Origin of the sequence: Roseivivax isoporae LMG 25204, assembly GCF_000521865.1 — a bacterium.
In the GTDB taxonomy this organism is placed as follows: Bacteria; Pseudomonadota; Alphaproteobacteria; order Rhodobacterales; family Rhodobacteraceae; genus Roseivivax; species Roseivivax isoporae.
Genome location: NZ_JAME01000017.1, coordinates 57,672 through 102,691 on the forward strand (window position 1 = coordinate 57,672; position 45,020 = coordinate 102,691).

52 protein-coding genes and 1 pseudogene (1 of these 53 only partly in view) are annotated in these 45,020 nt (G+C 70.4%); 32 read left to right on the forward strand and 21 right to left on the reverse strand.

Annotation, left to right across the window (positions count from 1 at the left end):
- Nucleotides 1–574 carry the 5' portion of an ABC transporter permease gene (locus RISW2_RS12140; RefSeq protein WP_043771420.1) on the reverse strand. It extends 404 nt beyond the left edge of the window, so the window shows 574 of its 978 coding nt (coding positions 1–574); it begins with the start codon at nucleotides 572–574; its stop codon lies off the left edge, out of view.
- A gap of 87 nt (nucleotides 575–661) precedes the next feature.
- Nucleotides 662–2,230: an ABC transporter substrate-binding protein gene (locus RISW2_RS12145; protein ID WP_043771422.1), complete on the reverse strand. Its 1,569-nt coding sequence runs from the start codon at nucleotides 2,228–2,230 to the stop codon at nucleotides 662–664.
- A gap of 156 nt (nucleotides 2,231–2,386) precedes the next feature.
- On the opposite strand from RISW2_RS12145, the gene RISW2_RS12150 reads away from it, so the two are divergent.
- Genes RISW2_RS12150 through RISW2_RS12175 form a run of 6 tightly spaced genes read left to right on the forward strand, consistent with a single transcriptional unit; the run spans nucleotide 2,387 to nucleotide 7,655 of the window.
- Nucleotides 2,387–3,388, forward strand: a complete 1,002-nt coding sequence (locus RISW2_RS12150; protein ID WP_043771430.1) for a GntR family transcriptional regulator — start codon at nucleotides 2,387–2,389, stop codon at nucleotides 3,386–3,388.
- Nucleotides 3,385–4,086: a creatininase family protein gene (locus RISW2_RS12155; RefSeq protein ID WP_043771432.1), complete on the forward strand. Its 702-nt coding sequence runs from the start codon at nucleotides 3,385–3,387 to the stop codon at nucleotides 4,084–4,086. The genes RISW2_RS12150 and RISW2_RS12155 overlap by 4 nt, the downstream gene beginning before the upstream one ends.
- On the forward strand, nucleotides 4,083–5,096 hold the full coding sequence (locus tag RISW2_RS12160; RefSeq protein ID WP_043771435.1) for a ketopantoate reductase family protein: 1,014 nt from the start codon (nucleotides 4,083–4,085) through the stop codon (nucleotides 5,094–5,096). The genes RISW2_RS12155 and RISW2_RS12160 overlap by 4 nt, the downstream gene beginning before the upstream one ends.
- A complete protein-coding gene (locus RISW2_RS12165; RefSeq protein ID WP_043771436.1) occupies nucleotides 5,087–5,836 on the forward strand; it encodes an SDR family NAD(P)-dependent oxidoreductase in 750 nt (249 codons plus the stop codon). Before RISW2_RS12160 ends, RISW2_RS12165 begins: the two co-directional genes overlap by 10 nt.
- Nucleotides 5,833–6,732: a polysaccharide deacetylase family protein gene (locus RISW2_RS12170; protein WP_043771437.1), complete on the forward strand. Its 900-nt coding sequence runs from the start codon at nucleotides 5,833–5,835 to the stop codon at nucleotides 6,730–6,732. Before RISW2_RS12165 ends, RISW2_RS12170 begins: the two co-directional genes overlap by 4 nt.
- Nucleotides 6,729–7,655, forward strand: a complete 927-nt coding sequence (locus RISW2_RS12175) for an isoaspartyl peptidase/L-asparaginase family protein (RefSeq protein WP_043771440.1) — start codon at nucleotides 6,729–6,731, stop codon at nucleotides 7,653–7,655. Before RISW2_RS12170 ends, RISW2_RS12175 begins: the two co-directional genes overlap by 4 nt.
- Before the next feature lie 21 nt (nucleotides 7,656–7,676).
- On the opposite strand, the gene RISW2_RS12180 is transcribed toward RISW2_RS12175, so the two are convergent.
- Nucleotides 7,677–8,021, reverse strand: coding sequence for a hypothetical protein (locus tag RISW2_RS12180; protein WP_051491985.1), 345 nt, complete (start codon nucleotides 8,019–8,021; stop codon nucleotides 7,677–7,679).
- Nucleotides 8,022–8,060: 39 nt separating this feature from the next.
- Nucleotides 8,061–9,077 (reverse strand): DUF2333 family protein, encoded by a 1,017-nt coding sequence (locus RISW2_RS12185; RefSeq protein ID WP_244437557.1) that lies wholly within the window; start codon nucleotides 9,075–9,077, stop codon nucleotides 8,061–8,063.
- Nucleotides 9,078–9,237: 160 nt separating this feature from the next.
- On the opposite strand from RISW2_RS12185, the gene RISW2_RS12190 reads away from it, so the two are divergent.
- Nucleotides 9,238–9,747 (forward strand): sigma-70 family RNA polymerase sigma factor, encoded by a 510-nt coding sequence (locus RISW2_RS12190; RefSeq protein WP_043771443.1) that lies wholly within the window; start codon nucleotides 9,238–9,240, stop codon nucleotides 9,745–9,747.
- Nucleotides 9,748–9,757: 10 nt separating this feature from the next.
- Entirely contained in the window at nucleotides 9,758–10,549 is a 792-nt protein-coding gene (locus tag RISW2_RS12195; protein ID WP_043771445.1) for an anti-sigma factor family protein, read from the forward strand.
- 6 nt (nucleotides 10,550–10,555) lie between these two features.
- Here RISW2_RS12195 and RISW2_RS12200 read toward each other — a convergent pair whose 3' ends face one another.
- The 3 genes from RISW2_RS12200 to RISW2_RS12210 are packed head-to-tail and all read right to left on the reverse strand — an operon-like array spanning nucleotide 10,556 to nucleotide 11,776.
- Nucleotides 10,556–10,801 (reverse strand): hypothetical protein, encoded by a 246-nt coding sequence (locus tag RISW2_RS12200; RefSeq protein WP_156943836.1) that lies wholly within the window; start codon nucleotides 10,799–10,801, stop codon nucleotides 10,556–10,558.
- Between the two features lie 51 nt (nucleotides 10,802–10,852).
- Nucleotides 10,853–11,485, reverse strand: a complete 633-nt coding sequence (bchJ, locus tag RISW2_RS12205) for a bacteriochlorophyll 4-vinyl reductase (protein ID WP_051491987.1) — start codon at nucleotides 11,483–11,485, stop codon at nucleotides 10,853–10,855.
- Between the two features lie 3 nt (nucleotides 11,486–11,488).
- Nucleotides 11,489–11,776 (reverse strand): hypothetical protein, encoded by a 288-nt coding sequence (locus tag RISW2_RS12210; RefSeq protein ID WP_043771449.1) that lies wholly within the window; start codon nucleotides 11,774–11,776, stop codon nucleotides 11,489–11,491.
- A 217-nt stretch (nucleotides 11,777–11,993) separates the two neighbouring features.
- Here RISW2_RS12210 and RISW2_RS12215 point away from each other — a divergent pair, with 217 nt between their 5' ends.
- The 9 genes from RISW2_RS12215 to RISW2_RS12255 all read left to right on the forward strand — a co-directional run bounded on the left by RISW2_RS12215 (nucleotide 11,994) and on the right by RISW2_RS12255 (nucleotide 19,502).
- Nucleotides 11,994–12,371, forward strand: a complete 378-nt coding sequence (locus RISW2_RS12215; protein WP_043771452.1) for a hypothetical protein — start codon at nucleotides 11,994–11,996, stop codon at nucleotides 12,369–12,371.
- A gap of 275 nt (nucleotides 12,372–12,646) precedes the next feature.
- Nucleotides 12,647–13,213, forward strand: a complete 567-nt coding sequence (locus RISW2_RS25050; RefSeq protein ID WP_051491988.1) for a Na+/H+ antiporter subunit E — start codon at nucleotides 12,647–12,649, stop codon at nucleotides 13,211–13,213.
- Complete coding sequence (locus RISW2_RS12225) at nucleotides 13,210–13,452, forward strand: MrpF/PhaF family protein (protein ID WP_043771454.1); 243 nt, start codon at nucleotides 13,210–13,212, stop codon at nucleotides 13,450–13,452. The genes RISW2_RS25050 and RISW2_RS12225 overlap by 4 nt, the downstream gene beginning before the upstream one ends.
- 2 nt (nucleotides 13,453–13,454) lie before the next feature.
- Complete coding sequence (locus RISW2_RS12230) at nucleotides 13,455–13,745, forward strand: cation:proton antiporter (protein WP_043771456.1); 291 nt, start codon at nucleotides 13,455–13,457, stop codon at nucleotides 13,743–13,745.
- Nucleotides 13,745–14,641 carry a hydrogen gas-evolving membrane-bound hydrogenase subunit E gene (gene mbhE / locus RISW2_RS12235; RefSeq protein WP_051491989.1) on the forward strand — a complete coding sequence of 299 codons (897 nt, stop codon included), beginning with the start codon at nucleotides 13,745–13,747 and terminating at the stop codon, nucleotides 14,639–14,641. Before RISW2_RS12230 ends, mbhE begins: the two co-directional genes overlap by 1 nt.
- Nucleotides 14,638–14,916, forward strand: a complete 279-nt coding sequence (locus RISW2_RS12240; protein WP_043771458.1) for an NADH-quinone oxidoreductase subunit K — start codon at nucleotides 14,638–14,640, stop codon at nucleotides 14,914–14,916. The genes mbhE and RISW2_RS12240 overlap by 4 nt, the downstream gene beginning before the upstream one ends.
- Nucleotides 14,909–16,342 carry a complex I subunit 5 family protein gene (locus RISW2_RS12245; RefSeq protein WP_043771460.1) on the forward strand — a complete coding sequence of 478 codons (1,434 nt, stop codon included), beginning with the start codon at nucleotides 14,909–14,911 and terminating at the stop codon, nucleotides 16,340–16,342. Before RISW2_RS12240 ends, RISW2_RS12245 begins: the two co-directional genes overlap by 8 nt.
- Entirely contained in the window at nucleotides 16,339–17,811 is a 1,473-nt protein-coding gene (locus RISW2_RS12250; RefSeq protein ID WP_043771467.1) for a complex I subunit 5 family protein, read from the forward strand. The genes RISW2_RS12245 and RISW2_RS12250 overlap by 4 nt, the downstream gene beginning before the upstream one ends.
- Nucleotides 17,808–19,502: a proton-conducting transporter transmembrane domain-containing protein gene (locus RISW2_RS12255; protein WP_051491990.1), complete on the forward strand. Its 1,695-nt coding sequence runs from the start codon at nucleotides 17,808–17,810 to the stop codon at nucleotides 19,500–19,502. The genes RISW2_RS12250 and RISW2_RS12255 overlap by 4 nt, the downstream gene beginning before the upstream one ends.
- Before the next feature lie 4 nt (nucleotides 19,503–19,506).
- On the opposite strand, the gene RISW2_RS12260 is transcribed toward RISW2_RS12255, so the two are convergent.
- Complete coding sequence (locus RISW2_RS12260) at nucleotides 19,507–20,736, reverse strand: carbohydrate porin (protein WP_084615375.1); 1,230 nt, start codon at nucleotides 20,734–20,736, stop codon at nucleotides 19,507–19,509.
- 232 nt (nucleotides 20,737–20,968) lie between these two features.
- On the opposite strand from RISW2_RS12260, the gene RISW2_RS12265 reads away from it, so the two are divergent.
- The 6 genes from RISW2_RS12265 (at nucleotide 20,969) to ggt (ending at nucleotide 26,211) form a co-directional block, all read left to right on the forward strand.
- The gene (locus RISW2_RS12265; RefSeq protein WP_043771473.1) at nucleotides 20,969–21,397 is read left to right on the forward strand and encodes a PACE efflux transporter; all 429 of its coding nucleotides are present in this window, start codon (nucleotides 20,969–20,971) and stop codon (nucleotides 21,395–21,397) included.
- A gap of 197 nt (nucleotides 21,398–21,594) precedes the next feature.
- Nucleotides 21,595–22,380 carry a lysine/arginine/ornithine ABC transporter substrate-binding protein gene (locus RISW2_RS12270; protein ID WP_043771476.1) on the forward strand — a complete coding sequence of 262 codons (786 nt, stop codon included), beginning with the start codon at nucleotides 21,595–21,597 and terminating at the stop codon, nucleotides 22,378–22,380.
- A 68-nt stretch (nucleotides 22,381–22,448) separates the two neighbouring features.
- Entirely contained in the window at nucleotides 22,449–23,144 is a 696-nt protein-coding gene (locus RISW2_RS12275; RefSeq protein ID WP_043771478.1) for an ABC transporter permease, read from the forward strand.
- On the forward strand, nucleotides 23,144–23,866 hold the full coding sequence (locus tag RISW2_RS12280; RefSeq protein ID WP_043771481.1) for an ABC transporter permease: 723 nt from the start codon (nucleotides 23,144–23,146) through the stop codon (nucleotides 23,864–23,866). Before RISW2_RS12275 ends, RISW2_RS12280 begins: the two co-directional genes overlap by 1 nt.
- Entirely contained in the window at nucleotides 23,863–24,603 is a 741-nt protein-coding gene (locus tag RISW2_RS12285; RefSeq protein ID WP_051491991.1) for a GntR family transcriptional regulator, read from the forward strand. Before RISW2_RS12280 ends, RISW2_RS12285 begins: the two co-directional genes overlap by 4 nt.
- Before the next feature lie 21 nt (nucleotides 24,604–24,624).
- Complete coding sequence (ggt, locus tag RISW2_RS12290) at nucleotides 24,625–26,211, forward strand: gamma-glutamyltransferase (protein ID WP_043771490.1); 1,587 nt, start codon at nucleotides 24,625–24,627, stop codon at nucleotides 26,209–26,211.
- Nucleotides 26,212–26,269: 58 nt separating this feature from the next.
- Here the strand turns inward: ggt and RISW2_RS12295 are convergent, their stop codons facing one another.
- From RISW2_RS12295 to iolG, 5 genes are read right to left on the reverse strand one after another with little or no spacing between them, the layout of a single operon-like run.
- Complete coding sequence (locus RISW2_RS12295; protein ID WP_043771491.1) at nucleotides 26,270–27,475, reverse strand: sugar ABC transporter permease; 1,206 nt, start codon at nucleotides 27,473–27,475, stop codon at nucleotides 26,270–26,272.
- Nucleotides 27,476–27,491: 16 nt separating this feature from the next.
- Nucleotides 27,492–28,268 (reverse strand): ATP-binding cassette domain-containing protein, encoded by a 777-nt coding sequence (locus RISW2_RS12300; protein ID WP_043771493.1) that lies wholly within the window; start codon nucleotides 28,266–28,268, stop codon nucleotides 27,492–27,494.
- A gap of 54 nt (nucleotides 28,269–28,322) precedes the next feature.
- Complete coding sequence (locus tag RISW2_RS12305; protein WP_043771496.1) at nucleotides 28,323–29,396, reverse strand: substrate-binding domain-containing protein; 1,074 nt, start codon at nucleotides 29,394–29,396, stop codon at nucleotides 28,323–28,325.
- Nucleotides 29,397–29,425: 29 nt separating this feature from the next.
- Nucleotides 29,426–30,301: an SDR family oxidoreductase gene (locus tag RISW2_RS12310; protein WP_084615376.1), complete on the reverse strand. Its 876-nt coding sequence runs from the start codon at nucleotides 30,299–30,301 to the stop codon at nucleotides 29,426–29,428.
- Between the two features lies 1 nt (nucleotide 30,302).
- Nucleotides 30,303–31,313 (reverse strand): inositol 2-dehydrogenase, encoded by a 1,011-nt coding sequence (gene iolG / locus RISW2_RS12315; RefSeq protein WP_043771497.1) that lies wholly within the window; start codon nucleotides 31,311–31,313, stop codon nucleotides 30,303–30,305.
- A 188-nt stretch (nucleotides 31,314–31,501) separates the two neighbouring features.
- Here iolG and RISW2_RS12320 point away from each other — a divergent pair, with 188 nt between their 5' ends.
- The gene (locus tag RISW2_RS12320) at nucleotides 31,502–33,241 is read left to right on the forward strand and encodes an extracellular solute-binding protein (RefSeq protein WP_051491992.1); all 1,740 of its coding nucleotides are present in this window, start codon (nucleotides 31,502–31,504) and stop codon (nucleotides 33,239–33,241) included.
- 12 nt (nucleotides 33,242–33,253) lie between these two features.
- On the opposite strand, the gene RISW2_RS12325 is transcribed toward RISW2_RS12320, so the two are convergent.
- Nucleotides 33,254–34,144, reverse strand: coding sequence for a LysR family transcriptional regulator (locus RISW2_RS12325; RefSeq protein WP_043771502.1), 891 nt, complete (start codon nucleotides 34,142–34,144; stop codon nucleotides 33,254–33,256).
- A gap of 530 nt (nucleotides 34,145–34,674) precedes the next feature.
- Here RISW2_RS12325 and RISW2_RS12330 point away from each other — a divergent pair.
- Nucleotides 34,675–34,857 (forward strand): phosphatase PAP2 family protein, encoded by a 183-nt coding sequence (locus RISW2_RS12330; RefSeq protein ID WP_043771504.1) that lies wholly within the window; start codon nucleotides 34,675–34,677, stop codon nucleotides 34,855–34,857.
- 299 nt (nucleotides 34,858–35,156) lie between these two features.
- On the forward strand, nucleotides 35,157–36,164 hold the full coding sequence (locus RISW2_RS12335; RefSeq protein WP_043771506.1) for an AraC family transcriptional regulator: 1,008 nt from the start codon (nucleotides 35,157–35,159) through the stop codon (nucleotides 36,162–36,164).
- 19 nt (nucleotides 36,165–36,183) lie between these two features.
- Here the strand turns inward: RISW2_RS12335 and RISW2_RS12340 are convergent, their stop codons facing one another.
- Entirely contained in the window at nucleotides 36,184–36,690 is a 507-nt protein-coding gene (locus RISW2_RS12340) for a hypothetical protein (protein ID WP_156943839.1), read from the reverse strand.
- A 207-nt stretch (nucleotides 36,691–36,897) separates the two neighbouring features.
- Between RISW2_RS12340 and RISW2_RS23535 the strand changes: the two genes are divergently transcribed.
- Nucleotides 36,898–37,881 carry an SH3 domain-containing protein gene (locus RISW2_RS23535; protein ID WP_051491993.1) on the forward strand — a complete coding sequence of 328 codons (984 nt, stop codon included), beginning with the start codon at nucleotides 36,898–36,900 and terminating at the stop codon, nucleotides 37,879–37,881.
- 84 nt (nucleotides 37,882–37,965) lie between these two features.
- Nucleotides 37,966–38,274, forward strand: coding sequence for a hypothetical protein (locus tag RISW2_RS12350; protein ID WP_051491994.1), 309 nt, complete (start codon nucleotides 37,966–37,968; stop codon nucleotides 38,272–38,274).
- 72 nt (nucleotides 38,275–38,346) lie between these two features.
- Here the strand turns inward: RISW2_RS12350 and RISW2_RS25480 are convergent, their stop codons facing one another.
- A complete protein-coding gene (locus RISW2_RS25480) occupies nucleotides 38,347–38,607 on the reverse strand; it encodes an alpha/beta hydrolase (protein WP_051491995.1) in 261 nt (86 codons plus the stop codon).
- 225 nt (nucleotides 38,608–38,832) lie between these two features.
- On the opposite strand from RISW2_RS25480, the pseudogene RISW2_RS12360 reads away from it, so the two are divergent.
- Nucleotides 38,833–39,225 (forward strand): annotated as a pseudogene (locus RISW2_RS12360) (IS5 family transposase); the annotation flags it as partial.
- Between the two features lie 86 nt (nucleotides 39,226–39,311).
- On the opposite strand, the gene RISW2_RS12365 reads toward RISW2_RS12360, so the two are convergent.
- From RISW2_RS12365 to RISW2_RS12375, 3 genes are all read right to left on the reverse strand, one after another.
- Nucleotides 39,312–39,623 carry a MazG-like family protein gene (locus RISW2_RS12365; RefSeq protein ID WP_043771512.1) on the reverse strand — a complete coding sequence of 104 codons (312 nt, stop codon included), beginning with the start codon at nucleotides 39,621–39,623 and terminating at the stop codon, nucleotides 39,312–39,314.
- Between the two features lie 291 nt (nucleotides 39,624–39,914).
- The gene (locus tag RISW2_RS12370) at nucleotides 39,915–40,748 is read right to left on the reverse strand and encodes an ergot alkaloid biosynthesis protein (RefSeq protein ID WP_043771519.1); all 834 of its coding nucleotides are present in this window, start codon (nucleotides 40,746–40,748) and stop codon (nucleotides 39,915–39,917) included.
- Nucleotides 40,741–41,187 carry a nuclear transport factor 2 family protein gene (locus tag RISW2_RS12375; RefSeq protein ID WP_043771522.1) on the reverse strand — a complete coding sequence of 149 codons (447 nt, stop codon included), beginning with the start codon at nucleotides 41,185–41,187 and terminating at the stop codon, nucleotides 40,741–40,743. Before RISW2_RS12375 ends, RISW2_RS12370 begins: the two co-directional genes overlap by 8 nt.
- A gap of 56 nt (nucleotides 41,188–41,243) precedes the next feature.
- Here RISW2_RS12375 and RISW2_RS12380 point away from each other — a divergent pair, with 56 nt between their 5' ends.
- Nucleotides 41,244–41,879 (forward strand): TetR-like C-terminal domain-containing protein, encoded by a 636-nt coding sequence (locus tag RISW2_RS12380; protein ID WP_043771525.1) that lies wholly within the window; start codon nucleotides 41,244–41,246, stop codon nucleotides 41,877–41,879.
- Nucleotides 41,880–42,009: 130 nt separating this feature from the next.
- On the opposite strand, the gene map is transcribed toward RISW2_RS12380, so the two are convergent.
- On the reverse strand, nucleotides 42,010–42,882 hold the full coding sequence (map, locus tag RISW2_RS12385; protein ID WP_084615377.1) for a type I methionyl aminopeptidase: 873 nt from the start codon (nucleotides 42,880–42,882) through the stop codon (nucleotides 42,010–42,012).
- Nucleotides 42,883–42,997: 115 nt separating this feature from the next.
- Here map and RISW2_RS12390 point away from each other — a divergent pair, with 115 nt between their 5' ends.
- A complete protein-coding gene (locus RISW2_RS12390; protein WP_043771529.1) occupies nucleotides 42,998–43,204 on the forward strand; it encodes a ParD-like family protein in 207 nt (68 codons plus the stop codon).
- A 151-nt stretch (nucleotides 43,205–43,355) separates the two neighbouring features.
- Here RISW2_RS12390 and RISW2_RS12395 read toward each other — a convergent pair whose 3' ends face one another.
- Entirely contained in the window at nucleotides 43,356–43,841 is a 486-nt protein-coding gene (locus RISW2_RS12395; protein WP_051491996.1) for an RrF2 family transcriptional regulator, read from the reverse strand.
- Nucleotides 43,842–43,969: 128 nt separating this feature from the next.
- On the opposite strand from RISW2_RS12395, the gene RISW2_RS12400 reads away from it, so the two are divergent.
- On the forward strand, nucleotides 43,970–44,887 hold the full coding sequence (locus RISW2_RS12400; RefSeq protein ID WP_043771532.1) for an NAD(P)/FAD-dependent oxidoreductase: 918 nt from the start codon (nucleotides 43,970–43,972) through the stop codon (nucleotides 44,885–44,887).
- The last annotated feature ends 133 nt before the right edge of the window (nucleotides 44,888–45,020 follow it).

A 45,020-nucleotide genomic window follows, 5' to 3' on the forward strand; every position in this document is an offset into this window, starting at 1 on the left:
CCGGCATGATGACGTGGCTCCAGCCGTCGGCGGTGGCGAGCGAGGTCCTGAGCCCGAGGATGGAGCCCTCGTCGCCCCGGCCGCCCGAGGGCAGCCAGCCGAGTTGCACCGCGAAGCCCATGATGAGCAGCATGCCGATCCAGAAGGTCGGGACCGAGAAGCCCAGGACCGACAGCGCCATGATCGCCTTTGCGCCGACGCTGTCCGGCCTGTAGCCCGCGTAGAGACCGGCGGGGATGCCGATCAGCGTCGCGATGCAGACCGAGACCAGCACCAGTTCCAGCGTCGCCGGCAGTCGCGAGAAGACGAGGTCCACGACGGGGATGTTGTAGACCATCGACGTGCCCATGTCGCCCTGCGCGACATTGCCGAGGAAAACCAGGTATTGCCGCCAGAGCGGCTGGTCGAGGCCGTACTGCCGGATCAGGTTCTCGCGGATCTCGGCGGTGGCACCCGGGTCGATCAGCACGTCGATCGGGTTGCCGATCGCGTAGACGCCGACGAAGACGATGACCGACATGGCGAAGACCACGATCACCGCCTGGACCAGTCGCTGCAGCAGGTAGCCTGCCATGTCACCTCCGGAGGTCGCGGGGCTTGGGAACAGAGCCGCGCCCGGCTCGAGGGCCGGACGCGGGAAACGGCGCGGGGGTACGCGGGATCACTCCACGGGAGTGATCGCGTAGGCGCGGGTCTCCTGGTCGACGCGCGGCGTGAACTCGAGCGTGCCGGCGTCCGCGGCCCAGACCGTCTGCAGGATCACCGTCGGGATCAGCGCGCGGTCCTCCATCGCGATGTAGGAGGCCTCCTCGTAGAGCGTGCGCCGCGCGTCGGCGTCGAGCGTCTGGGTGCCCTCGCCGAAGACCTCGTCGAATTCCGCGTTGGAATAGCCCGTCCGGTTGAAGTTGCCGAAGCCCTTCTCGTCGTCCTTGGTGTGGGTCAGCGCGCCGTAGGTGTAGGCGGCCTCACCCGTCAGCGTGCCCCAGGCGGACATCGACATGGTGTATTCCTCGCGCGCAGCGGCGGGGAAGAACACGGTGCCGTTCAACGCCTGCGCGTCCACCGTCAGGCCGAGCCGCGCCCACATCTGCGCCAGCGCCTCGCAGACGACGCTGTCGCCCGGCACACGGTTGTTGGTGCAGGTGAAGTCGATCTCGAATCCGTCTGGATAGCCCGCCTCGGCCAGGAGCTCCTTGGCCTTCTCGAGGTCGTAGGTCTTTTCCCCGATCTGGTCGGTGTAGCCGAAGAAGCCCTCGGGCATCAGCTGGTTCGCCGGCGTCCCGAGACCTTCGAGCACCACGTTCACGAGGACGTCGCGGTTGATCGCGAGGTCGAGCGCCTCGCGCACGCGCTTGTCCTGCAGCGGGTTGCCCTCGACCTCCTCGCCGTTGACCGTGATCGGCTGCGGCTCCTCGTCCTTCACGTTGGGCGCGATGTTCAGGATGTAGACTGAGTCGGACACGAAGGTCTCGACCTCGCCGTCGTTCTGCATGGCCAGGTAGTCCGAGGCCGGCACGTAGTTGATCAGGTCGACCTGCCCCGAGCGCAGCGCCGCCACCCGCGCGGCATCGTCCGCGATCTCCTTGCGCACGACGCGCTCCCACGCCGGGGCATCGCCCCAGTAGTCCTCGTTGCGCTCGAGCACGAGGTCTCCCTTGGGCTGCCAGGACACGAAGCGGTACGGACCCGTGCCGATCGCCTTCTCGCCCGAGTTGAACGCCTCGTTGCCGGCCTCCATGCCGGTTTCCGAAGGCACCACGAAGAGGCGGGTGAAGTCGTTCGGCAGCGCCGGCGCGATGCCCTTGGTCTTCACGCGGAGCGTCAGGTCGTCCACCACTTCGACGCTGTCCACGTATTTCGTGTAGAGCGTCATCGACATCGGTCCGGTCACCTCGGGGATGCGCTCGATCGAGAACTTGGCATCCTCCGCGGTGAAGGGGGTGCCATCGTGGAAGGTGACGCCCTCGCGCAGCTTAAATTCCCAGGTCGTGTCGTCGACCGGCTCCCAGCTCACGGCGAGTCCGGGCTGAAGCTGCAGGTTCTCGTCCACGTCGACCAGCGTGTCGAACACGTGGCGCAGCGCTTCCGCCTGACTGCCGAGCGTCGACCAGTGCGGGTCGATGGAATCGGGGCCCGCGCGCAGGCCGATGACAAGCTCCTGTGCCGTCACCGGCGCCGCCGCCATCAGCGCGAGCGCCGCGACGGCCGATTTCAGAACGTTCCTGGACATGAGCGACTCCCGGTCGAAGTGTTATCGTTGACTGATACGTTAGGAACCGGATCTCCGAACCGTCAAGAATTTTTTGAAACGAACATCGGTATAGACGCGCAAGATCCGGGATCATATAACGATAGAAAGCTAATTTGTTCTAGTGAGCTGATACGGATGAACGAAAATCGGGCAGAGCTCGAACCGTCGGTGGAGCGGATCGTCCAGGCGATCGACCCTGCCTCGTCCGTGCCGGTATCGGTCCAGCTGCGCGGCGCGCTGGAATTCGGGATCGCCTCGGGCGAACTGATCGCCGGACAGCGGCTGCCTTCGGTGCGTGCCCTCGCCCGGCGCGTCGGCATGTCGCCGGTGACGGTGTCGACCGTCTACGCGGCGCTGCAGGCTGCCGGACACGTCGAGGGGCGCGCGGGATCGGGCACCTATGTGCGCGCGACGGGCGACACCGATCAGCGCCGCCGCCTGGCCGAGATCGACGCCCGCGTGGCGGAACTCGTGGCGCTGGGGCGTGCCGCGGGCCTCAGTCCGGCCGAACTGTCGCTGCGGGTGTCGATGGCGCAGCCCGCGCCGCGCCGGCCGGTGTGCCTGCTCATGGTCGGCAACTTCCACGACGCGACCGAATCCTACGCCGCCGACCTGCGCGCGCATCTGCGCGACGGCGACAGCATCGCGGCCGCGACGCTCGCCGACGTCGAGGCCGGCGGCGCCCGTGGCCACGACCTGATCCTCGCGCCGCGCACTCTCCTGTCCCGCCTGCGCGAGGTCGCGCCGGACATCGAGGCGGTCGGCGTGACACTCATCCCGAACGAGGCGACCCGCGTCGCGCTCGCGACCCTGTCACCCGATGCCCGCGTGGTGGGCTATTCCTACTTCCCGGGCTTCGTCACCATCATGAAGACCGGCATCCAGCGTTTCGCCCCGCACGTGTCGAACCTGACCATGGTGGTGCGAGGCGACGACGACGAGGCGCGGCGCATCGCCGACACCGAGGTGCTGATCTACGCCTCTGGCGCGGACTACCTGCGCGAGGCGCTGGCGCCGGGCCAGCTTGCGTTCGAATACCGCCACACGCCCGACGCCCAGTCGGTCCGCACCGACGTTCTGCCGGCGATCGAAAGCTGCCGTCGCACCACGCCCCGAAGAAAGGACGCCGCCGTATGAGGATCACTGAAGCGAACTGGTTCGAGGTCGAGGCCTACCTCGCCACGGACGACCGCGCGGTGCTGCCGCTCGGCTCGACAGAGCAGCACGCCCATCTCAGCCTGTCGGTCGATTCGATCCTGTCCGAGAAGGTCGCGGCCGACGCGGCCGAACCGCTCGGGATCCCGGTCTTTCCCGCGGTGGCCTACGGTCTCACGCCCTATTTCATGGGCTTTCCCGGCACCGTGTCGCTGAAACTCGCGACCTACGCGGCGCTCGTGCGCGACATCCTCGATTCGCTCCATGCCACGGGGTTCCGGCGCGTGCTGATCGTGAACGGGCACGGCGGAAACAGCCCCGTGCAGCCCGTCTGCGCCGAGTGGATGGAGGCCCATCCCGGCGCCCGCTGCCGGTTCCACGACTGGTGGCGCGCGCCCCGCACCTGGGCCACGGTACAGGAGATCGATCCCGTCGCGAGCCATGCAAGCTGGATGGAGAACTTTCCCTGGACACGCCTGCCCGGCCGCGCCCTGCCCGAGACGCGCAAGCCCTTCGTGGACTTCGACCGGCTGCGCGACCGGAACGCCGCGGGCGTGCGCGAGCTGATCGGCGACGGCAATTACGGCGGCCTCTACCAGCGGCCCGACGCGGACACGGACCGGCTCTGGGCCGTCGCGGTGGAGGAGACCCGCACGCTCCTCGAGGGCGACTGGTCATGACCGCGCCGATCCTCATCTGGGGCGCGGGCGCCATCGGCGGGGTGATCGGCGCGACGCTCGCCCGCGCGGGCCATCCCGTGCACATGGTGGACATCGTCGAGGATCACGTCGCCGCGATGCGCAAGGGGCTGGTGATCGAAGGGCCGGTCGACGCCTTCACGCAGGCGCTGCCGGCCTCGACGCCGGCGACGCTCGAAGGCCGGTTCGACCGCATCATCCTGGCGGTCAAGGCGCACCACACGCAGGCGGCGCTCGACGCGCTGGTGCCCCACCTCGCGCCGGGCGGGCACGTCATCTCGGCGCAGAACGGCCTCAACGAGCGCGTCATCGCGGCGCGGATCGGGGCCGAGAACACGATCGGATGCTTCGTCAACTTCGGCGCCGATTGGCTCGAACCCGGGCGAATCCTCTACGGGAACCGCGCAGCGGTGGCGGTGGGCGAGCTCGACGGGCGCATCACCGAACGCGCCCGCCAACTGCACGCGCTGTTGTCCCTGGTCGAACCCGACGCGGTCCTGACCGACAACATCTGGGGCTACCTCTGGGGCAAGATGGGCTATGGCGCGCTGCTCTTCGCGACGGCGCTGACGCCTTCGTCCATGTCGGACGCCATGGCGCGGCCCGGCCACCGCGCGGTCTACGAGGCGCTCGGCCACGAGGTGATGACGCTCGCCGCGGCCGAGGGCGTGCAGCCGATAGGCTTCAACGGCTTCGATCCCGAGGCTTTCCGCACCGCCAACCGGGCCGGCATGGCGGCGTCCATCGACAGGATGGTGGCGCACAACCGCAAGACCGCCAAGACCCATTCCGGCATCTGGCGCGACCTCGCCGTGCGCCGCCGCAAGACCGAGGTCGACGCGCAGATGGGCATCATGGTCGAGATCGCGGCACGGCACGGGGTGGCGGTGCCGACGCTCACGCGTCTGGTCGGACTGATCCACGACATCGAGGACGGCCGCCGTCCGCAGGCCGACGACCTGCCCGACCTGCTGGTGCCGGGATGCGCATAGACCTCTCCGGGCGCGTCTTCGCCGTCACCGGGGCGGCGCAGGGGATCGGCGCGGCGATCGTCGCGGGGCTGGCCGCGGCGGGAGCACGCGTTGCCGCCATCGACATCGACGGCGCCGGCATGGACCGTCTCGAGGCGGCGGCGAGCCGCCATGCCGCCGATCTTGGGCGGCGCGACGCGGTGCACGCGACCTTCGACGAGATCCGCGCCACCCACCACCGGCTGGACGGGCTCGTGACCGCCGCGGGCGGCGTGCGCGGCCAGGCCGGCCGCCCGCTCGAGGAGATCGGCGAGGACGACTGGCGGGCGATCCTCGCCGCCAATGTCGATGCCGCCATGTGGTGCGCCCAGGCCGCGGCCCCCGCGCTGAAGGCCGCCGGGGCCGGGCGGATCGTCACCATCTCGTCCGGCGCGGGGCTCCGTCCCAGCCTGACCGGCATCCAGGCCTATGCCGCCGCCAAGCATGCGCTCGTGGGCCTGACACGCCAGCTCGCGCTCGAGCTCGGGCCGCATGGGATCACGGTGAACTCGGTTGCGCCCGGCTTCGTGCTGTCGAACCCCTCGACCGAGCGGCAGTGGCACGCCTTCGGCCCCGAGCGGCAGGCCCAGGTGATCGCGGGCACCCACATGCGCAGGCTCGGCCGGCCCGAGGACATCGCCGATGCGGTGACCTTCCTCGCCTCGGACCGTGCCGGGTGGATCAGCGGTCAGGTGCTTTCCGTCGACGGAGGTCACGCATGAGCGACGCCCATACCTGGAGCGAGGAGACCTGGCGCACGCGCGTGGCGCAGATCCGCGCGGGCCGCTCGCTCCTGCCCCGGAGTTGGCCGGGTGGCGCGCGCTGCGCGGTCGCGCTGAGCTTCGACAGCGACCACGAGACGAACGAGCTGCGCGACGGGGCCGAAAGCCTCGCCCGGCTCAGCTGGGGCGAATACGGCGCCCGCCGCGGCATCCCCCGCATCACGCAGGTCCTGCGCCGGCACGACGCCCGCGCGAGCTTCTTCGTGCCCGCGGTCGCGGCGCTCCTGCATCCCGAGGAGCAGCGCGCGCTCATCGATGCGGGGCACGAGATCGGCCTTCACGGCTGGATCCACGAACGCAACACCCAGATCCCCCCCGGGGACGAGCGCGCGCTGATGCTGCGCGCGGCCGACACGCTCGAGACGATTGCCGGCGTGCGTCCCGTGGGCATGCGCACGCCGTCGTGGGATTTCAGCGACGCGACGCTCGCCATCGCCGAGGAGCTCGGTCTTCTCTACGACAGCTCTCTCTTTGCCGACGACGACCCCTACGAGATCGTCGCCGACGGGCGGCCCACCGGCATCGTCGAGCTGCCGGTCGAATGGATCCGCGACGACGCGCCCTATTTCATGATGAACCGCTTCGGCGCGCAGCGGCCCTACACGCCGCCCGCGGACGTGCTCGACATCTTCCGCCGCGAATTCGACGGCGCGCGCGCCGAGGGCGGCCTGTTCCTCCTGACGATGCATCCGCACGTGACGGGCTACCGGTCGCGCATCTTCATCCTCGACGAGCTTCTCGCCCACATCCGCGCGACCGGCGACGCCTGGATCGCGACCCATGCAGAGATCGCCCGCTATTGCATCGAGGCGGCGGGCGGGAAAGGACGGCCATGACCTATTCCCTTGCCATCCACGGAGGTGCCGGCACCATCCTGCGCGCCTCGATGACGCCCGAGCGCGAGGAAGCCTACCGCGCCGCCCTGGCCCGCACGCTCGAGGTGGGCGAGGCGGTGCTGCGCGACGGCGGCGCGGCGCTCGACGCTGTGGTGGCGGCCGTCTCGGCGCTCGAGGACGAGCCGCTCTTCAATGCCGGGCGCGGCGCCGTCTTCACCAGCGACGGCCGCCAGGAGATGGACGCGGCGGTGATGGACGGCCGCGACCGGCGCGCCGGCGCGGTTGCCGGCATCTTCGGCCCGCGCAACCCCGTTCAGGCGGCCCGCGCGGTGATGGAGCGGACCGACCATGTCTGCCTCATCGGGCCGAACGCGCTCGATGTCGCGCGCGCGGCGGGCCTGCCCTTCGAGGAGCCCGCGTACTTCTTCACCGAGGCGCGCTGGACCGCGCTGCAGGACACGCTCGGCATGCGCGCGCGCGGCGAGACCGACGACGATCCGGCGCGGCGGCACGGCACGGTCGGTGCCGTGGCGCGCGACGTGCACGGCCACCTGGCCGCGGCGACCTCGACCGGCGGCATGACCGCCAAGGCGCCGGGCCGGGTCGGCGACACGCCGATGATCGGCGCGGGCACCTTCGCCGACGACGCGACCTGCGCGGTGTCCGCCACCGGCCATGGCGAGGTCTTCATCCGCTGGACCGCCGCGGCCGAGATCGCGGCGCGCATGCGGCATGCGGGCCAGCCCCTCGCCGAGGCGGCCCGCGCGGTGGTGATGGAGGACCTCGCCCAGAACGACGGCTCGGGCGGAGCGATCGCGGTCGACCGCGACGGAACCCTCGCGCTGCCCTTCAACTGCGAGGGGATGTACCGTGCCTCGGTCCGGTCGGGCGAGGCGCCGGTGATCGCGATCTACCGCGACTGAGGCGCCCCGCCCGCGCGCCGCTCAGGCCGCTGCCGGCACGTCCGGTGCGCGCTCGCCGGGCGCGGAGGGGGCCGGCGTCTCCTCCCCTGTCCGCGGCGGCGACGCCAGGAGGTCGAGCACCTCGCGCCCGATCGCGCGGCGCTGCTCGGCCTCGAGCATCAGGGTCGAGACCGCCTCGAAGAGCTCGTCGCGGCGGACGCCGATCAGCGCGAGCCGGCGGTCGGACAGCCGGTCGAGCGCCGACATGATCGCGGCGATGTCGCGCTCGAAGCGCCAGCTCTCGTAGCGCGCGCGCAGCCCGGGCGCGCGGTCCCCGGCGTCGCCGGTCGTCGCGGTGCGGTCGGTGCGGAAAAGTCGGTCGAACATGGTCGTTCCTCCTCTGGTGACATGGGACGTGGCGAATGGTCAGACGGCCATCACGCTGACGGCCTCCTCGAGCTGCAGGATCGCGCGTTTCATGTAGAACCCCTGCAGCGCCAGGTGGTTGGCAAAGATCGAACGGTCGCGGTCGCCGTTCAGCACGATCATCGGCGACAGTTGCGAGCCCTGCCGCAGGCTCTCGAGCGCCTGCCCCCAGACGAGCGACAGGTTGCGCTCGCGGATGACCGGGGCGAAATCCTCGCCGAGCGCCGCCAGCATCACGTAGTAGCCGTAGAGCATGCCCTTGTTCTGGTAGAACACGTCGTCCGCGGTGCGGCTGAAGATCCACCACCCCGTGCGCTGCGCGCGCTCGAGCTGCGCGGTCTGCGAGCCGAGATCGGCCGAGATCCGCGAGATCGTGCCGGCGAGCGTGTCCGCGCGCCGCTCGAACACCGCCTGCCCCATGGACAGGCGCGCGTTGTAGCGCTCGAGCGCGGCCAATCCCTGCCGGTACTGGCCTTCGGACGGCACCGTGGGCCAGAGCGACCGCGACGGGTCCCACATCCAGATGTCGGGCGGGAACTGCAGGAAACCGCTCGCGCGCTCGAGGTCGGGATCGGCGCTCGACGATCCGCGGGTGCGGGCGATCTGGTCGAGCAGCTCGAAGCTGAAGCGCCCGACCGCCTTCATCACGCCGGCCTGGAAGTTCGGCATGTTGTCGAGCACGGCCGCCGGCGCGAGCAGCGGATCGTTGGGCGTCCAGCCGTGCAGGTTCACCTCGCGGTCGATCAGCGCCGCGGCGGTGGCGACCGCGGCGCTGCCGTTCTGCGGCACGGCGGCGGCTCGGAAACCCGGGTCGCTGTCGATGCGGTGGGTGAGCGGCCCGAGCACCGCGTAGTTCACGGTCACAGCCAGCACGAGGACGAGCGCGGTCACCTTCAGCGCGCGCCGCCCGAGGCGCGGGCGCGGCAGGCCGCGCCATCCCCTGGCCCTGGGCTGGAACGGGACGAGCGCGCCGTCGGCGGGCCGGTCTCCGGTCGCGGTGGCAGTGGCTGTGGTCACGGTCGGCATCCCCTCTCAGGTCGGTTCGGAACACATACGCGCCACGGCACCGGACCATCCCGGCCGGTCGCGAAAACCTGCGGAGAAATTTTCCGCCGGACGGGGGGATGAAGTCGCCGGGCGGCGCGTAATCTTTCCAAACGGGTCAAGGGGGTCGACGATGGATGGTCGCGCGGAACTCGAGCGGCGGTTGAACGACTACGTGAGGAGCCTCAGGCGCTACGCGCTCGTGCTGACGCGCGATACCGACGCGGCCGAGGATCTCGTGCAGGACACGCTGACCAAGGCGATCGCCGCGGCCGACAGCTGGCAGCCCGGATCGGACATGCGCGTCTGGCTGTTCCGCATCCTGCACAACACGCACATGAGCGAGCGGCGGCGGGCCCGGGTGCGCGACGACGCGCGGCTCATGCTGCCCGAGGCCGTGGACGACAGCGACCCGACCACGCGGATCGAGCTGCAACAGGTGCTCGACGCGCTGTCGGAACTGCCCGAGGCGCAGCGCCTGCCCATCGTGCTCGTCGCGCTGAAGGAGATGAGCTACGCCGAGGCCGCCCGCACGCTCGACGTGCCGCTCGGCACGTTCTACAGCCGGCTCGGCCGCGGCCGCGAGGCGCTGCGCAAGATCGTCGGCGGCATGAAAACCACCCGGCTGAAGCTGGTCGTGTGAGGAGGGACCGATGACACGCGGCGCAACACTGGACCTGAACGCCTATCTCGACGGGGAACTCGGCCCCGAGGAATCCGCCGAGATCGAGGCGCGCCTCGAGACCGACGCGGAGGCGCGCGAGCGGCTCGAGACGCTCGCCCGCCAGAAGGACCGGCTGGGCGCGGCGCTGGCCGCGATCGCCGACAGCGCGCCCGCGGACCTGCGGACCGCGCGGCTCGAGCGGCAGCTGGCCGGCGCGCTCCACCGGCGGATGTCGCCGCGCCGGCCCTTCGCCGCCGCGCCCTGGCTGCGGGGCGGCGGGCGCGTCGCGGCGGCCGCGGCGCTCGTGGCCTTCGGCTGGGTCGCGCATGGCAGCTGGGCGCCGCAGGCGCCGGGCGTGCCGGAATACGTGTCCGAGGCCATGGGCGCGCACCAGGTCTTTGCCGAGGACCTCGTCCGCCCCGCCGAGTTCACCGGCGGCGCGATCGACACCGCCGCGGAGTGGTTCTCGAGCAAGATCGGCGCGCAGGTGAACGCGCCCGACCTCAGCGGCTTCGACATGACGCTCGTGGGCGCGCGGCTGCTCGGCACCAAGGAGGGGCCGCTCGCACAGTTCATCTACGAGGACGCGGGCGGGGCGCGCTATTCGCTGACGCTGGCACGCCATCCCGAGGACCGGCCGCTCGCGCCGCTGCAGGCGGTCGACTACCCCGACCGCGCGGTGGTCTACTGGAGCACGCCCGACATCGACTTCACCCTGATCGGCAAGAAGGACGGGATGTCCGTCCGCACCATGGCGTCGACCCTGGCCGAACGCACCTGAGCCCCGTCAGGCCCCGTCCCGCGCGGCCGCCTCGCGCGCCGCGCGACGCAGCGCCGCGACCTGCTCGAGCGCGGTGCGGGCGGTCGCCCGGACCGCCTCGGGGTCGAGGCGCGGCGCGGGATCGGGGCCGCACGGATCGGTGAGCGCGATCCGGGCATAGGGGGCGGACGGACCGTTGCCGCCGGACCCCGCCCGCGTCCCGGTGCCCCCGTCTGATTGCGCGTGCACCCGGGCATCTGTGGCTGTCCTCATCTTGGCCATCCCTCCCTCGTTCCTGTCGCGCCCGGTACCGCACCGGGGGCCTCAGGGGTGCCGCGGCATGTCCCGGTCCGCGCGCCGCGGCCCCGTCCCGGTCCGCAGCTCGAACCGGCAGATGTCGCCTGCGCGCTCGACGGCGCAGGCGGTCTCGGCGCAGTCGCAGCCTTTCGCCACGAGCGCGCGGTAAAGCTCGCCGATGACCGCCGCGTGCCAGGTGCAGAGCCGCCCGTCGCCCCGCGTGCCCCGCACGAAGGCGTTGTCGCGGATCTCGAACCCGAACGGCCCGGCGGCCGAGAAGCGGGCCGAACCCGCAAAGGTCCAGGCGTGCCGCGCGATCGCCCGGGACAGAAGCCGCGCCGAAAGCCCGACCGGCAGCGCCCGGAGGAGCCATCGCGCAGGCCCCGGGATCCGGTGCCCGAGGATGTAGCGGGCGGTCTGCCGCCCGGCCTCGGCCAACAGCGCGTCCGCCTGGCGCGGGACCTCCGCACGCACCGCCCGGTGCAGCCGCACGGCCACGTCCTCCGCGATCATGGCATCGCCGGACGGCGCGCGGGCGATCCCCGCACGGGCAAGGATGCGCGCGCGGGCGTCTCTCGGGCAGCGCCGCTCCAGCACGTCGAGAAGCCGGGTCACCGCGTTCGGCCCGATGCGGGCCGGGACCCCGCCGGCATCCGTCATGGCTCAGGTCTCCTCCATCTGCTGGCCGCCGCCGCCGCTGGCGCGGGTCCCGGCCCGCGTCTTCATCTGCGCGCGCACGCTCTGGCGGCGTTCGGCCGCCCGCGCCGCGCGGTCGGCCGCCGCCTCCCGGTCGGCGATCTGCGCCTCTGCGGGGCGGCGCGTCGCGTCGAAGCGGAAGTCGACGGTCTCGCGCGTCTGCGGGCCCCAGTACGCGACCCATGCGGGCGGCCAGGTGCCGGCGATCTCTGCCCCGCCGGAGCGGTAGTTGGGGTGGACGAACAGGATCCGCATCAGGGCCTCCGCGACTGTAACGGGATGTTGACAGATTCCGCGCCACCCGTGGTTGACGTGGATCAAGGAACCCCGCCCCCGGCCCGCGTTCCACGCGATTCCGCCGCGCGGAAACTGCCCGCGCGCGGGATGAGACCGGCCGCACGGGCGTTCTTCCTTCATACGGACGGGCACGGCCGAGAACGGCCACCGCCGGCACAAGGAGGAGATTGCACACATGTCGACCTTCGTCGCGCCCGGGCACCGGGCACTCGTCACCGCGCTTCTCGCGGGTCTCGTCGTGGCGCTGATGCCGTTCGCCATCGCGCTCACCCCTGAAAAGGCCGTCGCGGCGCACCTCGTCGGCGTCGTCATCGCCGCGCTCGCGGCCCGCGCGCTGCGCTGGCCCGGCCGCGGCGACGGCCTCCTGATGGCGGGCGCCGGCGCGCTCGTCGTCACGGTCCCGATCTGGGTCTGGCAGATGCCGGCCGGCCCGGCATGGGCGCTGCCCGCTCTCGGCGCCCTCGTCGCGGTCGTCGGCCTGCGGCACGCGGTCCTGCGCGGCGACATTGCCGCGCCGAGGCAGGACCCGACGCCGCCCGCCACCGGCGGCTGAGGCGACCCACCGTCCGGCGGAGCCTGCTCGCCCCTCATCCCCACGCTCCGCCACCCTGGGGGGCCGGTCCCGACCGGCCCCCTTTTTCGTGTCACGGCGGGATGAAGCCCGGCTCCCGGGCGTATGTGTCTCGAAGGCGCGACGCCGAGCGGCGCGCGGTTCGGTCCCCTCCAAGCGGGACCGCAGGGTCCGGGCCCCTCTGGCAACCGCAGGCAGCCGGTTGCGATGTCGGAACCTTCGTCCAGCGCCCCCACGACGCTGCCGCAGGAGGTCCGATGAAGGTTCGTCACGATTTCACGCCGGGACCGGTGCCGTCCGCCCCGAACGCGCGCCGCTCCGCAAGACAGGACGCCGGGCGGCTGCGCCAGGCGGGCATCGCCGCGGCCGCGCTGGCGCTCTGCTGGGCCGGGCTGCACGGCTCCGACTGGTCGAGCTGGGCCGTCGGCGCGCCCGCCGTCCTCCTCGGCGCGGCCGCGACGCTCCTCCTGCCGGCGAGCCCGCCGCCGCGGCTGTCCGTGCGGGGCGCCCTGCGCTTCGCGCTCTTCGCCGCGCGCGGCATCCTCGCGGGCGCGCTCGACGTGAGCCGGCGGAGCCTGCGGCCCGCCGCGCTCGATCCGGGCTGCCTGACGCTCCGCACCCGCCTGCCCGCAGGCCGGCCGCGCAGGCTCTACGCCCTCGCCATCACGCTCCTGCCCGGCACGCTGACCGCGCGCCTCGACGGCGACACGCTCGTCGTGCACGCGCTCGACCGCGGCGGCACCACGCGCGCGGACCTCGCCACGCTCGAGGACCGGGTGGCGGCGCTCTTCGGGCTTGCCGCAGGACCGGGAGCCCGGCGATGATCGACGTCCTTTCCGTCGCGGCGCTGGCCGCCACGCTCGCGCCCCTGCCGCGGCTGATCGTCGGCCCGACCGCCGCCGACCGCATCCTCGCGGCGCAGCTTTCGGGGACGGGCACGGTCGCCACGCTCATCCTGCTCGGCGCGGCCTCGGGCACGCCCGCGCTCTACGACGTGGCGCTGGTCTTCGCCGCGCTCGCGGCTATTGCCGGCCTCGCCTTCGTGGCGCTGGGGAGGGGCTGAACATGGCGACCGCACTGGCCACGTTGGGGACGCTCCTCGCCACCCTGGGCGTCGCGTTCCTGCTCGTCGCCGCGATCGGCGTCTGGCGCCTGCCCGACACGCTGTCGCGGCTCCATGCGCTGACCAAGGCGGACACGGCCGGCACGGCGCTCGTTGCGCTGGGGGCGCTCTGCCTGTCCGGATCGCTGTCGGCGGCATTGCCGCTCGTCCTCTGCGTGACGCTGGTCGGCATCTCGGGCGCGACGCTCGGGCACCTGATCGCCCGCGCGCATCTCGGGCGGGAGACGCGCTGATGCCGGTCTTCGACATCCTGACCGCAACCGGCGCGGTCTTCTGTGCCGCGATCGCGCTCGGTGCGCGCGACCGCGTGGCGGCGATCGCGGGCTTCCTGCTCATGGGCCTCGTCGTCGCGTTGGCCTGGGTGCGGCTTGGGGCGCCGGACGTGGCGCTGGCCGAGGCCGCCATCGGCGCGGGCCTGACCGGCGCGCTCCTGCTGCGCGGCGCCGCGCGGATCGGGCCGCTCGAGCCCGCAGCCCCCCCGGCCCGCGCGCTGCGCGCGTCGGCCGCGCTCCTCGCGCTCGGCCTGGCGGGCCTGCTCGGCTGGGCCTTCGCGGGCGCGGGCGGTGCCAGCGTCTATCCCGCCCTCGTGCGGGCATCGCTGGCCGAAAGCGGCGTCGGCAACCCGGTGACCGCGGTGCTCCTCAACTTCCGCGCCTGGGACACGCTGCTCGAGGTCGTCGTCCTCGCGGTCGCGCTCCTGCTCGTCGCGGCGCTGGCGCCGCCGCGCATCGATCCCGCGCCGCTCGGCGAGATGGTGCTGCCCTTCGCGCGCGTGGTCGTGCCGGTGGCGGTTCTCCTCGCCGGGCATCTCCTGTGGCTCGGGGCCGAGGCACCGGGCGGCGCCTTCCAGGCCGGCGCCGTGCTCGCGGGCGGCGCGGTGGCGCTAGGGCTCTGCGGCGTGCTGCGACCCGCAGAGCGCACCGGTGCTGCGCTGCGCATCGCGGGCCTCGCGGGGCCCGCGCTCTTCGTCCTGGCCGCGATCGCCACCGCCGCGCTGACCGGGGGGCTGCTCGACTATCCCGCGGCGGCGGCGAAGACGTGGATCCTCGTGATCGAATCCGCGCTCACCCTGTCGATCGCCGCAACGCTGTTCCTCCTGTTCCTCGGTTCCGAAGGGAAGTCCCGATGATCGCTCCGGACATCGTCTACCTCGCGGCCGGTGCCGCGCTCGCGGGCCTCGCGCTCTGGCGGCTCGCCACGAGCGGCGACGCGCTGCGCCGCATCCTGTCGCTGAACGTCCTCGCCGCGGGGATCGCCATGCTGCTACTCGCGGCGGGGCGCGGGCCCGCAGGAACCGACCCCGTGCCGCAGGCCTTCGTGCTCACCGGCATCGTCGTGCTGGTGGCGGTGACGGCAGCGCTTCTCGCGCTTGCCGAGCGGATCGCGAGGGCGCGCGATGACTGAGGCCACGCTTCTCGTGACGCTGCCCTTCCTCGCGGCGCTCGCGGCCGCCGCGCACCCGCGCGCAGCGGCACGCTGGGGCGGCGCGGCAACGCTTGCGAACGCGGTCCTCGCCGCGCTCCTCGTGCAGGACGTGCTCGCGGACGGTGCCGGCGCGACGGGGATCGGCGGTTGGACGGCCCCCCTCGGGATCGCGCTCGCGGCCGACGGGCTTGCCGCGCTCATGGTGGCGATGACCGCGCTCGTCGGCGCGGGCGTCGCGCTGCACGCCGCGGACTGGAGCCTGCGCGCGGCAGCGGACGCGCGGCGCACGCGCCTGCGCACCGGGTTCTGGCCGCTCTGGCTGACGACCATGGGCGCGATGAACGCGCTCTTCCTCTCGGGCGACCTGTTCAACCTCTACGTGGCCTTCGAGATCCTGGGCCTGACCGCGGTGGGCCTGACGGCGCTCTCGGGCGGACGGACGGCGCTGCGCGCGGCCTTCGACTACCTGGGCGCAGGCCTCGCGGGCAGCCTCCTCCTCCTGCTGGGCGTGGCGCTCGCCTACGCCGCGGCGGGGCGCGTCGACCTCGCCGTCGCGGGTACGCTCGCCGGGACGGTCGAGGGCCGCATCGCGCTCGCGCTCGTTCTCGCGGGCCTCGCGGTCAAGGCCGCGCTCTTCCCGCTGCACTTCTGGATGCCCGCGGCACATGCGAGCGCCACCCCGGCGGCGAGCGCGCTCCTCTCGGCGCTCGTGGTCAAGGCCGCACTCTACGTCGCGCTGCGGCTCTCGCTCGAGGCGGGCGCGGGCGCAGGCACCCTGCGCGCGGCGCTGGCGGCGGCCGGGGCGGCGGCGATGTTCTGGGGGGCCTGGCACGCGCTCCGCGCGGAGCGGCTGAAGATGCTGGTCGCCCATTCGACCGTGGCGCAGGTGGGTCTCATGGCACTCGCGCTCGGTCTCTCGGAGGACGGGGTGCCGTGGCAGGCGGCGGCGCTCCTGATGCTGTCGCACGCGCTCGCCAAGGCGGCGATGTTCCTCGCCGTCGGCCGCATCGCCGAGGAGCTCGGCCACGACCGCATCTCGGGCCTCAACCGCGAGGACCTGCGCCCCGGCGCGGCCGAATTCGCGTTTGCCATCGCCGCGATCAGCCTGATCGGCCTGCCGCCCAGCGCGGGTTTCGTCGGCAAGTGGCTGATGATGGAGGGGCTGATCGACGGAGGCGCCTGGCCCTGGGTCGCGGTGGTGCTCGCGGGCACCGCCCTGTCGGCCGCCTACCTCGCCCGGGTCGTGTCGCGCTGCCTGCGCGGCGGCCCGCACGTGGCGCCGGGCGCCCGCCGCCCGCCCTGGCGGACGGGCGACGTCGCCGCCCTGGGCCTCGCCGCCGCGGCCCTGGCGCTCGGCCTCGGGTCGGCGCTGCCGCTCGCCCTTCTCGAAAGGACGCTCACGTGACCGAGTTCCTGCCGCTCGCCATCCTCATGACATCGCTCGGCATCGCGCCGGCCATCCTCGCCATGCCCGACCGCTGGACGCGGGTGCGCACGGCGGTGAACCTCGCCGCGGCGTCGGTGAAGGTCGCGCTCGTGGCGTGGCTGTCGCTGTCGGTCGCGCAGGGCGCGGAATACGCCGTCACGCTTGCCGTCGCGCCGGGCCTCGCGCTCGAGTTGCGGGCCGACGCGCTGTCGGTGCTGTTCCTCGCGCTCTCCGCCGTGCTGTGGTTGCTGACCACGATCTACGCGGTGGGCTATCTCGAGGGCGGCACCGACCGCAGCCGCTTCTTCGGGTTCTTCAGCCTCTGCGTCGCCGCGACCGTGGGCATCGCGATGGCCGGCAACCTCTTCACCTTCCTCGTCTTCTTCGAGTTCCTGACGCTCGCGACCTGGCCGCTCGTGGTCCATCGCGGCACCGCCGAGGCGCACCGCGCGGGCCGCGTCTACCTGGCCTACACGCTGGGCGGCGGGCTCGCGCTCACGCTCGGGACGGTCTGGCTCCACGCGCTCGCGGGCGACGTGCCCTTCGTGCCGACCGGCGTGCTGGGCGATCTGCCGCAGAGCCACCCGCTGACGCTCTCGGCGATCTTCGTGCTGCTCATCGCGGGCGTGGGGGTCAAGGCGGCGCAGGTGCCGCTGCACGGCTGGCTGCCGCTGTCGATGGTGGCCCCCGCGCCGGTCAGCGCGCTCCTGCACGCGGTCGCGGTGGTCAAGGCGGGCGCCTTCGGGATCATGCGCATCGTCTACGACGTCTACGGGGTCGAGACGGTTGCGGCGCTCGGTCTCGCCACGCCCCTCGTGGCCGTGGCGGCGGTGACCATCCTCTGGGGGTCGTTCCGCGCGCTTGCCCAGGACGACCTCAAGACGCGGCTCGCCTATTCGACCGTGAGCCAGGTCAGCTACATCACGCTCGGCGTCGCGCTCGTGTCCCCGGTGGCCGCCGTGGGCGGGCTCGCGCACCTGATCCACCAGGGCATCATGAAGATCACGCTCTTCCTTGCCGCCGGAAACTTCGCCGAGGGGCGCGGCGTCAAGACGGTGAGCGGGATGGACGGCATGGGCCGCCTCATGCCGGGGGCCATGGCGGCCTTCACCGTCGGCGCACTCGGCATGATCGGGGTGCCGCCGCTCGCGGGCTTCGTCAGCAAGTGGTATCTCGGGGCGGGCGGGCTCGACGCGGGCCAGCCCGCGGTGGTCGCGCTCCTCGCGGGATCGAGCCTGCTGAACGCGGCCTATTTCCTGCCGATCCTGCACCGCGCCTGGTTCCGGGACCCGCCCGAGGGGGCGGCGCCGAGGCGCCGCATCGGCTGGATGCTGGCGCTGCCGCCGGCGGTCACCGCCGCGCTCGTCCTCGCGGCGGGGCTCCTGGCAAACGCGCCCTTCAGCCCGCTCGGCTGGACCCGCTTCATCGTCTCGCTGGAGTACCTATGATCACCCTTCCGCTCTGGCTCGTGCCGGCGGCGCCCTTAGCGCTGCTCGTGCTCTCCGCGGTCCCGCCCCTGCGGCCCGCGCTTGCCGCGCTCCTGCCGCTCGCGGCGCTGCCCGCGCTCCTCGCCGCGCTCGCGGACCCGGTGCCGATGCCCGTGCGCCTCGACTGGCTGCTGCTCGGGTCGGGCTTCACGCTGACCGACCGGGCGCGGGCGTTCCTCGGGTTCACCGCCCTCCTCTGGGCGCTCGCGGGCTGGCAGGCGGTCCGGCTCCTGGCCCGGGACCCTGCGCGGGGGCGGTTCCTCGCCTGCTTCCTGCTCGCCATGACGGGCAATCTGGGGCTGCTCGTGGCCGAGGACGTGGCGGCGTTCTACACCTTCTTCGCGATGATGAGCCTCGCGGCCTGGGGCCTCGTGCTGCACGGCCAGGGGCCCGCGCAGCGCTTCGCGGGGCGCGTCTACATCGCGCTCGCGGTCGTCGGAGAGGTCGCGCTTTTCGCCGGGCTCGCGCTCGGCGTCCACGCCACCGGCGCCACTGAGATCGCGGGGATGGCCGCGCCCGCGGTGCCGGCGCAGGCCACGGCGCTGATGGCGGCGGGGCTGCTCGTCAAGCTCGGCGCGGTGCCGCTGCATGTCTGGCTGCCGCTCGCCCATGCCGCAGCCCCTGCGCCCGCGAGCGCGGTCCTGTCGGGCGCGACGCTCAAGGCGGGGCTCTTCGGCCTCATGACGGTGCTGCCGCTCGGGCAGGCCTCCTGGCCCGAGGCCGCAGCGACGCTCGCCGCCATGGCGCTGGCGGGACTGGTGCTGGCCCCTGCACTCGGGCTCGCCCAAGGCGATCCGAAGGCGGTCCTCGCCTATTCGAGCATCGGGCAGATGAGCCTCATGGCGCTCGGCCTCGCCGCCGGGCTGGCCGCCCCCGGGGCGTGGCCGCTTCTCGGCGCCGCGCTCGTGCTCCTCGCCGCGCACCATGCCTTTGCCAAGGCGGCGCTCTTCCTCGGCGTGCCGGCCGTCTGGGCCACCGCGCGGCCGGGGCTGCGCGCCGCGGTGATCGCGACCCTCGCGCTGCCCGCGCTCGCGCTTGCCGGCCTGCCCGGGACCAGCGGATGGGTGGCGAAGGATGCGCTCAAGACCGCGCTCGGCGGCGTCGACGGCTGGCAGGCGTGGATCGGCGCCGCGCTCTTCGTCGCGAGCCTCGGCACCGCGCTCCTGATGCTGCGGGCGCTCGCGCTCCTCGCCCGGGCCGAGGCGAAGACGTCGGTGCCAGCCGACAGCGCCGCACCTGCGGCGGTCGCGGTCGGTCTCGTCGCCGCGGGGCTCTCGCTCCTGCCCGTCGCGCCGCACGCGGCCAAGGCGGCCGCGCCCGCCGACCTTTTGCCGCTCGCGGTGGCCGCGGCGCTCGCGGCGGGTGCCCTCGCGATCGCACGGCTCGGGCGGGTTCGCCTCGCGCCGCTGCCGCCGGGCGAGTTCCTCGCCATCCTGCGGAGCGAGGAGCCACCGCCGCGGCCGCTTGCCCTGCCCGCGCCGCCGCGCCGGTCCCGCGCGCTCGCGCCGCGGCGCGGGCGCGAGCGGTCCGCGCGGCCGGAACACGGGGCGCTCGCGATCCTCGGCATCGCCGCCATGCTGGCCCTCGCGATGGCGACGCTTGCCCCCGACCCGCCGCCCGTGCCGGCGCCGGTCGTCCGGACGGAGGGCTGAGCCGCTACCACCAGTGCTCGACCTGGACCCCGACGTTGACGCCGTCGCGACCGTCATGCGCCGGCGCGATCCCTGCGCGTTCGGCATCCGGATTCCAGGCGGCGGTGGTGGCGTAGAGCCGTACCGCCGGACGGTCGAGGAAGTCCGGCCCAGGCTTCCACTCGAGCGCCGCGGTCAGCTTGCCCAGCGTCCGGTCGCCGCCCGCCTCGGGCACCACGTGGTCGATGCCTGCCTCGACCGCGAGGTAGAGATCGCGCCCCAGCCCCCAGACCGGCCGCATGCCGACCGAGTACCAGTTCCGGTCGTCCGACTGCCATTCCGCGACGCCCGTCGCCATGATCGAAAACGCGTCCGAGGCGTTCCAGGTGTAGCTGCCGACCGCCCGCAGGGCGCGGTCGCCGTCCTCGGCCTCTGCATTCGAGACGTAGGACAGCGACGTGCCCGCGCCGAAGCCAGCCTGCCCCGCCAGCATGATCTCGGCGCCGTTGCGCGCGCTGCGGGTCCAGAGCGCCGTGACCATTGCGCCGCCATCGTTCGGCAGGCCGTCCGCGTCGGGAAGGCGCAGGTCCATCCCCACCGTCAGCGCGCCGTCGCCGCCGCCTGCCGCGATGTCGGCAAAGCGCAGGTCGACCCGGTCATAGGGCGTGTCGTCGAGGCTCGTCTCGAGGTCGAAGGCGCTACCGGTGAAGTAGGCCACGGACATGCTGGACCAGCCGAGATCCACGTCGGCCAGACCGAGGCCGAGACCTGTCCCGTCCCAGAAGTAGAAATCGTTGATGTGCACGTCGTGCCGCTTGTAGAATCGCTGGCCGGCCCAGATCTCGGCCCCCGAGAACGCGCCGCCGGCAAAGCCCTCGAGACTGATCCACGTTTCGGCCGCGACGGTGTCCACGTCGTCGAAATCGTTGAGCTCGGTCGCGGTCAGCGCCCCGCGCAGGTGCAGCCCGAGCCGCGGGCCGTCGCGCGGGCCGAAGCTCAGATCGACGCCCGGCTCGACGTAGGTCTCGCACTCGTTGCCGAGCCGGTACTTGCTGCGCGCGCCCGGCAGCTGGAAGCAGCGCTGCGCGTCTCCGCCGCCGCGCCAGCCCGCGCCCGCGCGCAGGTAGCCGAACGAGGTGATGCGCACCGTGTCGCCGTCGTGGACGTTCGCCGCCTCGTCCTGCGCCGCCAGTGCGCCCGGTCCTGCGGCCGCCGCGAGCGCGGCCAGGGCGGCCGCCGCCATGGGCTGTCTCATGTCTTTCCTCCCCGGATTGGCCCGAAGCCCCGGAAACCTCCCCGCCGCCGATTGTTCCCGAGGGCCGGCGGCGCGATCGGGCGGCGTTGCATCGGGGTCAGCCCGGCCTTGTGCGGAACGCGCTTGAAATCCGCGGTGCGGCATCGCAGGTAAGGCCTCAGGCGGGGACGACCCCGCCCGGCCCTTGCGGTCGCCACGCGGGACGGCCCGACGAAAGTCAGGAGATCTTCGCATGCGCACCACCGCAGACCGCATCCGCCAGGCCATCAGCTTCGAGATCATCGGCCTTCTGATCGTGACCCCGCTCTTCGCGTGGCTCTTCGATCACGGGCTTGGCGAGACGGGCGGCGTCGTCCTGATCGGGGCGACCGCGGCGACCGCCTGGAACTACCTGTTCAACCTCGGCTTCGACCACGCGCTGCAGCGCCATCGCGGCACGGCGCAGAAGACGCTGCCGCTGCGCGTGCTGCACGCGGTCCTGTTCGAGACCACGCTGCTCATCATGCTGCTGCCGGTCTTTGCCTGGTGGCTCGACCTGTCGCTCGTGGAGGCCTTCCTGATGGACCTGTCGTTCGCGGCCTTCTACATGGCCTACGCGTTCGTGTTCACGTGGGTCTACGACACGCTGTTCCCGCCGCAGGGCACCGCCCCCGCGCGCTGACGCTTCCCGGACCTTCCGATCCCGAAACCGATGACGCCCGCGCGGACAGTCCGCCGCGGGCTGCCTCATTCCTGCGCGATGCGCGCGGCGCGGTGCATGTCAGTTCGGGATCCGAAAGAATATCCTTGATAGTATACTATCGGTCAGGCAGCGTTCCCTCCAAGCGCGGAAGACCGCGCACCAACAGGGAGCACAGCATGACAAAATTCAGTGCCACCGCCCGCGCGGGCGTCGTCGCGGTTCTGACCATGGCCGGCGCCGCCGGCGCGCAGGACCTGCCCGACACGCTCGTCATCGGCACCGAGGGCGCCTATCCCCCGTTCAACTTCACCGAATCCGACGGGTCGGTCACCGGCTTCGAGGTCGATCTCGCCAACGCCATGTGCGCGCAGATGGAGATCACCTGCGAATGGGTGACGCAGGACTGGGACGGCATCATCCCCGGCCTGCAGGCCCAGAAATACGACGCGATCATCGCCTCGCTCTACATCACCGACGAGCGGCGCGAGGTCATCGCCTTCTCCGACAAGTACTACCAGGTGCCGTCGCGCTTCGTCGTGCCCGAGGGCAGCGCGCTCGAGATCTCGGCCGAGGGCCTGTCGGGCGCCGTCGTCGGCACCCAGCGGGCCACGAGCTTCGAGCGCTACATGAACGCCAACATGCCCGACGTGGACCTCCGGCTCTACGGCACCATGGACGAGGCCTATCTCGACCTGACCTCCGGGCGGCTCGACGCGGTGATCGGCGACGTGGTTGCGATCCAGGACGGCTTCCTCGGCACGCCCGACGGCACCGGGTTCGAGCTGCGCGGCCCGGAATTCACCGATCCCGAGTTCTTCGGCTACGGCGCGGGCGTCGGCGTCCGGCAGGACGACCAACACATCGCGGACGCGTTCTCGGACGCGATCGAGGCGCTGCGCGAGAACGGCACCTATCAGGACATCTCGGAGAAGTGGTTCGGCCTCGACGTCTACGGCGGCTGACCGACCGGGGCCGGGCCCGACCGCCCGGCCCCCTCTCACGACCCCGACCGGCGGATGAAGAGGTACGGATGCCCGACCTGCAGGGATATGGCTGGCTCCTGATCGACGGGCTGATGCTCACACTGGGCGTCGCCGTGGCGTCGATGATCGGCGCGCTCGGCGTGGGCCTCCTGGCCGCGATGGGCAAGCTCTTTGCCCCGCGCGCCGGGCGGTTCCTGATCGAGGCCTACACCACCTTCGTGCGGGGCGTGCCGGAACTCGTGCTGCTGCTCCTCATCTATTACGGCGTCCCGACGCTGATCCAGAACGTCGCGGCCGGGTTCGGGCTCGACTGGTCGCTGTCGATCAATCCCTTCGCCGCGGGCATCGGCACGCTGACGCTGATCTACGCCGCCTTCGCCTGCGAGGTGTTCCGCGCGGCCTACCTCGCCCTGCCTCCGGGCCAGCGCGAGGCGGCCTATGCGCTGGGCCTGAACCGCGGGATCACCTTCCGCAAGGTCGAGCTGCCGCAGATGATGCGCCACGCCCTGCCCGGGCTCGGCAACGTGTGGATGGTGCTGGTGAAGGCGACCGCGCTCATCTCGATCATCCAGTTGCCCGAGCTCATGCGCAATGCCGACATCGCGGCGCGCTCGACCCGCCAGCCGTTCACCTTCTTCTTCGCGGCCTGCCTCCTGTATCTCGGAATCACGCTCGTCTCCATGTGGGGACAGGCGCGCCTCGAACGCTGGGCCGCGCGCGGGACCCTCGAGGCGCGCAGCTGATGGACTTCGTGAACGAGAACCTGCCGCGCTTCCTCGGCGGCGCGTGGCTGACGGTGCAGCTGGCCGCGATGAGCTGCCTGATGGGGCTCGCCCTCGCGCTGCCCCTCGCACTCGCCCGGTTGTCCGCGCGGCGCGCGGCGCGCGCGGTCTCCACCGCCTACGTGTTCTTCTTCCGCGGCACGCCGCTCCTCGCGCAGCTCTTCCTCATCTATTACGGCAGCGGGCAGTTCCGGCACGCGCTCGACGCCGTGGGGCTCTGGACGTTCTTCCGCGACCCTTGGTTTTGCGCGCTGCTGACGCTGACGCTGAACACCGCCGCCTACACCTCGGAGATCCTGCGGGGCGCGATCCAGGCGATCCCGAAGGGAGAGGTCGAGGCCGCGCGCGCGCTTGGCCTCACCGGGTGGATGCAGCTGCGCCTGATCGTCCTGCCGCGCGCGATCCAGATCGGCTGGCCGGCCTATGCCAACGAGGTCGTCTACCAGATCCAGGCGACATCGCTCGTGTCGATCATCACCGTCATGGACATCACCGGCGTCGCCCGTGCGGTCGGCGCGCGCGACTTCACCTTCTTCGAGGCCTTCGGCCTTGCCGCGCTCCTCTACCTCTGCCTCGTCTACGCCTTCCTCTTCGGCGCACGTCGGATCGAGGCGCGCCTCAACGCCCACCTGCCGCAGGCACGCCGCCCGCGCGCCGCGGGCGCCGGAGGGCTGACGCGATGACGAGCGACACGCGCGACCGCACCGAGGCGCCGAAGAAGCGCGGCGTGCTGCGGGAAAAGGCCTTCCTCACGCTCAAGGAGGCGATCCTGAACGGCCTGCTCCAGCGCGGCGAGCGGCTGTCCGAGGCGCGGCTCATCCGCGAGTTCGAGATCGGCCGCACGCCGCTCCGCGAGGCGCTGAACCGGCTCGAACGCGAGGGGCTGGTGGTCAGCCAGCCGAACAGCGGCTACAGCGTCGCGAACCTCGACATCGACGCGGTCTGCGAGCTTCTCGTGGTGCGCGAGGGGCTCGACGCCATGGCGGCCGAGATCGCCATCGAGACCGCGACTGACGCGGACCTCGCCGACCTCGCTCGCGTGATGGACGAGATCGACGCGCTCGATCGCCGCCACGCCCGCACGCCCGAGGTTTATGCCCGCGAGCTGGAACTGGGCCTCGAGGTGCACGAGGTGATCCTGGCGGCGACACGCAACGCGGCGCTGATCGAGATCACCCGCCGCGTCTACGACCAGCTGCGCCTCGCGCTCTGGGTCGAGGTGCGCTGGGTCGACCAGTGGACGCTCGCCGTCGCAGAGCACCGCGCCATCGTCGAGGCCATGATCGCCCGCGACACACCCCGCGCGATCGCCGCGGCCCGCGCGCATGTGAAGTCCTCGCGCGAGAACATGCAGATGATCCGCGAGATCGCCAGCGCCCGCCGCACCGGCGGCGCGCGGCTGAAGATGCCGCGGCAGTAACCCCGACACCACGAGGCCTCGATGCGCGACTTCCACTTTCCCGGCCGTTCCGCGGTCCATGCCGTCAACGCGATGGCGGCCTCGTCCCATCCTCTGGCGACCGAGGCGGCGCTGCACGTGCTGCGCGACGGCGGCAGCGCCATGGACGCGGCCATCGCCGGTTCGGCCGTGATGGCGGTGGTCGAGCCGCAGATGACCGGGATCGGCGGCGACTGTTTCGCGCTCGTGGCGCCCGCGGGGCACGGGGCGGTGGTCGCGTTCAACGGTTCGGGGCGCGCACCCGCGGCCGCCACGCCCGAGGCGCTGGCAGCCGAGGGGCTCGACGCGATCGCGATCGATTCCGTGCATTCGGTCACCCTGCCCGGCGCGATCGACGGCTGGTTCCGGCTGCACGCGCGCTTCGGCCGGCTCGACATGGCGCGGCTCCTCGCGCCCGCGATCGCGCAGGCCCGCGACGGCTACCCGGTGCATGCCCGCGTCGCCGCCGACTGGCGCCGCGCCACGGGCCATCTCGCGCGGCGCGACGCGACGCGTGCGGCGTTCCTGCCGGGCGGCCGCGCCCCGGCCGAGGGCGACCTGCACCGCCAGCCCGCGCTCGCGCGCACGCTCGAGACCATCGCGCGGCAGGGGCCCGGGGGGTTTTACGGCGGCGCCGTCGCCGCCGCGATGACCCGCACCCTCAGGACACATGGCGGGCTGCACACCGAGGAGGATTTCCACGGCGTTGCAGGCGACTTCGTGGCGCCGCTCTCGACGGGGTATCGCGGTCGCACGGTCCACCAGGTGCCGCCCAACAACCAGGGCCTGACCGCCCTCATGATGCTGAACCTGCTCGAGCGCTTCGACGTGGCGGCGCTGCGCCCAGGCTCGGCCGCGCGGCTGCATCTCGAGATCGAGACCGCGCGGCTCGCCTATGCCATGCGCGACCGTCACATCGCCGAGGCGGGTGCGATGCAGGTCGATCCGCAAGAGATCCTGTCCAAGGACCTGGCCGCGACGCTCGCCGCGCGCCTCTCGCCCGACACCGCGATGACAGATGTGGAGCCCCTCGGCCTGCGGACCTCGGACACGGTCTACATGACGGTCGTCGACCGGGACGGCTGCGCCGTCAGCTTCATCAACTCGATCTTCGACAGCTTCGGCAGCGGCATTCTCTGCCCCGAGACCGGCGTGCTCTTCCAGAACCGCGGCCATTCCTTCACGCTCGACCCTTCCCATCCGAACGTGCTCGCCCCGGGCAAGCGGCCCATGCACACGATCATGCCGGGCATGGTGACCGAGGACGGCCGCCCCGTCCTGTCCTTCGGCGTGATGGGAGGCGATTATCAGCCCATCGGGCAGGCACGGGTCATCTCGGCGCTCTGGGACCACGGCATGGGCCTGCAGGAGGCGCTCGACATGGCACGGGTGTTCCCGCAGGACGACGCGGTCGAGATCGAGCGCAGCGTGACGCCCGACGCCGCCCGCGGCCTCGCCGACCGCGGGCACACCCTGCGCGTCGCGACCGATCCCCTGGGCGGGGCGCAGGCGATCCTCGTCGACCACGCCCGGGGCATCCTGACCGGCGCCTCCGACCCCCGCAAGGACGGCCACGCGGCAGGCTACTGAGGCCGCGGCGCCCGGCGTCGCAGGCCCGCGCCGGAAGCGGTCGTCGGCGACGCCGTGGTCACCCGTGCGAGGCGGCCTTCTCGATTCCGCGATCGATGGACACAGCGACGATGAGCAGGAGGCCCGTGACGATCAGCCGGGCCTCGTTGGCGACGCCCATCAGGTTGAGCCCGTTCGAGACCGTCGCGATGATCAGCGCCCCGAACAGGGCACCGACCACGCGACCGCGTCCTCCGAACAGGCTGACCCCGCCGATGACGGCGGCGGCAATGGATTCGAGCAGAAGGGCGCCGCCCCCGACACCGCCGCCAGAGGAGACCGAGACGCCGAGGATCCGCGAGGCCGCGAGGATCCCGCCGAACGCGGCCATGCCGCCGGCGATGGCGAAGGCGGCGATCTTGATGCGCTCGACCTTGATGCCCGCGCGGCGGGCGGCCTCGGCATTCGCGCCGATCGCATAGAGGTGCAGGCCGAACCGCGTCTGTCCGGCCAGGTACGCCATGACACCCAAGAGCAGCGCGAACAGGATCACCGGCATCGGCAGGCCGCGCTGTCCCTCGAGGAAGAGCAGGATCGCGATCATCGCGCCGCCGATCAGTGCCGTGGGAGTGACCACCGAGCCGAGTAGCGATGTTGGCAGCCCCTCGGCCTTGCGGTCGCGCAGGTCGGCCAGGCGGAGGCAGGCGATGGCGACAATGCCCGACAGCACCAGAAGCCACGCGGCCAACCCGCTGACATATGTCGCGGCCAGCCGTTCGACCCCGGTGTTCAGGAGGTTGTACCGCCCGGTATTCGGCAGCAGGAGCAGCTGGATGCCGTTCAGGACCAGCCCGACCCCGAGTGTCACCACGAAGGACGGAACGCCGATCAGCGTGATCCACCGGCCCGACGCTGCGCCGATCGCCACGCCCGAAAGGACGCCCGACAGGACCGCGAGCGGGATCGGCAGGTCGGCATCGACAACGAGTTTCGCCATCAGGACCGAAGCGATGCCGGATGTGGCGGCGACGGAGAGGTCGATCTCTCCGACCAGCAGGACGAACACCAGCCCCAGCGCGATGATTCCGGTCACGGTGGCCTGCACCAGCAGGTTGTTGAGGTTGCGCGAGGTCAGGAAGACGTCGCTTTCGGCGGCGAAGAAGACGAACAGCGCGACGAGGCCCAGCGCCACGGGAACGAAGCTCAGTTCGCTGCCCAGACGTTCCCGCAGGCCGCGGCGGGACAGCGAGACCGGCTGCGGCGGGTTCACGGAATGCGTTGACATGGCACCTCTCTCGCGGTCATCCGGCCGCATTTATCGCCTCGTTGCCGCCGACCATGGCGTTGACGACCTGCTCGCCGGTGACGTCGGAACTGTCGAAGCCGGCCGCGTTGCGGCCGAGCCGCAGCACTTCGATACGGTCGGTGTTGTCGAGCACGAAGTGATGGATGTCGTGGCTGATGACGAGAACCGCGAGCCCCTGCCCGGCCAGGTCGCGCACCAGCTTTCCGACTTGCGCGGCGGCGGAATGGCTCAGCGCCGCGGTCGGCTCGTCGAGCAGCACGACCTTCGGCTCCCACAGGATCGAACGCGCGATCGCGATGTTCTGGCGCTGTCCCCCGGACATCGCCCCCACGTTCCGGTCGAGCGCGATGGAATCGAGCCGCATGCGTCGCAGCACGTCCTTCGACCGCCGCTCGGCACGCGCGCGTTTCAACCGGAAGCCGGTCCACCACGGTCCGACCTCCTCGCGCCCCAGGTACAGGTTTTGCACCGCGTCGAGATTGTTGCAGAGTGCGAGATCCTGGTAGACGGTCTGCACTCCCATGGCCGCGACCTCTGCCGGGCCCGAGTGGTGCACCTTCCGGCCCTCGAAGAAGTAGTCGCCCCTGTCGGGACGGATCACGCCGGCCATCGTCTTGACCAGCGTCGACTTGCCGGCACCGTTGTCGCCGACCAGGGCCACGACCGTGCCGGGCACGAGATCGAGCGAGACGTCGGTCAGCGCCTTCACGCCGCCGAACGATTTGGATACGCCGCGCAGGCTCAGGATCGGCGCGTCGGGCTCATGGGCCATGGGTCCTCCTCCCCGGGTTCGGGTCCGGCGGCACGGACGCCGCCGGGCGCCGGATCACATGTTCTCTTCGCAAATGGCGGCATCCCCGGCGCCGTCGCAGACCTGGTCCCAGGTGTAGAGGCCGGACTCGACGACCCTGCCGACGGTGTCGACGGTGACGTTCTCGACCGGCAGGAACGCCGCGGGCACCTCCATGAAGGTGTTGTCGACCGTGCCGTTGATCCGGTCGCCCGACAGTTCGGCGCCTTCGAGGATGTCTTGCGACAAGTCGGCCGCGGCGTCTGCCATCACCCGCAGGTCCTTGAAGATGGTGTTGTCCTGCCAGCCCTGCACGATGAACTGAACCGCTTCGATGGTCGCGTCCTGGCCGCCGGTCACGACGACCTCGCCCTTCCCGAAGCCCTGGCTGATCAGCGCGGCGACGGCGCCGCCGGTGGTGCCGTCGTTCATGCCGAGAAACATGTCGACGGCGCCGCCGGAGCGTGTCAGGCAGTTCTCGGCGAAGGACTGCGCCTCGACCGGATCCCAGTTGGGCGTGTAATCCTCGCAGACGATCTCGACCTTGCCGGCTTCGATCAGCGGATCGAGATGTTCGTTCTGCCCCTGCTCGTACATCCGGGTGCCGTATTCGCCCTGGTTGCCCTTCACCCGCGCGACGCGGACGGTGCCTTCCATGCCCGCGACGAGCTCGGCGGCCCGGGCACCCTGCGCCTGTCCGACGGCCAGCGCATCGAACAGCACATGTGCCTCGGCCTTCCCGCCGATCGCGTCATGCTCGTAGAGGAGCACGGGTACGCCGGCTTCCTCCGCGGCGCGCAGCGCGCCCGCGGCGAGGTTGGCGTCGGAGGCGGTGTAGACGATCAGGTCGGCCCCCTGGGCGATCGCGTCCTCGACCAGGCGCTGCTGCCGCGTCGGATCGCCCTGTCCGTTCTGCACGATGACCTCGGCGCCGGGCATCCGCTCCGCCATCGCGGCGGCGTAGAGCGGGGCATCGCGCCTCTCGAAGCGGATGGTCGTCGAGTTCGGCAGCATGAAGTAGACGGTTGGCCCGTCCTGCGCCGCGGCAGGCGCGGCAAGACCGCAGAGCGTTGCAAGCGCCGCCGTGCCGGTCAGCGTGATCCGTTTCATTCCATCTTCCTCCCCATGTTGCGCACCGTTCAACCGAGTGGTTTCGGCAACGGCGTCGCCTCGTAGCAGCCGACCACGCCGTGATCGAAATCGATGACCGAGCCGGTCATGATGCCGCTTTCCGGACCGGCAAGGTGCGCGATCCAGCGTGCGACCTCGTTCATGTCGAGCAGCCGGCCGGCCGGAAGCTCCTTGCCGGCCTGTTCCTGCCACCCGTCCGGCATGTCGTGGAACGTCTTCTGCGTCACGTCTTCGGCCGGGGTGTCCATCCAGCCGATGGCGAGCGCATTCACGCGGATGCCGTGGCGGGCGAGACTGAAGCCGGCATTCTTCGTGGTGGCGATGAGCGCCGCCTTGGACGCGGCGTAGACCGCCAAAAACGGCACGCCGCCATGTGCGGTCACGGTCGCCACGTTGACGACCGATCCGGGCTTGCCCCGCGCGATCCAGTGGTCCGCGGCGTGCTGGATCAGGAAAAAGGGCGCGCGGGCGTTGATGTCGAAAGTCCGCTGCCAGAGAGCCGCGTCGCCGTCGAGGATGCCGCCCCGGTCGGTGATCCCGGCAGAGTTCACGAGGATGTCGAAGCTGCCGAATTCCGCGACCGCACGTGCGATGAGCGCCCGGCAATCGTCCAGGTCCGAAAGGTCGGCCCGGTGATAGACCACGCGCGCCCCGGCGGAGGACAGCTGCCGCGCCGCGCTCTCGCCGGCCTCGGCGTTGCGTCCCGAGATCACTGCGCCAGCCAATCCCCGGCGCAGCATGGTGCGCACAGCCGTGAGTCCAAGGCCCTGGGTAGAGCCCGTCACGACCGCGACCTTGCCCGCGAAGACCCGGTCGGGCGGCTGGTCCACGTCAGATGCGGCGTGGGTGGCGGCATCGCCGAATGCGCTTGTCTCGCCTGCCATGTCAGGCTCCTTCGTAGCTGAGGGTGACGGGCCGGTTCTCGCGATGGGACCGCAGCGCCGCCTCGGAGAGCATCAGAGCGCGTCGCCCGTCCTCGAACGTAACCGATGGCGCCCGGCCGGAGCCGAGCATGTCGATGAAGTCGCGGATCTCGGCCTCGTAGGCGTCGGCGTAACGTTCAATGAAGAAATGCAGCAGCGGGTCGCGTGCCGCGGTCGCCGCGGCGCCGTGCCGGGAGACCTCGCTCGGTCGATGGTTGTTCGACCGCACCATGCCCGTGGCTCCGAAGGCCTCGACCCGCTGGTCGTAGCCGTAGGTGGTCCGGCGCGAATTGTTGATGTGCACGAGCGCGCCGGATTCGCTGCGCATCACGATCATCGCCGTGTCGACGTCGTCCAGCTCGGCAAAGACCGGGTCGACCCGGTTCGCGGCCATAGCGTAGACCTCGACGATTTCCTCGCCGAGAACGAAGCGCGCCATATCGAAATCGTGGATCGACGTGTCGCGGAACAGGCCGCCACAGGCTTCGAGGATGGGTCGTGGCGGTGGCGGACCGGGATCGCGGCTGGTAATGACCAGAAGTTCGAGCGCACCGATCTCGCCGTCTGCGACCGCCTTCCGGACCGCACCGTGGCTCGGGTCGAAGCGGCGGTTGAAGCCGAGCTGGATCGGAACATCCCGGCCCCGCAGCGCCTCGCGGCACTCCTCGACGCGGGAGAGATCGACATCGATGGGTTTCTCGCAGAGGATCGGCCTGCCTGCCTCTGCCGATCTGAGGATCAGGTCGACATGGGTGTTTGTCGGCGAGGCGATCAGCACCGCGTCGACATCCTCTGCGCCGAGGATCGCATCGATGTCGCTTGACGCCCGGGCGCCGACGGCCTCGGCCGCCGCCGCGGCCCGCCCAAGATCGAGGTCGTAGCACCACGTCACCCGCGCATCCGCCTGCCGGGCGATGATGCCCGCGTGCATCGCCCCGATACGTCCCGTCCCGAGTACGGCAAACCGAACCATGCAAAGCCTCCCTGCCAGCCGCTTTCCGCGGCCTCGTCCTGTCGGAGAGCATCGCCGGCCGGTCCGCCGCCGGAAACGTCCAATCTGTCCACCCTGGAACGAATGTGCTGTTAACCTTTGGGGATTGCAGGAAGTCGTGAGATGCACTGGGGGAGCCCACAGCGAAAGCCGGTCCCATTTCGTCCAGAATGAAACAAAATGCGCGTACCGCGCCCGAGGCCAGCCTCGGCTACAAGGAGATGTCCGGCCACGAACTCTCCCGTTTTCTGGACTTCGTCGCGCGGATCGGAACGGAGACCGAGACCTGCCTCGGCATCGGCCCTTTGCGCGAGATGCCGGTGATGGTGCAGCTCTTGCGCAGCCATATCGAGGGACGGCTCGAAACCCCGTCGTCGCTGATCGCCAGTTCGGGGCTACCTCGCGGCACGGCGCACCGGATGATCGAGGACATGGTCGAACGCGGGCTCATCCATCGGCGGCCGCGCACCCGTAGCGGCAAGACCTACTCGCTGCATCCGTCGCCGGACCTGATCCGACAATGGCTCGACTACGCACGGCGCATGAAGTCCCTCGTGGGCACCGCGTTCGGGCTGCCGCAGGGCACCGAGTACTTCTTTGGCGCGTCCTACCTTTCCGGCTCGATCATTCCGCCGTTGCCGGTCATGCGCGAAAAGCTGGACCTCAAGGGGGGCCTCCGCCTGCTGCTGCACGCCGATCCGGCCTTCCTTGCGATGCAGAAGGTGAAGCAGCAGTTCGAGATGCATTTCGGCACGACGATCGAGGTCCGCGCGCTGTCGATCGACCGGCTGAGACGCGAAATCCTCGAGAATGCCCGCAGACCGCACTCGACGGTCGACATCGTCACCTGCGACCTCGCCTGGATGGCCGAACTCGCTGACAAGGGCGCGCTGCACCCGCTCTCCGATCTCGTGGAATCCGAGACGGATCTGGCCGACTTCCATCCCGAGGCACTGAATTCCGCGCGTCCGGGCGGCGTTCTCTACGGGCTGCCGGTGCAGACAACGCCGGAGCTCCTGATCTACCGGACCGACATCTTCGCCGAACGCGGCCTCGCCCCGCCCCGGACGCCCCGGGAGGTGCTGGCAACGGCGCGGGCGCTGCACGATCCGGTTTCCGGGCTGAACGGGATCTGCTGGAACGGCGCCCGCGGCACGCCCGTCGGGACCACCTTCATGATGCTGATGGCGGATTTCGGTCAGCCGATCCTGAACCTGCCGCATACCGCCGCCGGCTTCAGCGACCAGGACTTGCAGCCCCACCACCGGCGCCCGATGCTCGACACGCCGGAGGCGCGGGAGGCGGCGGATTTCCTGATCGAGCTCCTGGCCGTGTCGCCCGACAACGTGCTGCAGATGTCATGGTACGAGCGGGCGCAATGCTATTTCCACGGCCGGGCGGCGATGGCCTACAGCTACACCCAGATCATGCCGATGTTCGAGAACGACCCGACATCGCCCGCGCATGGCCGGACGGGATACGCGCTGCACCCTTCGGCCGAAGGCGTCGAGAGCATCGCGCCGCTTGGCGGCTGGCATCTCTGCCTGCCCGCCAATCTCCGGGAGAACCGCCTCGCCGCGTCCTGGCAGGCAGCGCGAACACTGACCTCGCCGGCCGCGACCAAGCTCTACATCGAGAACGGGTCGCTGGTGAGCTCGCGCTTCTCGGTCTGCAACGATCCCGCCGTCGCCCACAGCCGGCCGATCATCCCCGTGGTCGACCGCTTCGCACGGGCCGGCAAGCTCAAGGCCTGGCCGCGGCCGGCAGTGCCGGAACTCAACGACCTCGTGCGGATCCTCGGCGAGGAAGTGCACACGATGCTGTTGCGCAACAAGATGCCGGCGGCCGCCCTGCGCGACGCACAGGCGCGCTGCGAGAAGGTGATGCGCCTCGGCGGGCGATGGCGCTGACCCCGCGGTGGCCTATTCCGCCCGCAGGTGCGACGCGGTGAAGTCGACGAAGGCGCGGATCTTCGGGGCGAGCAGCCTGGCGTGCGGGTAGACGATCTGGATCGGGACCGCCGGCGGCATGAACCGCTCGAGCACCGGCACGAGCCGGCCGTCGCGCACCTGGCGCGCCACCATGTAGGACAAGACGAGGCAGATGCCGTCGCCCCGTTCGGCGGCGTCGATCGCGGCGGCGGCGTCGTTCAGGCGCAGCCGGGGCGACAGCGCGATCGTCGCCTTGCGGCCACTTCCGGCGGTCAGGGACAGATCCTGCCCCGGCATGAGGCCCGAGAACGCGATGATGTCGTGCGCCTTGAGGTCCTCGGGCCGCTCGGGCCTGCCGCGCCGCGCGAGGTAGTCGGGCGCCGCGACCAGCAGGCGCCGCGTCTGGCCGACCCGCGCGGCGACGAGCGAGGAATCGGGCAGCGCCCCGATCCTCACCGCCACGTCCACGCCTTCGTCCACCAGGTCGACGACCCGGTCGAGCAGGGTGACCGACGCGGTGAGCGCGGGCTGTTCCCGAAGGAAGGCCGAAACGAGGTCGACGAGGTGCAGCCGCCCGAACATCACCGAACAGGTCGCGGTCAGGTGCCCGCGCGGCGCCGAGGACGCGCCGCCCGCGCTCCGTTCCGCGGCCTCGATCTCTGCCAGCAGGCGGCGGGTGGTCTCGACATAGCGCACGCCGGCCTCCGTCAGGCTCAGGCGGCGGGTCGTGCGGTTCAGGAGCCGCGCGCCGAGCCTGTCCTCGAGCGCGGCAACGGCCCGGGTCACGGCCGGCGGCGACATCCCGAGCTTCGCCCCGGCCGCCGCAAAGGCCCCGGCATTGGCAACCGCGACGATGACCTCCATGGCGCGCAGGCGATCCAAACCGTTCTTCCCGTTTGCGGAACGAACTCTTGTCCAGTCCCTGCAGTGTAGCACGCGGCCGATGGGCGCAGGACATCCATTCTGTCCCGGCGCGCCGTCAGTCGGCGGACCGGATCGAGGGGCCCGACTGCATGCCCTGACCGGAACCCGCGATGCCCGCGCGCCCGCGCACGCTTCGCCAGAGCGCGCGGCCGAGATGGAGGTGCTGCGCGGTTTCGAACGGACACCGCTGACGAACGCCACCGCGGGAAGCCGCCGTCGGTGGCCTGCGCAATTTCGAGTACTGGACCAGCCAGGCCGGGCGACTTCTGTTCGAATACGGCGGGAACCGGACGCGCCCCCGGGCGACACGGGTCCACGCGCTGCTCAACCTGGCGTTCCACGACGCGGGCGTCGCCTGCTGCGACGCGAACCATGCCTACTGGTCCCTCCGTCCTGTACAGTTCGATCCGGCCTTCCAGACCGTCTTCCGGACGCCAAACCATCCGACCTGTACCGCGGCGCATGCGTGCTACTCGACGTCGGCGCCGGTGCTGGCGCACCTCTTTCCGGGCGACGCGGAGGTGCTGACGGCGCTCGGTCACGCGTCCGGCAACACCCGCGTCCGGGCCGGCATCCACTTTTCCAGCCACGTGGCCGCCGGACGCGAGATCGCCGACGAGGTGGACCGGCGCGCCATCGCACTCGCGCGCGCCGACGGGTCCGGCTTCTGACGGGGGCCGGCCGCCCGTGGACCGGACACGCGGGCCGCGCGACGGACCGAAGGCCGCCCGGGGGGCGCCTCCTGCTCTCCGGCGGTTCCGGGTCGCACGGCGCCCCCGATCCGACATCCGCCCTTCTCCCGCGACCATCCGGAATGCGAGATCCATCTTGACCGGCGGGCGCAGCGCGTCTGTTCTTCGATCCGGAAGCTGTCCCGGAGGAGGCGCCCGCGCGTGCGGGCGGCTGCCCGAACGGAGGCATCCGCCCCGGCATCTCCGCGCGCTCCTCAGGTGTCTCGAGGTAACCCGCCATGATCGACAGGCAGCCGACCTACCGCTTCCAGCGCGTGACCGCAGACAGCAGGTGCGAGCGGTCGATCATGTTCTCGGACAGCGTCGAGCTGGTCCTCTCCCACAGTCACGGCGTCCTCACGACCGAGCTGGTGACGCTCGGGTCGGAGGGGCCGACGCTCGGTCGCGTCCTGTCCACCGGTCACGCGATCGCGCTCCGCGAGGCGGAGACCCTGACGGTCCTGCTGCCGCGCGAGGGGCGTCTCGACATCCGGATCGCCGGCACCGAGTACGCGGTGCCGGCCGGAACCGCGATGGCCTTCCGCCCGACGGAGCGCCACACCGTCGCCCGGCCCGGCACTCCGCACGTGCCGAAAACGCCGGCGGGCCCCGGCTCCGATCCGCGTTTCGCGGCCGCGACGCTCCAGGTGCCCATCGCGCGCCTGCACGACCTCGCGCGCGCGGCCGAGACCACGGCGGACACGGTCTTGCGCCGGGACGGGATGGACCTGGCCGGCGAGCCCGGCCAGCTGCTCGGCCGCACCCTCCCCCGGTTGATCGACGACCTGCTCCGGCCACCGGCGGGGTCCGTTCCGCCGCGGGTGGCCGAAGAGATCGGGGCGCTCGTCGACGAACAGCTGTGCGGCCTCATCGGTGCGATGGCGGCGCGGACAGCCTCACGCCGCATCTTTCCCGCCTATCACCGCGTCCGCCAGGCGGAAGAGATCATGCACGCCGAGAGCGACAACCCGGTGTCGATGCTTGCCATCGCGGCCACGCTCGGCGTCAGCCTGCGCAGCCTGCAGCTCGCCTTCGCCGAGGTGCACGACGGCGTCAGCCCGCGCGAGCATCTCATCCGCATCCGGCTCGACAAGGCGCGCCGCCGGCTGCTGGACTGCGCCCGCGACGACAACGTGACCTCGGTGGCGATGGAAAGCGGCTTCTACCACCTGAGCCGCTTCGCCCAGGCCTATGCGCGGACCTTCGGCGAGAAGCCGAGCGAAACGCTGGCACGCCGGCGCCGATGAGGCGACGGCCGACGGCGCCTCAGTTCATTTCGACCCAGTCCTCGAGGGTGCCATCGTCGGCCACGGTGCAGGCGACGCGGCGCGGCCCGTCGGATTCCTTCATGATGATCTCGTGAAAGCCGGGGCGCAGGGCCGAGACCTGCTCGATCGTCACGGCACGACCCATCATGTCGGTGCAGGCACGCTGCGCCGCCCGCGGCACGCCGCCGACCGCATCGCCGTGATGGCCCTGGTGCCCCTGCAGGCTGATGCCGAGGAATGACCGGCCGGAATCGTACTGGCATTCGAACAGCGTCAGATCCGACCCCGAATCGGGATATTGTCCGTAGACATGGTAGGTTCCCCCCGACCGCTCCACCGGCAGGGTCAACACGTCGTTCATCATGACGCCGAGTTCGGTGGCCGCGGCCTCGGCGCAGTGGGACGCCATGCCGGCCTCCACCACGACCTGGGCAGGGACCGGCAGTGCCGGAGCGAGGAACAGCGCGACGAGCGCGGGCAAGACGGCGGGGCGACGGCTGGGCATGGGGCTCCCTCTGGGCTCTCTGTGTCCGGGCGCGGGACCGGCTTCCTGCGCGCCCCCGCGACGCGATCCTGAGGGGCCGGGGGCGCAGCCCGCTATCCGCAACGCGAAACGACATCGCGTCCGCCGTTTCGTCTTTCGGATAGCGCGGCGCCAACGGGCGCGTAGCCTCAGGCACGCCCCGGCCAGCCCGATCGAAGGAGCCCCCTCTTGCGCCGCGTCTGCCTCCAGCTCCCGCGCCTTGCCGCCGCCATCCTCGCGCTCGCGTCCATCAGTGCCGCGCAGACGCTTCCGGTCTTCGAGGTGAGCGAAGCCGACGCCCGCCGCGGCAGCGTCATCGAGGGGATGCTGACCGGGGAGGAGGCTGTCGACTACCGCGTTGCCGCTGCCGCCGGGCAGGTCCTCGCGGTGGATCTGTCGACCTCCAACGCCGCGCTGTCCTTCAACATCCTGCCCGAAGGGTCTGAGGAGGCGCTGTTCATCGGCTCGGTCCTCGGCCCGGTCGCGGACGTTCCCCTGCCCCGCGACGGCACCTACGTGGTGCGCCTCGGCCTGATGCGCAGCGCGGCGCGCAGGAACGAGACCGCGGAATACGGGCTCGGCATCCTGCTGCGCGGGGCCGATGTCGCCGACGGCCTGGCCGGAGGGCCCGACTGGTGGCAGGTCGCGGACCCGGGCGGCGACGGCACCCTCGAGGTCCACGCGGGCCCCGACACGCGGTACGCCGTGTCGGGCCTCACCCGATCCGGCGACGTGCTGCAGAACCGCGGCTGCCGCCTGACCGGAACGGTGCGCTGGTGCAGCATCCGCGTTTCCGGCTCCGGCCTGCAGGGCTGGGTCGATGGCCGCCACCTGACGGAAACCGCGGCCCCGCCTGCGCCCGAGATGCCCGAGGGCGGACCGGCCGGAAACGGCGTGCCCTTCGACGCGACGGGCCTCCTGCCCTGCGCCCCGACACCCAAGGCGACGCCGGGCACGTGTCCTTTCGGCGTGGTGCGCGACGGGCCGGGAAATGCCGGCATCTGGATCGCGCTGCCCGACGGGACCGAGCGCCACATCCTGTTCGAGAGCGGCGCGCCCGTCACCGCCGACAGCGCCGCCCCGGTCCGCTTCGCGGTCACCGGCAACCGCTTCACGGTCGATGTCGGGGAGGAGCGCTACACCATCCCCGAAGCTGTCATCTCGGGGGGATGACGGCAGCGTGGCCGCCCGTCTCCCGACACGCGCGCGGTGACGCGCGCCCGCACCATCCCGCCCTTCAGAGAGGAGAAGAACATCATGCCCAGACGACCCTTCGCCCTCGCGGCCGCCGTCATGGCCCTGCCCCTGCTGGCAGGTTGCCTCGAGGACCCGGTCCAGACCACGGCGCCCGGCAACCCGGACGAGGCAGTGGCGCGGCAGGCCTGCATCCGCGACGTCCGCGCGACGACAGGAAATCCCGACGTCTCGGTTGTCAGCTCGTACTTCTCCGAGGCGGGAACCGAGGTGAACCTGCGGGTCGGCCCCTCGGGCACGTGGCGGTGCATCGGCTACCGCGACGGCACGACCGCCGGCATCCAGTCCACCACCGACGAGGGCGCCCTCTGAGACAGCAAGTCCCGCGGGTCGTCGGCCACTTCCCGACCCGCGGGCCGAGGCAGACGGGCATGCGCCGGCGTCCTAGCGGACGGGCGTTCTGCTTTCCGAGACGAAGGCCGCGACATGCGCCGCGATCCGGTCCGCATCGTGGTCCAGCGTCGCGACATGCCACGACCGCCGAAGCCATACGAGCCGGATGTCGTCCGATGCGACCCGCGTGGCGATGTGTCTCGCATTCTCCGGCGCCACAACGTGATCCGTCCGCGATTGCATGATCAGCAGGCGCTGGCGGACAAGCGGCAGAAGGGCTCCGGTCGCGTTTGTCAGCACGACGCGCTGCATGCACGTCAGCTGCGGGACGCGCTCGCAGGGAACCTGATCCGGGCTTCTGGCGTGATGGCTGGGGTGGTAGGATCCCCAGCTGGACAATCGATCCAGCGCAAGTATCTGATATCTATGTAAATGCGGTATCCGCACCTCGTTATGTGATGCAGTTCTGTTGCACAATGCATCGCGTGTCAATAGACAGGCGAACCCCCTCTTATCTCTCTGGTGAGACGTTCCTGTATCCACCTTCTCGTCAACGCGCACGGCCTGCCCATGAGAACGGAGATCACGCCGGGCCAAACGTCGGACTACGTCGGCTTCGATCTGGTGATGGCCGACAACCTGCCCGTTCCGAGCGTCTTGCTGGCCGACCGGGGATACGACGCGGACGGCATTCGCAGAACCATGGAGCAGCGCAATGCATTGGCAGTGATACCAATGCGGAACTCTCGCAAAAGGCGCGTCGGCGTGGATCGCTCCCTCTACAGGCTGCGTAACTTGGTCGAACGCTGCTTCAACAGGCTCAAGAATGCCCGCCGGGTCGCCACCCGTTACGACGAGACTGCGGCGAGTTTCCTGGGCTCCATCGACATTACGTCGATCCGGCTTTCGCTCCGCCTTTTGTCAACATGACCTAGATCGAGGAAATCGGGCTCAAGTTTGGCGGGTCAGAGAGGCTAGCCCGTCCAACTTCCTCCTTCGTACCCTCGATCCTTTTCTTACCTGCCAGATCCAGCGTCGCCCTTATCGGCCATCCGGCGCTCGTATTTGCGGATGGCCTTCTCGAGCAGGTCGGCAGGGCTGTGCCCGGCCTCGACGGCCAGCGCGTGAACGCTGAAGAGCAGATCCGCGATTTCCTCGGCCATGTCGTCCGAAACGACCGTCGGCCGATTGCCGTATCCAGAGGACTTCAGTGCCTCCTTGCTTACCTCGCCGAGCTCACTCGAGATGTCGAGCAGACGCTCTTCGATCCGACAATTCAGGCCGTGCGCGTCAAGGAAATCCGCCACGGGATCGTGTGCTGTCGTCATGAAGAACCACTCCTGAATTCATGTGCGGAAACTGTTTCTTGTATTCGTCGCCACGGCAACCGCGACGACCCTCCGGCGGTCTGCAGCCAACAAGGTCTTCGACCATCGACAGGCGCAGGTCCGCGGTTCCAACCGGGCAACGACATTGACCCAAAGGCTTGGTGTCACGTGCCGCGCAGGTCAAGAAAGCTTGGATTGCGTCGTCGACAGGAATGGTTTCGGCCAAGCGTTCGTCTCGCCTCCAGCGGCGTTCCCGAGATACGCAGGGGACGCCTTGACGGTGGCTCGACGTCACTTCAGCCAATTATTCCGATGCTCTTCGGCGAACTCTCGAAATGAACCGGGCGCTCGGCCTGTCAATTCCGTGACGCCGTCGGTCGTTCGATCCTCGATGCCGCTGCAGATCGTTTCGTCGAGCGACGCGAGAATGTTTGCGTAATCCGATGGCAGACCCTGCGCCTTGAACCGATTGGTCAACTCGGATTTGGAGAGCGAGACGTGCCGGATCGTGCGACCGGCCACGTCCGACAGGATGCCCGCAGCATCATCGTAGCCAATGGCCTCGGGGCCGGTCAGGATCCGCTCGTCGTTGAGCGGTTCCGCCGAGACCAGGCAGGCAACGGCCGCGGCGGCGATATCGTCAGCGTCGATGAAGCCCACCCGAGCGCGCCCTGTGGCACTGTAGATCGCATCTTCATCACGAATGGTGCGTGCATGAGCGCCATCGGAAAAGTTCTGCATGAACCACGAGGGCCGCAGGACTGCCCATTCGGGGGCGGTGTGGGCCAGCCAGTCATGCACTTCGCCCATCATCGGTCCACCTCGCTCGATCAGGGAGGAACTGAGCAGGACGAAACGATCCACGCCGCGCGCCATCGCCTCCTCAAGAATGGGTCGCATGACATCGAGATGATCGGTGCGATCCGTCGGCGCGACGATATAGACCGATGAGCAGTCGTCGATGGCCGCTATCGAGGCCGAGTCTCCCCAGGCAAAGTATCGGTCTTCGGGGTTTACGGGACTGCGAGTGCCAACCACGACGTCGAACCCGGTCGTGCCGAGGCGCTTGACGACCCGCTGCCCTGTCTTTCCCGTGCCGCCGATAACCAAAATGCGGTCAGCCATAAAGCGCATCCCCCGAGAAAGACTGCGCAGCGGCGTGCGCCCCGCCGAGCGCCGAAAGCACGACGAGAGGATTCCAGTAGTCGCGGTACCGAGAGATGCGGCCATCGCGAAGGACAACTACGGAGATGTAATCCTGGTCGTACGGCAGCCCCGTGGCGACACCCCGGCCCTGACAGGAAAACTCCAGCACCACGGTTTCTCCGGCGGGATGGACTGCGTGGAGCGTGAAGTGGGCCAACTCCAGCATCGGACCGATCCGCGACAGGTGATCGGCGAGGGCTGGCAGGCCTTCCAGCCGCCGGGGTAGGCCCTCGGGCGCATAGGGAAACTCGAAGACGACGTCATCGGTGAACAGATCCGTTAACTCGGACCCTGCCTTAACCCGGTCGTCAAGCGCACCGCGCAGAAGACCTGAAAAACTGTCGAACTTGTCCTTCATGAGAATGGCCCCTATGGTTGGAACGGAAGCGTATCGACCAAATAGGAACACCACGAATGGAACGCAACCGTTCCGACGAAAAATCTCGGCGCAAGCCGTCCGGCGCGGCCGTGCAGCGCGCGGATCTGACCGAAGCGCTCTATCGCGCCTTTTTCGAGGAATGGGCCGAGCGCGGCTTTGGCGCACTGAGCCTCGAACGGGTCGCGGCACGCGCCGGCGCCGGCAAGGCCGCGATCTATCGGCGGTTTCCGTCACGCCTGGCCTTCGCCGAGGCGGCAATCTCGGCCCTCGGTGTGCGGATCGCCTTGCCGGAGGCAGAGCACCCGACGCTGGAGGAAGACATCTTCGCCCTGTTGCTTCGAGCCCGAGCGGTGCTGCGTCATCCGCTCGTCCGCCGGATCCTCCCGGATCTCCACGCAGAAGCAGCCCGCTCGCACGAAATGCGCGCGATCAACGACCGCGTGGCCGAAGCACGCCGCAAGCAGGCCGAGCAGGTGCTGGAGCGCGCCGTTCTCCGGGATGAGCTCCCCGCGCGGATCGACAGGGAACTTGCACTCGACCTGCTCCTCGCGCCGCTCTACTGGCGTATGGTCGTTCGCGGTGTAACGCCTTCCCGCGACGACCTGGCATTGCAGACCCAAGTGATAACGGCGGGTCTGAAGGCCGCAAACAGGCACCACGCGTCACTGTAGGACGTGCATGATCGCATCTCTCTGAACGCCGCCCGCGGCCAGCGCGTCATCCGTGTGTCGTCAACACTCGGTTGACAAGCATCGGTGATCCGTTGCTGGTGCGTCCGCCCCTCGATCTTCAACCTCTTCGTCAATTTGCGCCGGCGGACGGGGAGGCTGCGGCCCGGAGTTCGACGCCTGGCGCATCGAGCCCGCACTGCGAGAGCGTAAATATCTCGTATCCCTCTGCGGTCACGCCGATCGAGTGTTCGAACTGTGCGGACAGCGATCTGTCACGGGTCACGGCCGTCCAGTCGTCTGCCAGCATCTTCACCTCGGCGCGACCCAGATTGATCATGGGCTCGACCGTGAACATCATGCCCTCACGAAGTTCGGGCCCGGTGCCCGGGCTGCCGAAGTTCAGGATGTTGGGCGCATCGTGAAAGACCTGGCCGATGCCGTGGCCGCAGAATTCGCGCACGACAGAGCATCGCTCGGACGCCGCGTAGCTCTGGATGGCGTGACCGATATCGCCGAGACGCGCCCCGGGCCGCACCTTTCCGATCCCCCGCATCATTGCCTCGTGAACAATGCGGACCAGGCGTTCGGCGGCCCTGCCCGGCGTTCCAACCGCATACATCCGGCTGGAATCCCCATACCAGCCGTCCAGGACGAGTGTCACGTCGACGTTCACGATGTCGCCGTCCCGCAGCCGCTTGCCGTTTGGAAAGCCATGGCAGACCACATGGTTGACCGACGTGCAGCAGGCGTATTCGTAGCCTTTGTAGCCCAGCGTCGCCGGACGCGCGCCGTGCATTGCAGCAAAGTCGAGGACAAACGCGTTGACCTCGGAGAGCTGGGTTCCGCCCCGGATCAGCCCGGCCACCTCGTCGAGACACCTTGCCGTCAGGGCTCCGGCACGACGCATGCCGGCAAAGGCATCCTCGCCATAGAGCTTGATGCTCTCCGTCCTTCTGGCGCTGTGGGCGGGAGGCGCGACAGAAACGTCGATATAGCGATCCAACAGATGTCCTTTCCGACGGACGCGGCGCGAGGGTGCCAGCGTTCGATTGACGTATGCCGATCCGGCATATATGAAGTATATACGAATCGTATATCCTCAAACGGGAGCGGTGTGAATGGGTATCGTGAAGATTGCCGACGACCTGCACGAGGAGCTGCGCAAGTCGAGCGGCGTGATGTGCCGCTCGATCAACGCTCAAGCAGAGTTCTGGATGAAGGTCGGGATGCTAGCCGAAGCGAACCCGACCTTGTCATTCACCGAGATCATGGCGCGGCAACGCGAGGCGGCCGATGTCCACGCGCCCGTTATCGATGCAGCCTGAGACAGCAGGCTTCATTCGTTCGTTCGCAGAGACGCGTTCAACACGCCTGATCGTGCGAACAGCCAAGCGAAAGTGACTTTACGCCCTCGTCGGACCAACACCACGGGATTTCAGGCGCCGCCATGCCTGGTCCTGCCGGGCTCGCAGCCTGCTAGGTTTTGGTGCCCGGCCCCGTGCATGGTGCATCATCGGCCCTCATGGGCGCATTCCGCAACGCCGCAAAGCGACGTTCGAAATCCTGCGCCAGGCTCTCCACGCTGATCTCGGCAAAGCGCGCCAACAGGTGCGCCTCGGCGTCCCGCAACGCGCTATCGAGTTGCGCGTCGACCGCCGTCTCGACGAGACAGTCCGCCGGTTCCGCCCCGGTGCCCACGTTGAAGAGCGGCGGGCGGCCCACGGCGTAATAGACGTCGCGCAATGTGATGTCGGCCAGCGATCGAGCGAGTTGCCAGCCGCCGCCATGCCCCTTTTCCGACGTCACGACCCCTCGTTCCCGCAGTCCGGCCATCATGCGCCGCACGACAACCGCATTGGTCGAGACCATGACCGCGATCTGTTCCGACGTCGCGCGCGGCACATGCCGATCAAGATGGATCAGGACGTGCAGCATTCGGGACATGCGAAGGTCGCGGGGCATCGGGTTCTCTCTTTGGCTGACAGTCGCCTCTAGCACCCCTCACGCAACAAGAAAAGTTCCGTGTCTTGCGGGGAGCGGTCGAATCACGTAACTCTGAAAAATACGATTAGGCAGAAGCAGGAAACGTCATGGACCACGATGTCATCATTATCGGTGGCAGCTTTGCGGGCCTTTCGGCCGCGATGCAGCTTGCCCGCGCGCGGCGCTCGGTGCTGGTCCTGGACACCGGCACCCCGCGCAACCGCTTCGCCGCGACGTCACACGGCTTTCCAGGACAAGACGGCCGCCGCCCGGCAGCGATCCGCGACGACCTCGTGCGAGAGCTTGCCGCCTATCCCACGTTCGAGATCCGCAACGCGAGAGCAAGTGCAGCGGCGCGCCACGGCGAAGGGTTCCGCATCTCGCTGGACGACGGAACGATCCTGGCCACCCGCCGGCTCGTCCTTGCCCACGGTGTTCGCGACACGCTGCCCGAACTCCCGGGCCTCGCCAAGCGCTGGGGCGTCTCGGTCCTCCACTGTCCCTATTGCCACGGCTACGAGCTGGGTGGGCAACCCGTCGGCGTCCTCGCACAAGGCGAAACGGCGCTGCACCAAGCGATGCTGCTGCCGGACTGGGGACCGACCACGCTATTCACCCAAGGTATCTTGCTTCCGACCGCGGAGCAGCGCGCAGCGCTTGCAGCTCGCGGGGTTGCAATCGAGGACGTCGCCGTCACGGAGCTGGTGGGCGCCGGCACCGGTCTTGACGCGGTTCGCCTTGCCGATGGGCGCGAGACTGCGCTGGCAGCCCTCTTCACTGCCCCGCGGACCGCACCGTCCTGCGATCTCGCCGCGCAACTGGGATGTGCAACGAGGGACGGACCGACCGGTCCCCATCTTGCAGTCGACGCGATGCAGGCAACCAGTCTACCCGGCGTCTTCGCCGCCGGCGATCTGGCGAGCCCCATGCCGAACGCGACGCTTGCCGCGGCGGCGGGAGTGATGGCGGGCGGCGCGGCGCACCGCTCGTTGATCTTCGATCCGGACCTCACCGCCGGAGCCTGACATTAAGTTGCCGGGGTGGCTCGAGGCAGGTTTGGCGCCCGACGCCGTGGTCACGCGCACATGAACACGGCGGCTGCCCTGCGGCATTGTCCTGCGCGGTCGTTGGCCCCATGACCTGCTCCCTTTGGAGTCC

Coding starts and splice junctions, on each gene's coding strand:
- RISW2_RS12145 (WP_043771422.1), bottom strand. CDS start 2,230: ATGTCCAGGAACGTTCTGAAATCGGCCGTCGCGGCGCTCGCGCTGATG.
- RISW2_RS12150 (WP_043771430.1), top strand. CDS start 2,387: ATGAACGAAAATCGGGCAGAGCTCGAACCGTCGGTGGAGCGGATCGTC.
- RISW2_RS12155 (WP_043771432.1), top strand. CDS start 3,385: ATGAGGATCACTGAAGCGAACTGGTTCGAGGTCGAGGCCTACCTCGCC.
- RISW2_RS12160 (WP_043771435.1), top strand. CDS start 4,083: ATGACCGCGCCGATCCTCATCTGGGGCGCGGGCGCCATCGGCGGGGTG.
- RISW2_RS12165 (WP_043771436.1), top strand. CDS start 5,087: ATGCGCATAGACCTCTCCGGGCGCGTCTTCGCCGTCACCGGGGCGGCG.
- RISW2_RS12170 (WP_043771437.1), top strand. CDS start 5,833: ATGAGCGACGCCCATACCTGGAGCGAGGAGACCTGGCGCACGCGCGTG.
- RISW2_RS12175 (WP_043771440.1), top strand. CDS start 6,729: ATGACCTATTCCCTTGCCATCCACGGAGGTGCCGGCACCATCCTGCGC.
- RISW2_RS12180 (WP_051491985.1), bottom strand. CDS start 8,021: ATGTTCGACCGACTTTTCCGCACCGACCGCACCGCGACGACCGGCGAC.
- RISW2_RS12190 (WP_043771443.1), top strand. CDS start 9,238: ATGGATGGTCGCGCGGAACTCGAGCGGCGGTTGAACGACTACGTGAGG.
- RISW2_RS12195 (WP_043771445.1), top strand. CDS start 9,758: ATGACACGCGGCGCAACACTGGACCTGAACGCCTATCTCGACGGGGAA.
- RISW2_RS12200 (WP_156943836.1), bottom strand. CDS start 10,801: ATGAGGACAGCCACAGATGCCCGGGTGCACGCGCAATCAGACGGGGGC.
- bchJ (WP_051491987.1), bottom strand. CDS start 11,485: ATGACGGATGCCGGCGGGGTCCCGGCCCGCATCGGGCCGAACGCGGTG.
- RISW2_RS12210 (WP_043771449.1), bottom strand. CDS start 11,776: ATGCGGATCCTGTTCGTCCACCCCAACTACCGCTCCGGCGGGGCAGAG.
- RISW2_RS12215 (WP_043771452.1), top strand. CDS start 11,994: ATGTCGACCTTCGTCGCGCCCGGGCACCGGGCACTCGTCACCGCGCTT.
- RISW2_RS25050 (WP_051491988.1), top strand. CDS start 12,647: ATGAAGGTTCGTCACGATTTCACGCCGGGACCGGTGCCGTCCGCCCCG.
- RISW2_RS12225 (WP_043771454.1), top strand. CDS start 13,210: ATGATCGACGTCCTTTCCGTCGCGGCGCTGGCCGCCACGCTCGCGCCC.
- RISW2_RS12230 (WP_043771456.1), top strand. CDS start 13,455: ATGGCGACCGCACTGGCCACGTTGGGGACGCTCCTCGCCACCCTGGGC.
- mbhE (WP_051491989.1), top strand. CDS start 13,745: ATGCCGGTCTTCGACATCCTGACCGCAACCGGCGCGGTCTTCTGTGCC.
- RISW2_RS12240 (WP_043771458.1), top strand. CDS start 14,638: ATGATCGCTCCGGACATCGTCTACCTCGCGGCCGGTGCCGCGCTCGCG.
- RISW2_RS12245 (WP_043771460.1), top strand. CDS start 14,909: ATGACTGAGGCCACGCTTCTCGTGACGCTGCCCTTCCTCGCGGCGCTC.
- RISW2_RS12255 (WP_051491990.1), top strand. CDS start 17,808: ATGATCACCCTTCCGCTCTGGCTCGTGCCGGCGGCGCCCTTAGCGCTG.
- RISW2_RS12260 (WP_084615375.1), bottom strand. CDS start 20,736: ATGAGACAGCCCATGGCGGCGGCCGCCCTGGCCGCGCTCGCGGCGGCC.
- RISW2_RS12265 (WP_043771473.1), top strand. CDS start 20,969: ATGCGCACCACCGCAGACCGCATCCGCCAGGCCATCAGCTTCGAGATC.
- RISW2_RS12270 (WP_043771476.1), top strand. CDS start 21,595: ATGACAAAATTCAGTGCCACCGCCCGCGCGGGCGTCGTCGCGGTTCTG.
- RISW2_RS12275 (WP_043771478.1), top strand. CDS start 22,449: ATGCCCGACCTGCAGGGATATGGCTGGCTCCTGATCGACGGGCTGATG.
- RISW2_RS12280 (WP_043771481.1), top strand. CDS start 23,144: ATGGACTTCGTGAACGAGAACCTGCCGCGCTTCCTCGGCGGCGCGTGG.
- RISW2_RS12285 (WP_051491991.1), top strand. CDS start 23,863: ATGACGAGCGACACGCGCGACCGCACCGAGGCGCCGAAGAAGCGCGGC.
- ggt (WP_043771490.1), top strand. CDS start 24,625: ATGCGCGACTTCCACTTTCCCGGCCGTTCCGCGGTCCATGCCGTCAAC.
- RISW2_RS12295 (WP_043771491.1), bottom strand. CDS start 27,475: ATGTCAACGCATTCCGTGAACCCGCCGCAGCCGGTCTCGCTGTCCCGC.
- RISW2_RS12300 (WP_043771493.1), bottom strand. CDS start 28,268: ATGGCCCATGAGCCCGACGCGCCGATCCTGAGCCTGCGCGGCGTATCC.
- RISW2_RS12305 (WP_043771496.1), bottom strand. CDS start 29,396: ATGAAACGGATCACGCTGACCGGCACGGCGGCGCTTGCAACGCTCTGC.
- RISW2_RS12310 (WP_084615376.1), bottom strand. CDS start 30,301: ATGGCAGGCGAGACAAGCGCATTCGGCGATGCCGCCACCCACGCCGCA.
- iolG (WP_043771497.1), bottom strand. CDS start 31,313: ATGGTTCGGTTTGCCGTACTCGGGACGGGACGTATCGGGGCGATGCAC.
- RISW2_RS12320 (WP_051491992.1), top strand. CDS start 31,502: ATGAAACAAAATGCGCGTACCGCGCCCGAGGCCAGCCTCGGCTACAAG.
- RISW2_RS12335 (WP_043771506.1), top strand. CDS start 35,157: ATGATCGACAGGCAGCCGACCTACCGCTTCCAGCGCGTGACCGCAGAC.
- RISW2_RS12340 (WP_156943839.1), bottom strand. CDS start 36,690: ATGCCCAGCCGTCGCCCCGCCGTCTTGCCCGCGCTCGTCGCGCTGTTC.
- RISW2_RS12350 (WP_051491994.1), top strand. CDS start 37,966: ATGCCCAGACGACCCTTCGCCCTCGCGGCCGCCGTCATGGCCCTGCCC.
- RISW2_RS25480 (WP_051491995.1), bottom strand. CDS start 38,607: ATGCAGCGCGTCGTGCTGACAAACGCGACCGGAGCCCTTCTGCCGCTT.
- RISW2_RS12365 (WP_043771512.1), bottom strand. CDS start 39,623: ATGACGACAGCACACGATCCCGTGGCGGATTTCCTTGACGCGCACGGC.
- RISW2_RS12370 (WP_043771519.1), bottom strand. CDS start 40,748: ATGGCTGACCGCATTTTGGTTATCGGCGGCACGGGAAAGACAGGGCAG.
- RISW2_RS12375 (WP_043771522.1), bottom strand. CDS start 41,187: ATGAAGGACAAGTTCGACAGTTTTTCAGGTCTTCTGCGCGGTGCGCTT.
- RISW2_RS12380 (WP_043771525.1), top strand. CDS start 41,244: ATGGAACGCAACCGTTCCGACGAAAAATCTCGGCGCAAGCCGTCCGGC.
- RISW2_RS12390 (WP_043771529.1), top strand. CDS start 42,998: ATGGGTATCGTGAAGATTGCCGACGACCTGCACGAGGAGCTGCGCAAG.
- RISW2_RS12395 (WP_051491996.1), bottom strand. CDS start 43,841: ATGCCCCGCGACCTTCGCATGTCCCGAATGCTGCACGTCCTGATCCAT.
- RISW2_RS12400 (WP_043771532.1), top strand. CDS start 43,970: ATGGACCACGATGTCATCATTATCGGTGGCAGCTTTGCGGGCCTTTCG.